Below are 56,519 nucleotides of genomic sequence, written 5' to 3' on the forward strand. Positions count from 1 at the left end.
CGGCATGGGCTCAGCGTCGGTCGGTGTCTCCCACGGCCGGTACCCGGCGCCGTTGCTCTCCGCCTGCGTCGGGAACGGCTCGGAGAGAATACCTCCGGCGATCCCCCCGTTCGCGAGCGCAGGCACCTGGTCTGGGAAGGGGATGTGCTCGACGTTGATGTCATTGATCGAGAGACCGGCCCGCTCGAGGGCGAAACCGAGGAGCGCCTCGGTCACGACGCCGGGTGCGTTCACCGCGAACGTCTCACCGGCGAGGTCCGACATGTCCTCCGCGAGTTCGGCGGCGGCATCGGAATCGGCGGCTATCTGTGAGGAGAGGATAAAGTAGTCCTCCACGTAGCCCGCGTGCATCGGGGCGACGTAGCGCACCGGCAGACCCTCATCGAAGGCGTTGTACGCCGCCGAGCCGATTCCGGCGAATCCGACGTCGAACTGACCGGTCGCAACGCCGGTGATCGACTCGTTTCCGCTGGTCACCTCGATCATTTCGAGCGTGATACCCGCCTCCTCCGCGTGCTTCTCGGCGGTGACGAAGAGCGGCAGTGACGATCCGGTGGCCAGGTAGGCGACGCGGATGACGTCGCCGGTCTCACCACCTTCTGCGTCATCCGCAGCCGGGGTGGCCGCGCACCCACTGATGATCAGGGCGGCGGTGACCCCCGCCGCGACGAGCGCAGAGCGCCGCGTTCGTGATGAAATGCTGTGCCTCATGGTGAAACTCCTTTGTTCCTTTGGTGGTGTGGGTGTCGGCCAGGCGTTCTAGTCGAGTGCGTCCCCGGCAAAGTCGTGACCGGCGGCCATCATCCATGACGGCCTCCCGGTGATCTTGGCGTCGATGAGCAGCGGCCGATCGCGAGCGGAGTCGAGCCAGGCCGACACCCCCTCGAGGTCGTCAAGGGTGCGGACCGTGATCGCGTCGCAGCCGTACCCGCGGGCGATCGCTGCGATGTCGGTCTCCGGGAATCGCACGATCTCCTGCTCAGCAGCGCTGGCCCCGGGGAACAGATGGACCTCGGCCCCGTAGGCGCTGTCGTTGTAGACGATGATCAGCATGCCGAGCCCGAGCCGCACGGCGGTCTCAAGTTCCGCCGCCGCCATCAGGAGGGATCCGTCGCCGACGCCGAGTACGGGCATGCGGTCGGGTCGGGCGACCGCTGCGCCGATGGCGCTGCCCAGTCCGAGGCCGATGGCCTGGAACGACAGCGGAAGGCAGTAGCCCTGATCATCCGGGACTCGCAGGTGCGCGCCCGGGTAGCAGTTCACGTTCCCTCCGTCGACGAGGACAACGCGCTCCATCGGGAGCATAACGTCGAGGGCGTTCGTCAGGAGGGCGGGGTCGACGTACCCAGGCTCGGACATCGGCTCGACCGGTTGTTCCGACCAGTAGCGCGCGCTCTTGACCCGATCGGCGACCTCGGGGGTGCGGTACCCCGTGCGGGCCGGACCGGCCACGAGCAGCGCTTCCCGCGCGGCACGGGCAACCGCTCCGGCGTCTCCAACGATCCCGAGATCGACGAGGCGGTTCTTTCCGATCGCGTCGGCACGGTCATCGACCTGGACGAGAGTTGCGCCGTTGGTGAGGTCGCCACCGCGGGTGGTCCAGTCGTTGAGCGCAACCCCGAATGCGACGATGAGGTCTGCCTCCCGGACCAGATTTGCGGAGCCCTCGGTGGCGAAGCCGCCCATGATGTCGAGCGCCCATTCGTCGCCCTCGAAGACACCTCGGGCGCCCCCCGAGGCGATCAGCAGCGCGCCGGCTGCAGCGGCCAACTCGCGGAGGTCACCCTTCGCGCCACGCGACCCGCGCCCGCCGAGCACGACCGGGCGCTCGGCACGGGTAAGCAGTTCCACGAGGGGTTCGACCTCCGCGGCCGACACTGTCGTGCCCGCCACGTGGAGTGCTGCCGCCGGACGGGCGGCCGGATACTCGATGAGCTCCTCCTGGATGTCGATGGGGAGGGAGAGCACGACCGTCTTGCGTTCGAGTTTTGCGACGTGGAAGGCGCGGGCGGTGTCTGCGATCGCGGTACGCGCCGAGTGGATCCTCATCGGTGTCGCGCCAATGGCGGCGACCGCGGCATCCTGATCGATGTGAAAGTTAGAGGTGACATCACCGGTCGCGGTGTCGCCGCTCAGGACGAGCAGTGGCGTGTGGCACTTGGCGGCCTCGGCAACGCCGGTAAGTGCATTCGTGAGCCCGCATCCCTGGTGCACGGTCAGGACACTGACGTGGCCCGTGATGCGCGAGTAGGCGTCGGCCATGGATGCGGCACCCATCTCGTGACGGGCAGCGATGAAGGTCGCCCCGTTTTCGACCAGGGCGTTCGTGACCCGGAAGTTGCCGCTACCGACGACACCGAAGGCGTGGGATACCCCGAGCTCGGCGAGGACGCGACCAACGGCGTCGGAGACCCTGATCGATTGCGTCATCGCAATTCCCACCTTCTCCCCGACCGTCAGACAGCCAGGTGGTTACCACGGTAGACGCGTTATGAAATCGTGGCCAATAGATAATTGGCGTTCTTCTTATCAACCAGATAGATAATGAGACATGCAACCCAGCATCGACCTCAACCTGCTTCGCACCTTCGTTGTCGTCTACCGCGAGAAGAATCTGACCCTCGCCGCAGCGGCGCTGCACATGTCGCAGCCGTCGGTCAGCTATGCACTCAAGCGACTTCGACTGCACTTCGACGACGCCCTCTTCGTTCGGACGCGGACGGGGGTGCGGCCAACACGGCTGGCGACGGACGTCTACGCCGAGATCAGCGGTCCACTCTCGCAGATCGCCGAAAGCACCGAGGGCACAGCCCGCTTCGATCCTGGGACGTCGACGCGGCGGTTCCGGATCGCCCTCACCGACCTCGGAGAGGCGGGGTTACTGCCCCGGATTCTCGACACCCTGCGCCAATCGGGACCCGGCATCCGGATAGAGACGGTGCCACTCGACATTGAAACGGTGGGACGCGACGTGCTATCGCGCGACATCGACGCCGCGATCACCAGCTCGCCCGTGCACGGACCGGTGAACCAGGAGGTCCTGTTCCAGGATCGGTACGGATGTCTGGTGCGCGGCGACCTCCCCGACGACGACGGCACGATCCGTGTCGATGACCTGCGGCGGCTTCCCGAGGTGCGTGTCGGCCCCTCGGCGGGTCACCGGGCGATCGCCGAAGCTGTGACGACCCTCGGCGCCGGCATTCTCTCGGACACCCCGCACGTTGAGGTGCACCGATTCACGTCGCTTCCGAAGATCGTCGCGCAGTGCGGATTTGTGGCGATCGTCCCTATCGACGGCTTCATCGATTTGACTGAACTCGACGATACGAAGATCCTGGAGCTGCCGTTCCCTTCGCCGTCGACTTCGATCCGGCTGATCTCCCACCGCGACAGCGGTGCGCCCGAGGCCTGGTTCCTCGGCACGATCAGGGAGACGCTGAAAAACCGCTCAGGCGCGGCGAGCGCCAAGTAGGAGCCGCAGTGGCCGACGCTACGGCGCCAGCAGCTCGCGCTTGGCCCGCTCCTCGGCCTCGATACGGGCGTAGACCGTGCGTTCGGTGCGGTCTGCGCGGATGATCGAGCGCAGGATCAACCAGAACACCAGCCCGATCAGGATGGTCGGCGTCACCGAGAACACCGCATTCGCCCAGAAGTCTTCTAACACGAGTACAAGGATACGCGTGCCGCGCTGAGAATCACTTCACCAGGGGGAACAGGATCGTCTCGCGGATGCCGAGCCCGGTGATCGCCATCAGCAGCCGGTCGATGCCCATGCCCATGCCGCCGCTCGGCGGCATGCCGTGCTCGAGCGCCCGCAGAAACTCCTCATCCAGGCGCATCGCCTCGTGGTCGCCCTGGCTGGCCAGCTTCGCCTGGGCGACGAACCGCTCGCGCTGGATGACCGGGTCGACCAACTCCGAGTATCCGGTGGCCAGCTCGAAGCCGCGGATGTAGAGGTCCCACTTCTCGACGACACCCTCCACCGAGCGGTGGTCGCGCACCAGCGGCGACGTGTCGACGGGAAAGTCCATCACAAACGTCGGCCGCACCAGGTCGACCTTGATGTAGTGCTCCCACAACTCCTCGACCAGCTTGCCGTGGGTGGGGTGGTCGACCTCGACACCGATCTTCGCGGCGTGCTCCTGCAGGTAGGCGAGGTCCGTCTGCGGGGTGACCTCGAGCCCGGACGCCGCGACCAGCGAGTCGTACATCGACACGCGGTCCCACTGCCCGCCCAGGTCGTACTCCGTGCCATCCGCCCAGGTCACGATGTGACTACCGGAGACCGCCATCGCCGCGTTCTGAACCAGCTCCTGCGTCAGGTCGGCCATCTGGTTGTAGTCGCCGTACGCCTGGTACGCCTCCAGCATGGCGAACTCCGGCGAGTGGGTGGAGTCGGCACCCTCGTTGCGGAAGTTGCGGTTGATCTCGTACACCCGCTCGATCCCGCCGACGACGGCACGCTTGAGGAACAGCTCCGGAGCGATCCGCAGGAACAGTTCAGTATCGAACGCGTTGCTGTGGGTGACGAAGGGGCGGGCGGATGCTCCGCCGTGCATGGTCTGCAGCATCGGCGTCTCGACCTCGAGATACTCGTACGCGTCGAACGTGGCCCGCAGGGAGGCGTTCACCTTCGCCCTGGCACGCACCGTGAACCGCGCCTGCTCGCGCACGATCAGGTCGAGGTAGCGGGAGCGCACCCGCGTCTCCTCGCTGAGCTCCACGTGCAGGTTCGGCAGCGGGCGGATGGCCTTGGCCGCGACCTTCCACTCCGCCACCATCACGCTCAGCTCGCCACGACGAGAGGAAATGACCTCTCCGGAGACGAAGAGGTGGTCACCGAGGTCGACCAGCTCCTTCCACAGCGCGAGAGACTCCTCGCCGACCGCGGCGAGCGACACCATGGCCTGGATGCGCTGCCCGTCACCGGACTGGAGCGAGGCGAAACACAGTTTGCCGGTGTTGCGCAGGTGCACGATGCGACCGGCGAGCGCCACCGTCTCGCCGGTGACGGCATCCGCTTCCAGGTCTGGATACTTCGCCCGCACTTCGGCGACGGTCGTCGTGATCGGCAGTGAAACCGGGTAGGCACCGGCGCCCGACTCGATCAGCCGCTCACGCTTGGCCAGCCGAACCTGGGCCTGTTCAGACAGCTCTTCCTCGGTCGGTTCAGTGGGGATTGCGGGGTCTGTCATGGCGCTGCGGCTTCTCCTTGAGTCAAGCCTCAAGCTTATGGGTTGAGCCGGGTGGCGTCGGAATCAAGCGATTTGCTCCTCAGCTCAGACATTGAACGATTGAGCCGGACGAAAAGCGTGTCCGACCCAATCGTTCAAAACTCGACACCCCGCAAAACACTTGACCCCGACGCTGGTTACGGCAGCATGATCTCCCGGTTGTCGATGAGGCGGGTGGTGCCTACCCGGGCGGCGATGATCGCGGTGGCGGTGCCGCGGAAGTCGGGAGGGACCGGGAGGAAGGTCGCCGGGTCGACCAGGTCGAAGTAGTCGAGCTCAGCCAGCGGCTCGTCGGCGACCAGGTTGCGGCCCGCCACCCGGGCGAAGTCCGCCCCCTGGGAAGCGCATGCTGCCGCTGCTTCCAGCGCGGCCGACAGCACCAGCGCGGCGCGACGCTCGTCCGCACCCAGGTAACGGTTGCGGCTGGACAGCGCGAGGCCGTCCGGCTCCCGCACCGTCTCCACGATGTCGAGCTCGAGCGGCAGGTTGAGGTCGGCGATCATCCGCCTCACCAGGTAGACCTGCTGGGCATCCTTCTGCCCGAAGACGGCGACCGTGGGCTGCACAATATTGAACAGCTTGGCGACCACGGTGAGCATGCCGTCGAAGTGGCCCGGCCGGGTGGCACCCTCGAACAGGGTGGCGACGTGTCCGGCGGCAATATGAATCTGCGGCTCGCCGTCCGGGTACATGTCGGTGGCGGTCGGGGCGAACACAATCGTCGCCGGAGCCAGCGCAGCCACGTCAGCTTCCAGCGTGCGCGGGTAGCGGTCGAGGTCTTCGCTGGGACCGAACTGCAGTGGGTTCACGAAGATGCTGACGACCACCACATCCGCCACCTCGGTCGCGTGACGCACCAGCGCCAGGTGTCCGTCGTGCAGGGCGCCCATGGTCGGCACGAAGGCGACGGTGCGGCCGGCCGCGCGCTCCGCATCAAGCCGCATCCGCAGCTCACCGATCGTCGTGATGGGGCCGGTCATGCGACTACCCTTTCCCGGCGCGCGCCGTTTTCAGTGGAACGCGCGTGCGAATGCGGCCGCGTCCCACGGAAAACAGCGCGCGGCGGCCGATGCGAGGCGGAAGTCACACGTCCTCCGGGAAGGTCGGGGTGGGGCCGGCGAGCGCGTTCTCGACGGCTGAGCGCACCAGCGGCGCCAGCACCGCCCCCGGAGCCTCGACGCCGATACCGTCCAGCAGAGCGGTCGCCTGCCCGACGATCGCGGCCGAGAAACTGGTGGCGGTGTCGATGGCCTCCGCATACGCGGCGCGATCGGCCTCATCGACGAGCACCGGCTCGGCACCCATCTCCACCACCAGCGCCTGCCCGATCGGCTGCACCGGCGCCGGTGCGGTGACGGCGCAGTACGCCTCCCGCAGGCGCACCAGGTCGATGCTGGTGCCGGTGAAGGCCATGGCCGGATGTACCGCGAGGGGAATAGCGCCGGCGGCCAGTGCCGGGGTCAACACCGAAATGCCGAACCGTGCAGCCGTGTGCAGCACCAGCTGGCCCGGCTGCCAGGTGCCGGTGGCGGCAAGCCCGCTCACCAGGTCGGCCAGCTCGGCCTCCGGCACGGCGAGGATCACAAGCTCGCTGCGCTCCACGATGGCGGGGATCTCCAGCACCGGCACCCCGGGCAGCATGGCCTCAGCGCGGTCGCGGCTCTCGCTGGAGATCGCGCTGATGCCGACAATGGCGTGCCCGGCACCGGCGAGCGCCGCACCCAGCACAGGACCGACCCGCCCGGCGCCGATGATCCCGATCCCCAACCGCCCGGACTGCCGGCGCTTCGGCCCGCCGAACCCCTGCGGATCGCTCATGCCGGGGCTTCCCCTGCCCGCCACCGGTGGGAGGTGTCAGCAGCGACCGACTGGATGGTGGTGGTCGCGACATCCGTGAAGAAACCGAGGGCGGCATCCTGATCGACCGCACCCAGCTCGGCCGTGATCGGCCCGGCAACCGTGTGCAACTGCACTGCGGCCAGCCGGCACGCCCGGTACAGCGGACCCTGGCTGACGGAGACACTCTGCACCCTCGGAGTCGGGACGACGATGAGGCCGCGCCACACCACGCCCTTGCGCAGCAGCACCGCGTCGGGAGTGATCGCGAACCCGTTACGCTGCCACGAGAACCAGCGCAACCAGGCGGCGCGCTTCGGGGAGTTGGTGAAGCCGTCGCCCTGGGTGCCCTTCGCGGTGAGGCCGTCTTCGAGCAGCTTCGTCATCTCCTCGGTGGTGAGCTTCGGGAGCAGCAGCGCCAGGACGCGCATGACATCCGCCCGGTCGCCGACCGGCATGATCGTGGTGTTCGCCTGGCCGGCCGCGCCCTTGGCCGTCGACTGGCTGGCCCGGTTCACCTTGATCTCCCACCAGCCGGCCGGACGCCACAGCAGCGGCTGGCTGACCAGCACCGAGTGGATGCGCCCAGGCGGCAGCGTCTCGTTGCTGGTGCTGAGCAGGCCGAAACCGACCCGAACGCCGTCCGGGGTGCCGGCGATCGAGTAGCGCAGCGACTTGGTCACGCGGTTCACGTAGAAACTGCCGAAACCGATGATCGCCGGGATGAGGGTGAAGAGCAGCCCGAAGTTCTCCCAGACGACCACCGAGACCACCGCGCCGGCGATGGCCAGGATGAGGAAGATGGTCGCGCCGCTGAGCAGCACAGACCCGATCAGGCGGAGAGGGTGGATCTTGACGACTGCCTCCGGCGGCGCAGCGTTCGGGTCGAGTTCTGGCGCCAGCAGTTCGTGCACCCGGCGGTCGATCAGCCCGTGGCCGGCCTCCGCAGGCTGTGCCGCCAGCGCGTCGGCGCGACGGGCACCGGATGCCAACCGCAACACTTCGCGACGGAGGTCATCCGCCGCCGCCGACCCGAGGTAGGACAACTGCACGTTGGCATCCGCCCCCGCCTGGTTGACCTCGAGCTTCGCCGCACCGAACAGCCTCGCGAAGAACGGCCGCACGATGTTGATGCCCTGGATACGGTCGAGGCGCGCTTTCCGGTTGGTGCGGAACAGGATGCCCGACCGCACCTCAACGACCTCGTTGGTGATGCGGAAGCTGTGCATCCGCCACGAGACGTAGAACGCGGCGATGAGGATGATCAGGAAGATCGCGAGCACGAGCAGGGCGAGGCCGACATAGCCATTGTCGAGAACGTAATCGACCGGGTCCCCCTCGCCGGCGTACCCGGGGACGAAGATGTTGATCAGGCGCTCGCGCATGTTCGCCACCACGATGCCGAGGATGGCGATGAGGGTGATGCCGCCCTTCAACAGGGGCGACGCCGGGTGCATCCGGTGCCACTCTCCGTCGGTCAGGGACGCGGCCATTCCCGCGCCGCCGGTCGACTCTGACTGATCGTCAGCAACGGGCGGCGTGGGCCCGGGCGTGCCAGGCTGATCGACTTCGGTCACAGCCCCGCCCGGCGGCTCTCGGCGACCGCGACCAGGTGGTCACGCAACTCCTCAGCATCCGCCGCCAGCAGGCCGGGGATGGTGATCCCGGTGGACGCCGCGGCGGTGACGAACTTCAGCTCGCTCAACCCGAGGGCCCGGGACAGCGGTCCCCGGTTGATGTCGACCAGTTGCATGCGGCCGTACGGAACAGCGACCAGGCGCAGGAACATGATCCCCTTGCGGAAGACCAGGTCGTCCTCGCGCAATTGATACCCGTAGGCACGAACACGGCGGGGTGTGATGGCGAGCGAGACCAGCAGGATCACGGCGGCCGGGATGAGCACCCACCAGGCCCAGTCCCAGCCGACCACCACGAAGACCAGGCCCGCCGCGACCAGCACGCCGAAGAAGGCCAGGTTGCTGACGATCTCGGAGACGATGAACTTCGGCGAAATGCGCCGCCAGGTCAGTTCCGGAACCTCAAGTCGATTGGTCATCGATCCCTCTACTAGTAACGGCTACGCCTCAGCTGGTTTCTTGTCCTGCGTTTCTTGCGTGTCTTCGGGCGGGAGCTTGCACATATTCTCTGCGACCAGGCCGCAGACCATCAGCACAATGGCGCCGGCGAACATCGAAATGAAGAACCCGATCGAGCCTACAGGCGGCATGGTCCGCGAGAGCAGGTACAGGGCGAAACCGGCCGCAGCACCCGCCAGCAGTGCCCCGGCGATCGATGACGCCTTCGCCAGCACGACCACTCGCGTCGCGTAGAACGGGTCGACCCTGGCCTTCGCGGTGCCGTTCGCGACCTTGCGAATCGGCCAGGCCAGTGCGAGATCCACGAGGCCGATCAGCGACAGCCCGATCGCCAGCGTGAGAGGAGGGCGAACACCGGGCTGCCCGGACTGCGCGAGCCCCACCTGAACGGCGATGCCGACCGCCAGCCCGACCACGGCGAACAAGGCGAGCGTCAGCGCGGAGGTGCGCTTCACGACGGCGTCCGTTCTCCAGCCGCGAGCAGCGGCGCCGCCGGGAACTCCCACACCGCGTCGTCCAGCCCGGCGACCAGGTCGGCGACGCGTCCATGTTCCGGAAGCACAGCATCCGGATCGACCTGCGCCCACGGTGTCAGGACGAACGACCGCTGCCAGGCGCGCGGATGCGGCAGCGTGAGGCGTTCGCTGTCCTCGCGCATGGTGCCGACAGCGATCAGGTCGACATCCAGCGTGCGATCGCCCCACACCGTTTCGCGCACGCGGCCGTGGCGTTGCTCGATCGCGTTGACCGCGCCAAGCAGTTCCAGCGGCGTGATGGTCACCTCGGCAAGGATCACGGCGTTCAGGTAGCGAGGCGCAGACTCGTCCAGGCCGGTGGGCTTGACGGCGCCAGACTCGACGAGAGCGGATGCTGCGACGACGCGAACCCCAGGCACCGCGTCGATGTCGTGGACAGCGGCCCGAATAGTCGCCTCCCGGTCGCCCAGGTTGCTGCCCAGGGCGATCACGGCGCGTTCGACCGCCGCGCCCGTCACTCGCGCACCCGCGTGATGGTCACGGAGACATCGGCGAACGGCACGGTGATGGGTGCGCTCGGCTTGTGCACGGTCACGCGCACGGCGTTCGCCGCACGGTTCCCGAGCACCAGCGCGGCCACCCGCTCGGCCAGCGTCTCGATCAGGTCGACCGGGTCGCGCTCCACGGCGGCCACGACCTGCTCGGCGAGCACGCCGTAGTGCACCGTCTGCTCGAGGTCGTCGCCACCGGATGCCGCGCGAAAGTCCAGCCAGACCGTGACATCCAGCACGAACTCCTGACCGTTCTCGCGCTCCTCGGTGAGCACCCCGTGGTGGCCGAAAGCCCTCAGCCCGGTCAGGGTGAGATGGTCACCGGTCATGGTCAGCATCATCCTTCAACCGCGACCACAGGTCGAGCGCGGCACGCGTGCCAGCTACATCGTGCACCCGCACGCCCCAGGCGCCGGCCTCCGCCGCCAGGGCGCTCAGGATGGATGTGGCGGGATCGCGGAGTTTCGGATCCGCACCCTCCGGCAGCAATGTCGAGAGGAAGCGCTTGCGAGACGCGCCCACCAGCATCGGGAACCCGAGACTGTGAAGCTCTCGCAGGTGGGCGAGCAGTAACCAGCTCTGGTCGGCCGTCTTGGCGAAACCGAGACCCGGGTCGACGATGATGCGCTCAGGGTGCACGCCGACCACGATCAGTTCGGCGACGCGTTGCTCGAGCTCGTTGCGAACATCCCGCACGACATCGTCGTAGACCGCCAGGTCGTCCATCCCGGAGCTGTGTCCGCGCCAGTGCATCGCGATGAAGTCGAGCCCGCTGTCGGCAGCCACCTGGCGCATGGCCGGGTCGGACAGGCCGCCGGAGACATCGTTGATGATGGCGACACCGGCCTCGGCGGCAGCTTCAGCCGTCTTCGAATTCATGGTGTCGACGCTCACCCGAATTCCCCGGTCCACCAGTTCGCGGATGACCGGCAGCACACGTTTCTGCTCGATGGCGATCGGGATGCGTTCGGCACCCGGCCGCGTAGTCTCACCGCCGACATCGATCACGTCAACGCCCGCGCCCACCATCTTCACCGCGTGGTCGATCGCGGCCTCCAGCTGGGCGAACTCACCGCCATCGCTGAACGAGTCGGGGGTGACGTTGAGCACCCCCATGATGCGGGGACGGGTCTCAGGCACTGGTCGACCCCTCAGCCTGCCCAATGAGCGCCATGACCTCAGCGCGTTCGATCGGGTCGGAAAGAATGCCCCGGCTGGCGACGGTCACCGTGGAACTGCGCACCTGCTGCACACCGCGGGCGGTCACGCATCCGTGCACCGCATCGGTCACCACGAGCACTCCTCGCGGCGATAATCCATCGTTCAGGGCATCCGCTATCTCCTCGGTCAGCCGCTCCTGCAACTGCGGCCTGGACGCCACGGTGTCGACCACGCGTGCCAGGCTGCCCAGCCCGACGATGCTGTCGCCGGGTGCGTATGCGATGTGGGCGACGCCGAGGAACGGCAGCAGGTGGTGTTCGCAGATCGAACGGAACTCGATGTCGCGCAGCAGGACAAGCTCACCACCCGAGTCACCGGAGATCGGGTGGGCCAGGTGCGTCAGCGGGTCGACGCCGACGCCGGAGAAAAACTCGCCGTACGCCTGCGCTACCCTGCCCGGAGTTGCGAGAAGGCCGGCGCGCGACGGGTCATCGCCGATCGCGTACAGCAACTCGGTGACGGCCGCCTGAATGCGCTCGGTGTCGACGCCCGACGTCGAGGTCGTGGCAACACTGCCTGTGGTGCGGGGCATGTCTTCCCTTACGCGGTGGCGATACCGGGCGATTTGCGCGGGGCGCGCTTCGGCTTGGGCGTCGGGCCGGAGTCGACGCCACCGTCGACGGCACCGGAGTCAATGGGCGCCTTCGCCGGAAGGTCGACCGGCGGACGCGTCGATACCGGCCGCTTCTTGCTCGACAGCCACTGTGGCCGCTCCGGCAGCTTCTTCACATCCTGGAAGATTTCGGCGATCTGGTTGTGGTCGAGGGTCTCCTTCTCCAGCAACTCGGATGCCAGCTTGTCGAGGATGTCCCGGTTCTCCGACAGCACCGTCCAGGCCTCGTCGTGCGCGGCCTCGATGAGGGCACGCACCTCGGCGTCGACCTGCTCGGAGAGGCTCTCCGAGTAGTCACGGGAGTGGCCCATGTCGCGGCCGAGGAACATGTCGCCGGAACCGGAGCTCAGCTTGACCGAACCGATGTTCGCGCTCATGCCGTAGTCGGTGACCATCTTGCGGGCGGTGCCTGTCGCCTTCTCGATGTCGTTGGATGCCCCCGTGGTCGGGTCGTGGAAGACGATCTCCTCGGCGACGCGGCCACCCATCGCGTACGCGAGCTGGTCGAGTAGTTCGTTGCGGCTGACCGAGTAGCGGTCCTCCAGCGGCATCACCATCGTGTAGCCGAGGGCGCGACCGCGCGGCAGGATGGTGATCTTCGTGACGGGGTCGGTGTTGTTCATCGCTGCGGCAACGAGCGCGTGACCGCCCTCGTGGTACGCGGTGATCAGCTTCTCCTGGTCGCGCATCACCCGGGAGCGGCGCTGTGGGCCGGCCATGACGCGGTCGACAGCCTCATCCAGTGCCCGGTTGTCGATCAGCTGCGCGTTGGAGCGTGCGGTCAGTAGCGCAGCCTCGTTGAGCACGTTGGCCAGGTCCGCACCGGTGAAGCCAGGCGTCTTCCGCGCGAGCACCTCGAGGTCGACGCCGGCCGCCAGTGGCTTGCCCTTGCCGTGCACCTCGAGGATCTTCTTGCGGCCGAGCATGTCGGGAGCATCCACACCGATCTGGCGGTCGAAACGGCCCGGACGAAGTAGGGCCGGGTCCAGGATGTCCGGACGGTTCGTCGCCGCGATCAGGATGACGTTCGTCTTGACGTCGAAGCCGTCCATCTCGACCAGCAACTGGTTGAGGGTCTGCTCACGCTCGTCGTGACCGCCGCCCATCCCGGAACCGCGGTGACGACCGACGGCGTCGATCTCGTCGACGAAGATGATGGCCGGAGAATTCTCCTTGGCCTCCTTGAACAGGTCGCGAACACGGCTCGCACCGACACCGACGAACATCTCGACGAAGTCGGAGCCGGAGATCGAGTAGAACGGCACGTTCGCCTCACCGGCAACGGCGCGGGCGAGCAGGGTCTTACCGGTTCCGGGGGGGCCGTACAGCAGCACGCCCTTCGGGATGCGGGCACCCACCGCCTGGAAACGGGCCGGGTCGGTCAGGAACTCCTTGATCTCCTCGAGTTCCTCGATCGCCTCGTTGGCTCCGGCGACATCGTCGAACGTGACCTTCGGGGCCTCCTTGGATACCAGCTTCGCCTTCGACTTGCCGAACTGCATGACCTTGCTGCCGCCGCCCTGCATGCTCGACATCAGGAACCAGAAGATGAGGCCGATGATGATGAAGGGGATGATCAGGCCGAGCATGGACGTGAGCCAGCTGCCGTTGTCCACCTCGTCGTCGTAGCTTTTCAGGCTCGAGTTGTTGACGGCCTCGACGACGTCGGCGCCACGAGCACTCGCGTAGTAGAACTGCACCTGGTTGCCGTTGTCTCCGGCGTTCTTCAGTACCAGGTCGACCCGCTGCTGTCCGTCGATGATCTTGGCCGACTCGACCTTGTCATCCTGGAGCAGCGCCATGCCCTTCTGGGTGTCGATCTCCTGGAAACCGGAGCCCCCCAACAGGCTGAAGCCCACCGAGACGACAATGATCGCCACGGCGATGTAGACCAGCGGGCCGCGGAGGAACTTCTTCAGATTCATAGTGCTTGTAAGGCTATCGTGCGCCCCCTGAGCGCCGCCCCCCTGTTTGCTGGAGGCGTAACGCATCCTGCATTCGCTCAAGCCCGCTTAGTAGACAACCCCGCGGGCCTCGACAAGCTCGGCTGGTCACTTCGACAGGCTCATTACGGCGCTCGACAAGCTCGACCCGCTTTAAGGACGACTTCCCGTCGGGCTTCGACCCGCTTGAGGGGCGACCCGCGGAGGGCTACTCGTAGACGTGGGGGGCCAGCACGCCGATGCCGCGCAGGTTGCGGTACTTCTCGGCGTAGTCGAGGCCGTAGCCGACGACGAACTCCGGCGGAATCTCAAAGCCGACGTAACGCACGTCCACCTCGACCTTGGCCGACTCCGGCTTGCGCAACAGTGCGCAGATCTCAACGGATGCCGCGCCGCGGCTCTCCAGATTCGCCCGAAGCCACGACAGGGTGAGCCCGGAGTCGATGATGTCCTCGACGATCAGCACGTTGCGGGCGTGCAGGTCGGAGTCCAGGTCCTTGAGGATGCGCACGACACCGGACGACTGGGTGCCCGACCCGTATGAGGAAACCGCCATCCAGTCCATCTCGAGCGGGATGGTCAGCTCACGCGCGAGGTCCGCCATCACCATCACCGCACCCCGCAGAACACCGACCAGCAGGAGCTCCTTGCCGGCGTAATCGGCTTCGATGCGACGGGCGAGTTCCGCGATCTTCGCGTGGATCTCCTCCTCACTTAAAAGCGTGCTGGTCAGGTCATCCGCGACGTCGCTGAATTCCATGGTTAGTGAGGCTCCCGATCTTTCGATGCCGACGAGAACACCAGCAGGTGCCCGTGCCGTTCAACCCTAACGCCCGGCAGGTGAACGGCGCCTTGCCCGTGCCAGTCGGTCACCAGGCGCGCCACCTCCAGTGTTTGGGCACGGCTGATGGCCAGGCCGAACTCCGCGGAGACGGCGAGGCGGATGATCCGCTGCCGCAACGCGGGCGGGTTCGCTTCCAGCCCGCGCACCGCCAGGGCGATGCCCGCCTCGGCATGCTCCGCCAGGTCTTCGATGAGTTCCTCGGCGAAGTGGTCGAGGGCCTGCTCGTCTTCGCGCAACTGTTCGGCGGTGCGAGCCAGCGCGAGCGCGATCCCCGGTCCGAGCTCGTCTTCCAGCATCGGCAGCACCGTGGTGCGCACGCGGACCCGGGTGAACACCGGGTCGAGGTTGTGCGGGTCGTGCCACGGCTCCAGTCCGGAGTCGGCACAGAACGCCTCGGTAGTGGATCGGCGGATGCCCAGCAAGGGTCGCAGCAGCAGGTGCGGGTGCTGAGATCCGGAATTCGGCGGTTCACCGGCACCTGGAACCGCCGGATTCCGGATCTCAGCGTGCACAACCGATGCCATCCCCTGCATGCTGCCGGCGCCGCTTCCGCGCGCGAGGCCGAGCAGCACTGTCTCCGCCTGGTCGTCGAGGGTGTGACCGAGAAGGAGCGCCGCGGCATCCGTCGACTGGATGATGTCGACGAGCGCTGCGTACCGGGCGTCCCGGGCGGCAGCCTCGGGCCCGCCGACGGTTCCCACCTGCACGCGCGTGACCACCACCGGATCGAGCCCCAAGTGCCGTGCCTGCTCGGCGGCACGCTCCGCAACCTCGGCCGAAGCATCCTGCAGGCCGTGGTCGATGATGACGGCACCCGCCCGCAGCCGCGCGCGGGGCGCCTCGAAAGCCGTTGCGGCGGCCAGCGCCAGCGAGTCGGCTCCCCCGCTGAGGGCGACCAGCACCAGGTCGCTCGGGCCATCCGATTCGTCATTGTGCCCGTTCCGGTCGAATGTGCCCGTTGCGCCGGGCACATTCGACCGGAACGGCACCAACGCGAGCGACTCCCGCACGGCCCTGCGCACGTCGGCGATCGCTGGGGTGAGGCGCGGGCGGCGGGAGGTCATCCAGTAACGTTATTGCAGCACTCGCGAAAAACAAGGAGCACAAGTCATGGCCGCGTACGACGCCGTAATCGAGATTCCCCGGGGAAGCCGCAACAAGTACGAGGTCGACCATGTCACCGGCCGAGTCTTCCTCGACCGCGTGTTGTTCACCGGGTTCGTCTACCCGACCGACTACGGCTACATCGAGAACACGCTGGGGCTCGACGGCGACCCCGTCGACGTGCTGGTGCTGCTCGAGTACCCGCTGTTCCCGGGGGTCGGCGTGAGCGTTCGCCCGGTTGGCGTGTTCAACATGACGGATGACGCGGGCATCGACTCGAAGATCATCGCGGTGCCGGCCAAGGACCCTCGCTGGGAGCACATCCAGGACCTGGGAGACATCCCGGAGTACACCCGCAAGGAGATCGAGCACTTCTTCGAGCACTACAAGGACCTCGAGCCAGGCAAGTGGGTCAAGACCGAAGGCTGGGGAGACGCGGCAGAAGCTGAGGCGATCGTTGTCGCCGGGGTCGAAAAGCTGAAGGCCGAAGGGCACTAGGCAGAAGTCGCCTCGACGGTTCCAGTTGCGCGGAGCATTCGGAGCCGCGCGTGCGAATCCGCAGCTCGCAGAATCCAGCGCTCACGGATCGGTGGAACGCCCATGCAAATGCGACAGCGTCCCACCGATTGCTGCGCGCCGGAGTGATGGGTGATGCGGCCAACCGGGCTGGCGACAAGTCTGGAGTGAACGAGCCGGGTGGGCTAGATGCCGACGCCCCTGGCCCGCAGGAAGTCGACCGGGTTGGTGGCCGTACCCCACTGCCGCACCTCGAAGTGCAGGTGGCATCCGGTGGAGATTCCGGTTGAACCGGTCAGTGCGATGACCTGACCGGCCGACACGTGCTGGCCGTGGCCGACCCGGATTCCGCCGTTCTGGATGTGCGCGTAGCTGGTGGTGAGACCGCCGCCGTGGTCGATCTTCACGAAGTTGCCGAAGCCGCCGTTGGAGCCCGCGTAGATCACCCGTCCGGCGGATGCTGCCATGATCGCGCTGCCGCAGCCGGCGCCGAAGTCGGTGCCGTAGTGGTACGACGAGGCGCCGCTGGTCGGGGGGACGCGCGGTCCGTAGGAGCTGGACGCATAGCCCCAGGACGGCCTGGCCCAGCCGCTGGAGCTTGTGCCGCCCCCGCCACCGTTGCCGGCTGCCGCTTCCTGCTTCTTGCGTTCGATCTCGGCCAGTCGCGCGATTTCGGCGAGCCGCGCAATCTCGGCCTGCCGCCTGATCTCGGCGCCGACGGCGTACTGCTGCTCGGTGACAACGCGGTTCTCCACCAGCGACGCCAGCTGTGCCTCAAGTCGCTCCTGGTTGCCGGCCTGCTCCTCGAGGGCTGCGGCAGCGGCATCCGCCGCCTTCTGGGCCTCGATCATGGCAGCTTCGGCCGCCGCGGCCAGCTCCTTGAGGGCTTCCTTGGCTACGTTCGCCTCGTCGGTCAGCGACTGGGCGGAGTTCTGGTCACGCTTGGCCTTGGCGTAGATGCCGCTCGACTGCTCGTTGACCTTGCTGGCCATCCCGAGGTTGGAGAGCAGGTCGGACTCGCTGTCGTCCCCGAAGAAGAGTTGAACTGAGAGGTCCTGCCCGCTGGCCCGCTGCACACGCGCTGCGATCTGGCCTGCCTGGCGGATGGACTCGTCGGCAGTTGCCTGGGCCTCGTCGGCCTGCTGCTGCAGGAGTTCGGCCTTGTATGCCGCCTTGTCGAAGGCGGCCTGGGCGTCGTAGTACTCCTGGCCCTTGCGTTCCGACTCGGCCTGAGTGGCGGCAACATTCGCTTCAAGTTGTTGCAACAGCGCCATGAGCTGGGCGATCTGTGCCTTCTTGGCGGACTCGCTGGCACGGGCGTTCTGCACATCGTTCCAGCTGGGATAGTTGGCTGCCCAGGCGGCGTCCGACGACTGCCCGACGACGGCTCCGCCGAACACCATGGCGATGATCGCTAGCGCCGCGAGGACCCCCCTCGACCGGCCACGACCTTGCGCCATCTTCTCCCCCACGCGTGCTTCCCCCTGTGTTGTGACCCTCTAAGTCACGTTCGTAACACTGTTAACAAACGTCACACTAACAACAGGGGGACGAAAATAGCCAGTCTTTCCCCCTTAACGGGGGACAAAATGCCGGCAACCCGTGCGATGGGTCAGATATTCACGCCCTGGTTGCGCAGGTAGTAGACGGGGTTGACCGGGTCGCCGCCGAGGCGGATCTCGAAGTGCAGGTGGCATCCGCTCGAGGTTCCGGTCGAACCCACCAGGGCGATCAGCATGCCCGGCCCGACCGACTGGCCGTTGTGCACGCGGAGCCCGCCGGCCACGATGTGCCCGTACCTGGAGGTGATCCCGTTGCCGTGGTTGATCTCGATGAAGTAGCCGTAGCCGCCGTTGTATCCCGCGTAGGTCACGGTGCCGGCATGCGCGGCGTAGATCCCGGCGTTGCAGGCAGCGCCGATGTCAACGCCGGCGTGCTGCGACGAAGCGCCGGGGACCGGCGGCACGCGTGGGCCGAACGAGTTCGCTGGCGCGCTACCGGATGCCGGGCGAGTCCAGCCGGAGTCGCTGATCGGGCCGGCGGCACCAGCACCGGCACCCCACCTGACCTCGACACCCTTCTTATACTCAGCCTCGGTCGCGATCCTGTTTTCCACCAGCAGCGCCAGCTGCATCTTCAGGGTGACCTGGTGTTCCTCTTGTTCCTGCAGGGCCGCTGCCGCGGCATCCGCTGCCGCCTGCGCCTCAGCCATGGCGGCCTGAGCCGCGTCGGCCAGCACCTGGAGCGCCTCTTTGGCGACGTTCGCCTGGTCGGTCAGCGACTGCGCGGTGTTCTGGTCGCGCTTGGCCCTGATGAAGATTCCGGATGACTGCTGGCTGACCTTCGACGCCATCCCCAGTTGGGAGAGCAGATCCTTATTGCCGGCTTCATCGAAGAACAGCTGAACGGAGATGTCCTGCCCACCGGCACGCTGGGCGCGGGCGACCATCTGGCCTGCCTTGCGGATGGACTCGTCGGCGACGACCTGCGCCTCATCGGCCTGCGCCTGCAGCTGCCCCGCCTTGTACGCCGCGGTGTCGTAAGCGAGTTGGGCGTCGTAGTAGATCTGCCCCTTCTCCATGGCGACCGCCTCAGTCTCGGCGACCTTGACCTCGAGTTGCCTGAGCAGGGCCTCCAGCTGCGCGACCTGCGCCTTCTTGGCGGCCTCGTTGTTGCGCGCGTTCTGGACTTCGCTCCAGCTCGGGTAGTCGGCGGCCGACGCGGGCTGGGTCGGCCCCAGAATGGTGCCTGTCACCGCAAGCGCGACGATCGCAAGGAGAGCCCAGACGCGACCCAGGCGATGTGGCACGTGCGTCATAGTTCCCCGAATCTGTGACTTCTACATTCAACTGCACCTTGAAGGCTAACCGGATGCGTCATCCGCCGAAAGCGCTGGGATCGGTGTGGTGGATATTCGTGGTTCGCCGGTTTGGTGAATTCGCATCTCACCCGTATGCTTTTCTTTCGGTAGCTACGAAGGTTGTTGACTTCACGGCCCCATCGTTTAGTGGCCTAGGACACCGCCCTTTCACGGCGGCAGCACGGGTTCGAATCCCGTTGGGGTCACGAAACTTATTGTTTCTGCAAGAAAAACTTCATAGCTTGGCCCTGTAGCGCAGTTGGTTAGCGCGCCGCCCTGTCACGGCGGAGGTCGCCGGTTCAAGTCCGGTCAGGGTCGCAAGGTGAGTAACCCATCCGAAAGGGTGGGTTATTTTTCCTAGTGACGGATGCACTGCTGTGTGCAGCTCGCCACGGCTCTGTAGCTCAGTTGGTAGAGCGTTCGACTGAAAATCGAAAGGTCACCGGATCGACGCCGGTCGGAGCCACTGAAACCCTCGTAAGGCTTCTACTTGCGGGGGTTTCTTCATTCCCGCAATAGTTTTCAGTCAGCGACTCCGCAAAAACCCCGCACATTCAAAACAGACCGCTGAGCCGCTGCTCCATCACTTCAGCAGCCCGCTTTGATCCCTTGATGGTGTTCATGTAGACGTCTTGGGTCATAGATGGGTTTTCGTGACCGAGATAATCGGCGATCTCAGTGGCCGACAGCCCCGCTTTGTCGAGGATCGTTGCTACGGTCTCTATGTCGCCCGAACCATCGGCCACGGCGCTCTTGAGCGAGGCTGTATCCGGATTGGGACCGACAGAGCGGTTCCCTGGAGTCGCCTTTCCTATCCCGGAGGGCGCCCGATCGGTCGTGGTTGGTTTTGTCTGCTCTGGCGGCCACCCCTTCTCCGTCGAGCTGGGCGACTCGATGATGCTCGGCCAAGCACCGCTCACCGGCGTCTGTGACGGAACGCACCAACTGGCTTGGCCGGTGACCGACCGAACTGGTCCGACGTTGCTGGTCATGATCCCTGACGGCGTCAAATGGGTCGCTGCACCGCGCTTCTCGACGGAAGAGTGGGTCTTCGACGCAGACGTCACAGCTGACTGCGACGCGTTCTCCAAAGGACTACAGCGCGTTCGTGAACGCCGACGCTGGATTCACTCACTACGGTGCGTTCTATGCGGCAGAGTGGACGACGCGTGACCCAACGCCCAGAGCGATCATGAAGACGGACAACGACCACATAGCCGGGTCAGGATCGCGAAAGCACCCACACGCTGGCCCGCCTGGGCGCGAAGTGACAGCGATCGAACTCGACGAACACCGAGCCCGCCGCCTACGTCACGCACTGCCGTCAGTGCGTGACGAGCATGGAGATGCTCTTCGCTATCCCTTGGATCGACCCATTGTGGTCGGAAACATCCCGTTCCACATAACCACTCCGATACTGCGGCGGTTGTTGCAGGCAGGCACGTGGCGATCGGCGGTCCTTCTTACGCAGTGGGAAGTCGCACGCAAGCGCGCCGGAGTGGGCGGCGGGACGATGATGACCGCGCAGGCAGCACCGTGGTTCGAGGTCGAACTCAAGAAACGGGTGCCCGCGCACTTCTTCACCCCGCGCCCGTCGGTTGACGGTGATTAGAGATCACCCGTCGCGACACTCCCCTTGTTCCGCACGCTGAGCACCGCCCCTACGAAGCGTTCGTACGGCGAGTCTTCATCGGCCGCGGCGCAACCTTCACGCACATCCTTCGCCACGCCACTGGCCTCCCCGTAGGCTCGCTGACCGGGACACTGGCGCGTGCGAAGGTCGACCCCAGGTGCCTCCCGCGGGATGTCGCTCCGCTCCAGTGGGCTGCCCTATGGAAGGAGATTGCGGTAGTGCTCGCACTTCAGTAACCCACATGCCGAGGTGCCTCCGCAAACGATGGGAGCACTTGGCATGTCTTGGCGTGGGGTAGAGCATTCCGCGGGATCACGGAGGTGCACTCGGTCAGGGCGTCAGCACTTCGGGCATCCCAACTATGCGAGTGCTTCCGTCATTTTGCTCGCTTTGCCGTCGAGCCACAGCGTGTCGGAATCGTCACGGTGGGTTCCCGTCGTGCCAACGAACTTCGCGTCGATCTGGGGACCCTTCTTGATCACGTGAACAAGCGCCATCCCGTGTCCACGCCCGAGCCCATAATCGGCTTTGAGCCACTCCAGAATGGTGCCGGCCTTGATCGACGGGTCGTCGTATCCACGGCTCTTGGCGATATCGAGGAGCTCGCGCGGGGTGAGTCCGGTCTTGTCTTCGATCGTGTCGAGGTACGCCTGAAATGACATGTGGGGTTCCTTCCTGTTAGCGGATGATCATCATTCGGCGGGGCGCAGGCCGTAGGTCAGGATTGCGTTTCCTGAACCGGTCTGATTGGCGTGAAGGAGGCGCAGCCTCGTCAACGGGACACTGTCGTCGAACAGTCGCCTGCCCTCGTTGGTGACTACCGGGTGCGTGGTCAACGTCAGTTCGTCGATGAGGCCTTCCAGGAACAGCGAACGGATGGTGTCGATGCCGCCGACGATAGAGATGTCGCCGCCGTCCTGCTGGCGAAGGTTCTGAACGTACTCGACTGGACTCTCGGTGATGCGGGTGCTGTTCCAGGGAAGGTCGCCTGGCAGCGTCTGTGAAATGACGTGCTTGCGTACTGGATTTATCCACTGCCCGAAGGGGTCGTCGGCCTGTGGCCAAAACTCGTACCATTCCTGCCACAGCTTGCGACCGATGACGACATCGGTGACCGGCGTCACCACTTCTGCCATCAGTTGCCCCTCCTCTGGTCCGAATGCATCGAACTGCCAGAGATTGGGGCTTTCCACGACCCCGTTGACAGAGTGAAACAGGTGGGCGGTGATCTTGCGGCTCATTGCGGTGCCTCTCCTCGATAGTGAAATGCTCTTATCGGGTAGACGACGGCTGGGCCTCAAACTGATCGCTGCGGCAGAAAAGTATTAGGCCACGAGCTCCACCGCGTCTGTGACGTGAGATGGCAGACCGAACTCGTCGAAGACTGCTGGACCCATGAAATGGGTGATGCTCGCGATCCGGCCGTCCACGAAATCCACCAGGTGGATCGCAAACGGTTCCCACACGCCGCCGCCCCTGTCGTGATAGACGGCTACGGCCGCTTGCCCGTTGGCGCGGGTGGGGATGGTACGTGAGTTACGGCAGATCTCTCCTGGCCCCTGCCACCACCGCTCGATCTCGGCGGCACCCCGCAGCCACAGCTCGAACGGAGGCATGGTGAACACGGCATCCTCGGCAAGCAGCGCAACCAGGCGATCCACATCGTAAGACTCAAACGCATCCACGTAGTTCATGAGCAACTGCTCGTCATACTCGAACTGTGTCGTGTGCGTCTCATGGTCGCGCTTTACCATCGTCGCGCGGGCTCGGGCCAGTGCCGAGTTGACCGCGGCAACACTGGCCTCCAACAAGTCGGCGCATTCCTGGGAAGACCACGCGAGCACATCACGCAGGATGAGGATGACCCGCTGGCGAGGCGGGAGCAGCTGAAGTGTCGCGACGAACGCAAGGCGAATGGACTCCCGCATCGCCGCCACATCGGCGGGATCCGCCGTCGAGGGCAGATACGAGTCCGCGATGGGACCGACCCACGTTGCTTCGGCACGCGTGGTGAGCGAAGAAGGATCGTTCCGCGTATGACCTGGGAGCGAGAAGTCTGTGGGCAGTGAACGTCGCTGGGGCGCGCGCTTCATGTCCAAGCAGATATTCGTGGCGATCGCATAGAGCCACGTGCGTAGCGACGACCGTCCCTCGAACTCGTGGGCGCGCTGCCACGCGCGCATCATCGTCTCCTGCACGGCGTCCTCGGCCTCTCCGTAGCATCCGAAATAGCGGTAGCAGTAGGCGATCAACTCGCGGCGATAAGAATCGACCTGCGCCTCGAAAGGAAGGGGAGCCGTCAACGCAACGGCGTCCATCCCGATGGCAGCGCTCCGACGACGCGAGCGCGTTCGAGATCGGACTCGGCCGACCACCCTTGCACACCATCGCCGGCGAACCCGCCGCGCGCGAGGCGAAAGCCGAGATCAGGATGGTGCATCCCCGGGGCTCCCCCGCGACGCACAGACGCCCGCACGTTCCATGCGTCGTCGGAGAAACCGCCACCGCGGAACACCCGGTAGTCCCCGTAACGGGCGGGATCGAGCAGATCCCAGCACCACTCCCACACGTTACCCAGCGTGTCGTACAGACCATTGGAATTCGGCAGCTTGCCGCCGACATCCTGTGGACTGTCTACCTTGTCAGCATCCGTCCATGCGATCTCAGCGAGCGAACCGTAGTGGGGGCCAGCAGTTCCCGCGCGGCATCCGAACTCCCACTCCGCCTCGGTGGGCAGTCGATAACCGTCGGCCGACAACGTCCACGTCACCCTGTCCCCGTCGAACCGATACGCCGGACTCAGCCCATCCAGCTCCGAAGCGACGTTGCACGCCCGCACAGCCTCGACCCAGCTGATGTCAACGACCGGACGCCGTGAAGGGTGCCCGGGGGTCCCCGCGATCCGCGCAAGTTGCGCCTGCGTCACGGAGTGCACGCCAATCTGAAACGAATCGAGTTCCACTTCCCGCCGAATCTTACGGCGGGCATCGTGCAAAGTGACCGAACCACCGTCAAGGTGCACCATCTCGACCCCCACGTCCTTCATTTGAGCCGGTAGGTCAGATGTTGTGCGGCAGGTGTTGTGACCGACTGCATGAGCTCGAGTCCCATGGGGATGGCTTGGCCCTCCGTGAACAGGCGAGTACCCGCACCCAGGATGGTGGGCGCGAGGTGGATCGACAGGACGTCCACAAGCCCGCTTTGAAGGTATTGGAGTGCGATGTCGGCTCCTCCCATGATGACGACATCCTTCGTTCCGGCAGACGCTCGCGCTTGTTCGAGAGCGCTCTGGATGCCGTCAGTCACGAATGTGAATCGCTCACTCAGGCGCACGGTCGACGGCACGGCATGGGTGACCACAAAATTCGGTGGCGGCGCGCTTTGATCGCGTTCCGCACCGTAACCGAGGTCGCCGGACCAGCCGTGCGGCCCGTCAACGAAGTCGAAGGTCTTCCTCCCCATGAGTACCGCGCCGGTGCTTGCGACACCGGCCTCGATTAGCTCGACATCTTCGGGCGTCGCAGCTGACGATGCCCAAGCATGAAGACATTCGCCGCCGACTCCCAAACCGTGTTCGATACCGGGGTGGGCTGCTGTCACATAGCCATCGAGGGATACGGAGATATCGACTATTACTGAGGTCAAGGTTGCATCCTTTCTTCGAGCGTTGGCATATCAGGGAGCGGAAAACATCCGACAATCTGCGGCAGCACCTTGCGGTCGCCCGACACAGTCAGAGACCCGGCATCAACCGCAGCCTGTAGCGAGGCGCCCGCATAGAACACGGCCGCGAGGGACTTCGGGTCGCCCGAGATTTCGACATCTACCGGCGCTTGCTGGTCTTGCTCGATAGCAAAGCCGGAATGGTCAATGACGCCGACGAAACGCTGGTCATCCAGCCGAGTGCCGAACCGCACCTGAACTCCTTCAGCCAACGTTCCTGAGAAGTTCGTCCTCAGGGACAAGACGAAGGACGCCGGGCTTAAGGACTGTGTCGACAAATCGAGCGTGGTCCGCGCCCCCCACCGTCCAAGGGCCAGAATTGCAGGCTCCAACTCCTTGCCCCAAGCAGTTAGCTCGTACACGCTCACCGGCGTGGGCGGGGGAAGCTTTCGTCTCGCAACGATTCCTGCCTGCTCCAGCTCAGACAGCCTCGAGCTCAAGATGTTAGTGCTCACGCCAGGCAGCGAAACAACGAGATCGGTATAGCGTTTCGCGCCCACAACCAGCTCGCGGATTACGAGAAGGGCCCACCGCTCCCCCACGAGGTCTAACGCGCGAGCCAACCCGCAGGCGTCGGAATAACTTCGCATGCCCGAACAGTAGCAGAAAACAAGTAGCCACTTGTTTTTTGCAAGTACTATGCAGGCAAGCCCCAGGGGCGGTCGTCAGCGTCGCCGATCCTCCTGCTGCTAGATTCGGTCGCACTAGGTCGCGCACCGGGTTCAACACAAAAGCGCACCAACGCGATATTCGTCCCTCAGCACCGCTTAAGTTCTGTTTCTGTTCCAAATCGTGGAGGGCACCATGTTCGATCCTGATCAAAGCCAAGGTCGCTTCGATCTCAACCAGACAACAGTGGGCGAGCTCCTCGACGACCCAGAGTCTCGCGGGATTATCGACGAACTTGTTTGGAGATTGCAAGCAATCCCATGATCAGTATGGCTCGGTCCATGCCCTTCGATGTCCTGGCTGGCATGGCGGGGACACTTGTGGATCCCAAGGTTTTAGCCGAGTTGCGTGAACGTCTGCGAGATCTCTAACAGATCAACGGAATCGCCCACCCGCTGGGGAGAAGGCGGCCGAGGAAAGCCGTTCAGTTATGGGGTGGCCTTCTTTTTTTTGTACGTGAGTTTTCAGTCAGGGCTACTCCGCGCACACCCCGCTCAGTTGCGCCGACGTCTCGCGTGCACCGAATGCGTCACCCGATCCTGGTGTGGGGGTACGAACGTCGCAGCGTGCGGCGAGATGCTCCCGCCGCCGATCCATACCTGCTCATCACGCCAGTGCCTGACATACTCCGGCGCGGTGTCCCGGAGCAGCGCGTCATGCATGGCGAGGATCGAGCCATACCAAAGGGTACCTGCATAACCCTTGGTATGAAGATGGGAGGACAATGCTCTAGCAGTAGGCCGCGGTGGCGGTCAAAAACACCACGATTGCCAGCGCGAACCAGACGGCGGGCACGAGGCCGGCGCTCCAAGCCGCACCCCACGGACGAGCGCTCGATCGACGCAGCGCCCAGCAAACAACCAAAGTGTTTATGGCCGCCAGCCCGGGGAGCACGGTCAGCCATTTCACGATGATCGTCAATGGTGCAGACAACGGTTCTTCGCCGAAAACCGGCTCCGAGAGCAACATCGAAATGGACACTGAGGCCAGAAGCGCGACAAGGGCGGTGAGTATCCCGCAAAGGATGATCGACCCGACCAGCGCGCCGGCGCCCCAATCTTTCCGTCTTGCGCACACCAAGTACCCGCTCATGCCGGCCGCAGCAATCACAACCACCGCCATGGTCGCGTTTTCGGTTGCGTGCGCGTTCCAGACAACAAGTGACAGCGAACAATGTGCGGCGGCATTCGTCGCTTTGAAGGCGACCATGACCTGGGCGTAGACGATACCCAGCCACACTGCGATGAATAGAGCCGAGTTGGCTCCGTCGATGAGCTGACGACTACGGGAAGGAGCAACTAGCGGCCGGTCAAGCACCTGGTCACCCACCTTCCTTGGAGCCAAGAGCTAGTACGCGGCAACGCTCCATCAACGGGCGCCGTCGAGGTATCCGACAGCATCCTCGAGGCTCGCGAAGTAGTAACGGGTCAGCGGTGCTCCGATCTGCATGACCTCGTAAGTGTCCCCAATCAACTGAACGACTCCGAGCACAGACCTGCCGTCACCCTCCGGCAGCTCGGTCGTGCGCACCCGCCATTCGGTTGGGGACAGCGCCTCGATCACAGGCGGAACGGAACGGACCTGCCCGGTTCCTGTTTGAGTCGTTATTGCAGTCATGTCGCTCCCTTCGAGCGGTCGAATTCCACCATCGAACCCGGTTCTGACGCAGAAATTCAGGGGCTTGACGGGCCGGAACGAGCATGGAGAATGCTGCGCCGATCGGCCCGAAACTTCCGGTGGTCGGTTCCGTAGTCTCGCACTATGTGTATTGTTTGTCGATAGATGAATATCGACAAACGATAGGAACGAGATGAACCGCACCGCGATCGTCACCCTCAAGGCACTCATCGTCGTCATGATCGTGCTCGTGCTTGCCTGTCAGATCTTCATCGTTCCTGAAGCCGCTGAACAGTCGGCGTACTACAACCCCGAGTTCGCCTATCTGAAGGTTCCGGGCATCCTCATCACCGTCGCGTTCCTGCTCTGCGTGCAGCTCGCACTCGTCTGCGTGTGGCAATTGCTGACTCTGGCAGGCGCATCCGTCATCTTCAGCAAAGACGCGTTCAAGTGGGTGAACGGGATTCTCTACCTCGTCATCGCGGCGACGCTTCTCATTTTCGGCTCGTTCATCATTCTCCAAGCGGCCGGGGTCGCCTCGGGCTCGGTCAACCTGATGTGCGTGTTCGGCGTGGTGCTCGGCGCCGGCTTCGCACTGCTCGTCGTCGTGCTGCGCGGCCTACTTCATCAGGCGTCCCAGCTGGAACAAGACCTCTCCGAGGTGGTCTGATGCCGATCGTGATCAACCTCGACGTCGAACTGGCCAAGAAGAAGATGTCGGTCGCCGACTTCGCTGCCGCCATCGACATCACCCCCGCGAACGTGTCCGTACTCAAGAACGGGCGGGCCAAAGCGGTGCGATTCTCGACGCTGGATGCGATCTGCCGGGTTCTCGAGTGCCAGCCCGGCGACATCTTCAGCTGGGTTCCTGACGATGACGACGCAGCGGATGCCGGTGGCGGGGCGACCGGGGCATGAGCACATCACGAGTGGTACAGCCCTGGAGCGATGTCGCGATTCGCCACCTCCTGGACAGCACCTCCTGCCCGGTCTGCGGGGTCGACGCCCTGTTCGACCGGCGCTGCCGGAACTGCGAGGCCCACCTCACCGACGAGTTGGCAGTCGAGCTCTGGGCCGCGTCCGAGGCAGCCGCTGAGGCGCTCATGGCGCGGCGGGCGGTGGTCGACCGGGTGCGCAAACTCTCCACCGCGCCCTCCGTGGCGGCGAAGCCGAATCGACAGCTGGTCTCTGGGCAGTCCGCTCAACCCGACCGCGCAAAGCCGGCGAGCGCCACCGTGCAGCGCTCCAGCGCAACAGTGCAGTCCGTGCTTGCCGTCGCCGGCGCCGGGCTGTTCGCCGTTGCCGCGATCGTCTTCACCTTCTTCAACCCTGAGCTCAGCGATCGGGTGCTCCGCAGCGTGACCGTCGGGCTCATCACGATCCTCTTCCTCGGCAGCGCCTGGCTGCTGGCCCGCCGCAAGCTGCAGTTCTCGGCCGAAGCGGTCGGCGGGCTCGGCATGGTCTTCGTCGCGCTCGACGTGTATGCGGTGTCGGAGCTTTCCCCATCCGGCCTCAGCGCCTGGGTGCTTGCCGCGATCGGAACGCTCGTCAGCTGTGCGGTGATGGTCGCCGTATCGATGCGTGCCCGCATCCGCAGCTGGCTCTGGATCTCCATGCTCGGGCTCGGCCTCGTTCCGGCGATGCTGGGATACGCGGGCGGCACAACACTGTCGGCGACAATCGGGCACCTCGGTACGGCGTTCGCCGCGCTCGCCCTGACGGCGGCGATCGGCACTCTGGCCGTGCGGTTCGACGGACGACTCCGTTCGGAGCGGGTGGCGATCTCGACCCTCCAGATTGTTGCGGTCGTGATCGTGATCGCACAGGTGTGGTTCATCCAGTTCCCGGACACCACCGAGTATTGGCTGGCCATCACCGCCGTGCTCGCCGGCGTGGCGATCCTCGCCGTGCTGGCGACGCGGCAGGGGCTGGCTCGCGGTTTCTGGAGCGTCACGACCGGTGGGGCCGGGGTCGCCGCGTTCGTCTGCCTCCCCTACGCCCTCGACCTCGGAGCGAGCGGAGCCGGCGCGTGGTATCACACGGTCACGGCCGCCGCGGGTGCCGCCGGGCTCGTCGTTCTCGGCACGCTGGTGCCGAAAGTGCGCAGTGTGAAGCGGCGGCCGTTCCTGGCTGGGGCGTTCGCGCTTGCGGGAGTGAGCGTTCTCTCCCCGGTGCTCCTTGCCGTGCTGGTCGGGGCAGTCACCGTACTGAGCGCCCTCAGCGGCTCCCATAACGGTGCCAGCCAGGTCATGCCGACGGATGATGTGCTTGCCATCGTGCTTGGCCTGGTCGCCATGGCGGCCGGGCTGGCCGCCTTCGCGGTCGCCACCAAGCGAAGCGGCCCGGCTGCGGATGCCGGAAGCGGCACGTTGGCGAAGGCGACGGGCTCGCTCGCGGTCTGGCTCGCCGCCCTCGCCGGCCTGACCCTTGCCTGCACCCCCCTACTTCCGCTGTGGTCGCGCATCGCCATCGCCCTGGGGCTCGCCGTGGCAGCGAGCGCCTCGCTGGTCGGGGTGCCGCGCATCCGCTCTGCCGCCCTCAGCTACCGGCTGCCGCTCATCCTCGGTGTGCACTTCGCGGTGCTGCTGGCCACGGTGAGCTCGTGGGTCGACGGCTGGACGATGGTCTGGGCGGGCATCGCCATCATCGCAACCATCGCCGTCATCGCACGGACGCTGCCCGCCGAGCTGCGCTTTCTCCACGTCGGCGCTGGCTACGCCTACGCCCTGATCGTGTTCGCGACAACCCTCGGACAGCTCGGCGTGGGCACGATCGCGATGCTCTGCCTCACCACGTCGCTCGGCTCCGTCGGCGCGATCGCGGCCACCTTCATCCGCCGGCTGAGGCCCCCGTCGTGGTACGCGATCCTCGTCGCGACCTCGGTGCCGTTCATGATCGGCGTGATCCAGGTGGTGTTCGAGCGCAGCGGATGGACGGCGCTGTCGACCGGACTCATCTTCCTGCTCGCGCTGACACTCCTCGTCACGCGGCGCACCGGGCTCGGGGTCGGGCTGCGCGCCATCGCCGCCGGCATCCTCGTTCCGTCGCTCGCCGTCGTCGTCGTGTGCCTTGGCGCACAGGTGCTGCTGAGCAGCGGGTCCCCCGTGACGTTGCCGGTGATCGCGGCCATCGTCGCGCTGGTACTCCCGAACACCGGCGTGATCCGCTCGGCGCTGCAGCGAAGCGGCATCCCGGAGCGGGATGCCACGGTTGCCCGAATCGCAATCGAAGCCTCCGCCCTGCTGACCGGTGCGATCGCGGTGATGCTCGCCTTGGTACGCGAAGCCTCGGGACTGGGGACGACCTTCATCGTGCTGGTCATCCTCGGGTTCGGTGCGGCAGCCACCTCGTTCTGGGCGAAGCGGCGCTACGGGTGGTGGGTAGCGGCATCCGCCTTCACCGGGGCGTTGTGGTGCCTGTGGGCGCTCGCCGGGATCGACGCGCTGGAACCGTACCTGCTGCCGCCGAGCCTGGCCGCGGTGGTCATCGGCCTGATCCTCACGGCGCGAGGCACCCCGGCAGTGCCGCTGTTCGCGACGGGACTCATCGTGGCCGTTGCGCCGATTCTCGTCGTGCTGGCGGCGTTCGGTTCCGGCGAGGTCGCGTCGGCGGCCTGGCGAGGCTACGGGCTTATTGCCGCATCCTGGTTGCTGCTCGCGCTCGGGACGATTCTCGGTCGGGGGTCGTCACTGCGGGCGCAATCACTGCAAGCACTGCGAGTGCCGACCCTCAGCGTCGCGATCGCAGCCGGAGCTGCCGGCGCGGTGCAGGGAGTGAAGTTCGGCATCGGCGCCGAGCTGGTTGACACCGGAGGAGTGCCCCTCGTGCTGCTCTGCTTCGCCACCGGCGTGGCCGGGGCACTACCCGCAGTCGCAGCAGCACGCGCCATCCGCTCGATCGCGCCCGAGGACTCCCGCCTGGCGCGCACCCGCTGGCTGTACACCCCGGCCATGGCCTACGTCGCTGTGGCCACCTGGACGGCGATCGAGCGCGACTGGTTCACGATCTGGGCGATGTGGGCGCTCATGCTGGCCTTCCTCGTCGCGGTGGTTGCGATTGCGCGGAGGCGCAGCATCCGCTCCAGCCTGCCGCCGGTGTGGTTCGTGTTCGGGCTCGCATTCGTCACCGCGATCGTGGCCTGGAGCCCGCGCGACCTGCGGGTCGAGTGGTTCTCGCTGCCGCTGGGGCTTTTCCTGCTGGCGGCAGGCGCATTGGCCCTGCGGCAACCTTCGGGCGCCAGAACCGTGAACAGCTGGCCGGCCGGCTGGACCGGCTCCTGGCCACTGCTCGCCCCCGGTATCGTGACCACGTTGCTGGCGTCGATCATCGCCACGTTCACCGACCCACTGACCTGGCGGGCCATCCTCGTGATCGTGATCGCACTCGTCGCCATCCTGATCGGTTCGAGTCGGAGGCTGGCGGCACCATTCCTGATCGGCATCATCGTGCTCCCCATCGAGAACGTCTTTGTCTTCCTCGTGCAGATCGGCCGGGGCATCGAGTCCATGCCGTGGTGGATCACCCTCGCCGTGGTCGGCGCCGTACTGCTCATCATCGCCGTCACCTACGAACGACGGGCGGGTGAGCAGAACAGCATCACCGCACGGCTGCGTGACCTGAGCTGACCGGCTGAGTGGCGTCGGACTATGGTGGCGCCATGACCGAGCGGATCTTCACGGTGGGACACTCCACGCATCCGATCGACGAATTCGTGGAGCTGCTGAAGGCGCACGGCGTCGAACAGCTGGTCGACGTGCGCACCATCGCGAAGTCGCGCCACAACCCGCAGTTCGGTGAGGACCAGCTTCGCGAAAACCTTCCAAAGAACGGCATCGCCTACCAGCGGCTGGAGGCGCTCGGCGGGCTTCGGCACACCACCAAGGACTCGGTCAACGGCGGCTGGCGGAACACGTCGTTCCGCGGCTACGCCGACTACATGCAGACGGATGCGTTCCAGGCCGGCCTGGCCGAACTGCTCGCGCTCGGCGACAAGAAGCCGACCGTCATCATGTGCGCGGAGGCCGTGCCCTGGCGCTGCCACCGCTCTCTCATCGGTGACGCACTGGTGGTGCGCGGGGTGGAAGTGCTCGACATCATGACCGCGAAGTCCGCGAAGCCCCACACGCTCAGGAGTTTCGCGAAGGTCGATGGCACGCAAATCACCTACCCGCCGGAACCCAGCGACTGACCGGATGCCGCCCCGGGAATGATCAGGCCCTCAGGCTACGTTGTAACGAGGACACTGTAGCGAGAGACGAGGATTGCATGCCCACCATCGACCTGACCGCCGACGTTTTCGAGAAGACCGTCACCGAGCCTGGCATCACGCTCGTCGACTTCTGGGCGGAATGGTGCGGCCCCTGTAAGCAGTTCGGCCCCATCTACGAAGAGGCCAGCAACAGCAACACCGACATCACGTTCGCGAAGGTGGACACCGAAGCCGAGCAGGCCCTCGCCGGTGCTGCCGGAATCACCTCCATCCCGACCCTGATGGCGTTCCGGGACGGCGTGCTGGTGTTCGCCCAGCCGGGAGCCCTGCCGCGGCCCGCCCTCGACGAGGTCATCAACGCCGTGCGCGGCCTTGACATGGATGAGGTGCACGCCAAGATCGCCGAGCAGGAGGCCGGGAACGAGGCTGCGAAGGAAGGCTCTGCCGGCTAACCGGCGGATGCGGTGATCGCACCCCGCATCCGGCGCACGCTCTCTTCCCAGGAGTAGCCGAGCGTGGTGGTGTCGACAGCTTCTATTCTCCGCGGCACGGCGCGAATGGCGGCGGCGATCGCCGCCACGTTCGCGGGGTCGGCGAAGGCCGCGCGGTCCCCGAGGATCTCCCGGAACACCGGAAGGTCACTCACCACAACGGGGGCACCGAAGTGCAGCGCCTCGAGTGCCGGCAATCCGAAGCCTTCATCGCGGGTCAGGAACAGCAGGGCGGATGCGTTGCCATACAGCCAGGCGAGCTCACCATCATCGATGAAGCCGAGAAACCGTACGGCCCCACGCTCGACCGCCTCGGCCACACCGTCCGGCAGTACCGCGTTCCGTCCCTGGGGTTCCCCGACAATCACCAGGGGCGCGGCATCCATCACCCGCCCGGAGGCAAGGGCGGCCTCGATCGTGTTGGCGAGGTTCTTGCGGGCGTTCAGGCGGCCGACGCACAGCAGGAAGCCGTCGCTTAGGCCTTCGAGTTCGGCTGGACGGCGCGGGCTCGCACCGGTGAGCCCACTTCCGACCGCCAAGCCGACGGGAACCACCGCGCGACTGCGGCTCAGTCGACTGATGCGGGCGGCCTCGCTCTTCGATGAGGTGAACAGCCAGTTCGCGCGCCTCGCGGTAAGGGGCATGAGGGCGAAGTAGGCGCGCTCCTTGCGCGTGAACCATTCGGGTGTGGTGAGGAACATGTAGTCGTGAACGAAGACGGCCGCGCGGCCGAATGCCGGGGTGAAGTTGTGCGTGACGGTGACCTCGGCACGCATCCGCCTCGCAATGAACGGCAACTCGGCGATCGCGCTGATCCCCTGGGGTGACAGGCACGTTCCGACAACAGCGACCGCTGCGGGCAGTTCTGCCCGCGCGACCTCACGATCGCGACGCCGCACGGCGACGATCACCTCATCTTCAGGGAACTCTCTCGCCCAGGCGAAGATGAACTCTCGCAGCACCTGACGGTTCGACACCGGCCCCCGCACCCACCAGAAGCCGTCGAAGAGCACGCGCATGATTGCATCGTATGGTCGATCGGGCCCGGAAGCGAGCCTTCCTTCACGTCAACTGGGTCGCTGACGTACAGTGAAACATGGCCACTGAAGGCTCGACCAACGCCAGCAGTTCCGGATACCGCGCCACCGTCGCGAACCTCGCCGCCGCGCAGAAACCGGGGCGAGGTGCACCACCGTATTCCCGCTGGGTGAACCGGCGCTTCGGCCGCTGGCTCGCCGCCGGTGCCTACCAGCTGGGCGGAACACCCAACCAGGTGACAGCGGCGAGCGCCACGATGACCGCGATCGCACTCGTGCTGGTGGCGGTTGCCCAGCCGTCCTGGTGGCTGGGGATCGTGGTGACCTTCCTGCTCCTCCTCGGTTACGCGCTCGATTCGGCCGATGGTCAACTCGCTCGCCTGCGCGGCGGCGGAACGAAGTCGGGGGAGTGGCTGGACCACGTCGTCGACGCCTTCAAGATCGTGCTCTTCCACGGGGTGATCCTGGTCTCCTTCTACCAGTTCGGCACCGGACTGCCGGAACCGGTACTCCTGCTTCCCCTGGGCTTCATCGTCGTCTCCTCGGTGTTCTTCTTCGGGATGATCCTCACCGACCAGTTGCGCCGGATCGCCTCCTCGGAGCGTGGCGAGAAATACGCCAAGCCATCGGGTGGCGGGGGTTGGTTGCAGACGGTTGTCGCCATTCCCACCGACTACGCGGTGCTCTGCCTGGCGTTCCTCATCTTCGGCTGGCGCAGCGGATTCGTGCTGGTCTACGGTCTGCTGTTCCTCGCGAACGCAGTCATCCTGTTCGCCGTGCTGGTGCGCTGGTGGCGGGACCTCCGCACCATCGACGCCCTCTCAAGCAGGCCGGCAGAGTAGCCGGTCAGCCACCGAACTCCCGCACCAGGGCGACGGTGCCCGCGATGTGCTGCCTGCTGGATGCGCCGAACACGATCGACTCGATACCGGGCTGGGCGAAGATCCACTCGATCGCCTCCCTCGGCTGGATCGCGCCCGAGGCGAACACCGACATCGCCACCGCGCGGAAGGGCCGCCGCGCCAAGGCGTCGTGGTAGGCCTCGATGCCACCCGACATCCGGAACCCGATCTTGTTGATGTTGGAGCAGACGAGCGGGTTCTCGAGGCCGGCTCGATCCAGTTCGCCGAGCAGCAGGGGCAGGTTCATGGTGATGAAGCCGGGCTCCGCGCCGTACTTTCCGCGCACGTGGCTCGCGAAAATAGCGAAGGCGTCGGTGAACCCCAGGCCGAGCAGCAGGTCGACGACGACATTCTGCAGCCAGATCACCGGCGTTCGAACGCCACGGAAGGCGGCCATCTCCGCATCGATGAGCAGCGTGATGAGCCCCTCGACATCCTTCGTCGCCAGCGAACGGCCACCGCGCATCATCGCGTTCAGCAGACCCTCGTCTGGAAGGAACTTGCCGAGCGCCCCCACCATGCCGCTTTCCGTCACCGCGTCCGCGTACTTGTGCGCATAGGGCATGCAGGGGAAGAAGCTGAAGCCCTCGTACTTTTGCGGCTCCGCCCGCACGCGCTCCGCCACCTCCGCGATCCGGTCATGGGTGGTGCACATGAAGGTGCGGATGCCGCTGTCGTACGCGTCGTCGATGACCTCCATTATCGCGTCGACCTTCTGGAACCGCATCGACTGCTCGCGCGCCTTCTCCTCCGAGCGGTGGTTGACGCCGAAGAACTGGTTGTCGCCGAACAGCAGACGGTCGAGTGTGGTGGGAACGGTTTCGATGTTGGTCATGCTCGCCTCCCCAGCAGGCTCCGGCGACGGGCGGGCTCCGGCGCGGTAACGGCACTACCCACATCGGTCGTGGCCGGCCCGGCCGCTGCGTCGATGGTCAGCAACTCGATCACCCGGTCGGTGGCGGCGGCGCTGGCGAAGTCGTTCGTAGCATCCAGCGCAGGATTCATGGTTCGACGCACGAAGTGATCCAGCTGCGCGCTGTACTCCTCACCGCGCAGGTAGAACCAGACGGGGTCGGTGAGCTCCGTCGTGTACTTGACGTTCCAGCCCTGCTCGTAGCCGTCGATGCTGGGAGCGGTGCTGCGCAGGTAGGCCTGCACCTCCTGCCGGTCGGCGACGATCTTTCCGGCTGTGCCCGTCACGGTCATCCGGGTCGTCATCTTTCGGTACGACTCATCCGACCAGTTCACCGAGAGCTGCCCGCTCACCCCGCCCTCGAAGTACAGCGTGCTGAACACCTCGTCCTCCGTGTTCTCGGAAAAAACGCTCCCGAGGATGGTGCCGCCGACTCCCAGCGGTTTGCCGGCGAACCAGGTAGCGAGATCGAGCGGATGCGCAGCGTAGTCATACAGGCATCCGCCCCCTTCCGTTCGCTTGCTCCGCCAGGTCGAGCCTTTCGACTTCAGCACGACCGGCCCGTAGGACTCGGCCTGGATGTGGGTCACGCGCCCGATAGCGCCGAGCTCGAGCAGCCTCTTCACCTCACGGAAGGCGCCGACGAACCGGTTGTGGTACCCGACCTGCGTCACGAGACCACGGGCGGCGGCAAGCTCCGCAAGCTCGGACGACTCCGCCGCGGTCAGGCAAAGCGGCTTCTCACAGAACACGTGCAGTCCGCGTTCGATGGCAGCGCGAACCATCGATGCGTGGAAGCGGGTCGGGGTCGCAATGAGCACCGCGTCCAACTCAACGGTGTCGAGCATCTCCTCATAGCCGGTGAAGACCTTGAGGCCGGTGTACTTGGAGAGCACCCCCAGGATGTAGGCGGCCGAGTCGACCACGGCATCCACAGAGACTTCCGGATGCGCCCGGATCATTGACAGGTGCGACAGCCCCATCTTTCCCAGGCCAACGACGCCGATGCGAATCATGCCGTTCCTCCCCGCGACTCCCTGGCCGTCGCCGATTGCGACGTGTAGAGGCTGAGCACTTGCTCGTACTGCCCGGCAACGTGCTCCCAGGTGAACTCGACCTCGTGCCTGGCCCGACTCGCCGCCGCAAGCTCCTGTCGTCGTTCTGCCGAGCCGAGCAGTGTGGTGATGTGCTGGGCGGCATCATCGACGCCGGTGAAGTAGAGGGCGCCGTCGCCGGCCACCCACCGGTTGTATACGTTGTCGTGGGCGATAACCGCGTTGCCAGCCGCCATCGCCTCGACCAGGGATGGGTTGGTGCCACCCACGGTGTGACCATGCAGGTAGCCGAGGCTGTGGAACCGCAGTGCTGCAACATCCGCCGGCTCATAAATCGAGCCGACGAAATCCACTTCGTCGCTGGCGGCGGCGCGGACCGCGCGGTGGTACTCGTCGTCGTCGCCATAGGTTCCGAAAACGGCCAGGTGATACCCGCGCTCTTCGGCCGAGAATGCCGTGACGAGTTCCAGGATCGAGTTCTCGGGAATCGGGCGGCAGATGAGCGTCAGGTACTTACCCGGCTCGAGACCCCGGCTGGTCACCGGTGTTGTCGGCGCGCTCGCGACCGCATGGGCTCCGTAGGTGATCGTCACGAGCTTCGACCGCCTGGCGCGAGTGGCCAGGTATTGCTCGATCACCGGATGATCGGCGATGAGCCGGTTGCCCACCCAGCAGGCGATCCGCTCGTTGACCCACAGGATGGTCTGCCGCCCCCTGCCCCAACGCGACCGAGACCACTCGATGCCGTCCATGTTGATCACGTTGGGGATGCGCTTGAGCCGCTGGATGACGTTGAAGATCGCGGTGTTGTAACCGAAGGTGAGGCACACGTCGCGATGGCGGGAGGCATGCCGGATCGACGTGAAGTCGAAGCTGGCGGTGCCGAGCCAACCCTCGCGGGGCTCCGGGATGAGCACGCGTTCGATGCCGTTCCACTCGTCTTCGGTCACGCTGCCCCGTCCGGGGACCTGGCAATAGATGACGACCCGCCAGCCCTGATCGCGCAGGAAAAGGGCGACGTTCTCGGCCGCGGTCTCGAACCCGCCATACGCGGCGGGTACACCGTGTGTGCCCAGGACGCGCACCACTGGTCTGTGGTCGGTGGTGGAACTCTCGCTGGTCACTTTTCTCCTGGCACAGAACCGAGATGGCATACAGGCCTCGTCAACCGATCGCTCACGGCTGAGGTCGAAAGTCTACGCTTTCCTCACCACCTTCCTGACCCCCAAACGGGGGGTCGTATTTTGCTCATCGCGAGTACAATGAGCAGCCCGATACCCGATCACGCACCGGAGCCGCAATGGCAGACGCGAAGCCCGACGCGCACGACGCAGACGCCTCGGACGACGCGGTTGCCCAGGCTGGGCTCAGCGCTCGCTGGCGCCGCATCCTCCTCATCGCCATTCCCGCGCTCCTCGCAATCGCCGCAGCGATCGCGGTTTTCGCGGCGCTGGGGACGGCGCCGGGCGCCTCAACCCCGAGCCAGCCGCCGGGCGTCTCGCCCAGCGGCTCACCGTCGCCATCCGCGACGCCCACCCCGTCGACCCCGCCTACTGAAGGCCCCGCAGCGCCCACCGACAAGCCACCAGCCGCCATCGACGAGCCAGCACCGATCACTCCGAGCCTCACCGCGGAGATCTCCCGCGTCGAAGCAGTCGAAGGCACGGCGCGGGGGCCCGGAGAGGTCGCCGGGCCGTCGCTGCGCGTGACGGTGACCATCGCCAATTCGGCGACGACGGATGCCCCGCTGGGCACCACCGTCGTGAGCGCGTATTACGGGGCCAACCTCACGCCCGCCCCCGAGCTTCGCGAGCCCGGCGGCTCACCGCTACCGGCCGTGGTCGGCGCCGGAACAACCGCGACCGGCGTCTACATCTTCACGGTTCCGGAGGACGAACGGCGCAACGTGACGATCATGGTCGACTATTCGGTCGACGTGGATCCGCTGGTCTTCCAGGGTGATATCGCCACGCTGATAGACGGTTAGCGAACCACTTTCGACTTTCGTACTGCCGGAGTATTTACACCCCCCGAATGGGGGGTTAGCATTGCGCCAACCCGAGCCACTGTGGGCCCCCTGCCGTTACCCCCTGAAGGCAGTCCAAATGGAAACGCCACACCGTCCTGTTCGCCTCCCCACGCTGGCTATCGTCGCGTCGGTGACCCTCATCGCGTCGCTGATGGCCGCCACTCCGGCCACGGCCGACTCGTCGCCTCCGTCGGCCGCGATACCGACCACGGTGACCTCGGATGCCCTGCCCACCGCCCAGATCAACGGAGTCGTCTGGGATCAGGAGATCGTCGGCGACACCGTGTTCGTCGGAGGCAACTTCACGACGGCGCGGCCGGCCGGCTCACCAGCCGGTTCCGGGACCGTCGCCCGAACCCACCTGCTGTCCTATCGGCTCAGCACCGGTGCGTTGACCAGCTGGGCTCCGACGCTCAACGGCCAGGTTCGCGCGATCGATGCCTCCCCCGACGGCAGCCGGGTCTACGTCGTCGGTGCGTTCACGACCGTGAACGGGGCGGCCCGCAGCCGCATAGTCGCGTTCGACACGCCCTCCGGAAACGTGATCTCGAGCTTCGCAGCATCCGCCAATGGCGAGGTCTTCGCCGTCACGGCGAGCGCGACCACCGCGTACTTCGCCGGCAACTTCAGTTCAGCCGCCGGGGTATCGCGCCCGGGTCGTGCCGCGGCCGCGAACGCGTCGAACGGCGCGACCACGGCATGGGCACCCGCGCTGGCGAACGGGCGGGCCTATGGCATGGAGGTATCGCCGGATGCCTCCAAGGTGGTCATCGGCGGAAGCTTCACCACTCTGAACGGCAGCGGCAACCCCGGCTACGGCCTCGGGGCAGTCAACAGCACGAACGGCGCCAGCATCGCGATGCCGGCGAATTCGATCATCCGAAATGCCGGAAGCGACTCCGCCGTGTTCGGAATGTCGTCTGACACCGACAGTGTCTACGGCGCCGGCTACATCTTCGGCACAGGCGGGAACACCGAGGGGACGTTCCGAATCGATTGGGCCGGCCTGAACCTGCAGTGGGTGGCGGACTGCCGCGGCGACCACTATTCGATCGCTTCCTCCGGCAACAGCGTCTACGTCGCCGGCCACGCCCACCAATGCCAATGGGTCGGCGGATTCCCGCAACAGGAGCCGTGGACACACAATCGGGCGCTCGCCTTCTCGAAGAGTCCGTACAGCGTCGTGCGGGCGAATGCGCAGTCCGGCAGGCCGAGCCCGCGGCCACTCGCCTTCTACCCCACCATCAATCTCGGCAATTTCACCGGTCAGTACCAGGGTCCGTGGTCTGTCGCGGCGAACAGCAACTACGTGGTCTACGGCGGGGAGTTCACCAATGTCAACGGGGTCAACCAGCAGGGCCTGACCCGGTTCGCCGTCTCGGCGATCGCGCCGGACAGCGACGGCCCACGGGCGTCGGGCGGCAACTGGCCGCTCACTGCGAATGCCTACTCCAGCGGCACGGTACGGCTCAGCTGGATGGCGAACCACGACCGTGACAACGAACAGCTCACTTACCGGCTGATCCGCGACGGCAATACCGGCTCGCCCATCTACACGACGACCGCACTGTCGCAGTTCTGGGATCGGACGACTCTCACCTTCGTCGACAGCGGGCTGTCCCCCGGCTCCAGTCACAGCTATCGGGTGAGCGCGACCGACCCATTCGGCAACGTCGCCTGGTCCAACACCATCACGGCATCCGCCGGATCGAGCGGAACCCTCAGCCCCTATGCCCGTGGCGTGTTTGCCGACCACCCCACGCACTACTACCGACTCGGCGAGAGCAGCGGATCGACGGTCGTCAATTGGGCCGGTCCGACGGCGAACGTCACCCAGACTGCGAACACCAACGCCCAGGTGAATGCGACGGCAGGCAGCGGCGTCTCGCGGGGAGTCGGCGGGGCGATCGCCGGGGACTCGAACACGGCATCCCGCTTCAACGGCACGAGCTCAGGACGAGCGGTCTCGAGCCAGCAGACCTGGACGGATGATTCGATGACCGTCGAGGCCTGGTTCCGTACCAGCATCTCCAGCGGCAAGATCCTCGGATTCGGCAACAGCGGATCCGTTACCGGGAACTCGTCATCGAGCGCGCAGGATCGCTCGCTCTACCTGAACGGCGGCCGCGTGAACTGGAGCGTCTTCGACACCCAGACGCGCACGCTCCAGAGCGGAACGGGCTACAACAACAACCAGTGGCACCACGCTGTCGGCACCCTGAACGAAGACGGAATGCGCCTCTACGTGGACGGCACGCTGGTCGCAAGCAATGGCTCGACGGACTACGGTCGCGGCTTCTGGGGGTACTGGAAGGTGGGCGGCGACACGACTCCGGCCGGCAACCAGAACTTCACCGGTGACCTCGATGAAGTCGCGATCTACAAGACCGCCCTCTCGGCCGGACAGGTGAGCCAGCACTACCAGCTTCGGACCGGAGGTGGGGTGACCCCTCCGCCCAACCAGCCACCGGTGGCGAGCTTCACCAGTTCGACGAACGCTCTCACCGCAACGGTGAACGGCAGTGCGTCGAGCGACCCCGATGGCACGATCGCGCAGTACGCGTGGAACTTCGGCGACGGCGGCACCGCCACCGGGCAGACCGCCAGTCGAACGTACGCTGCTGCCGGCACATACACGATCACCCTGACGGTGACGGACGATGACGGTGCGACGGCAACCACCACGCGGAGCGTCACGGTTTCGACAGGGACCCCGCCCCCTCCACCACCCCCGCCGCCACCGGGAGGCGAGTTGGCCAGTGACGCGTTCTCGCGAACCGTCGCGAACGGCTGGGGCACCGCTCCGGTCGGCGGTGCGTGGTCCGGCTCCACAGCTGGCGCCGCGGTCAACGGCAGTGCCGGGACAACCGCCCATTCGCCCGGCACAACGCGTCGGCAACTGCTGTCGGGAATCTCGGCCTCCTCGACTGACTCACGGGTCAGCCTGTCCGTCAACGCGACCACGACGGGCGGTGGCGCGCGCGTCGGCGTGGTCGGACGACAGGTGGGAGGCGATTTCTATCAGGCGCGAGTGCTGTTCCAATCGAACGGAACCTGTGGGCTCCAGCTGCTGCAAGGATCGTCCTCGGTCCTGGCGAACACGACCGTTCCGGGAGTCAGCTGCGCCGGTGGGCAGTCTGTGGAGCTGCGTGTTCACGTGACAGGAACGAACCCGACGACCCTGCGAACCCGGATCTGGGCGACCGGCTCGGCGGAGCCGACCACGTGGCAGGTTAACGCGACCAGCACCGCCGCGAGCCTGCAGACGCCCGGCTCGATCGGGATCGAGTCGTATCTCTCGAGCAGCGCCAATTCTTCGGTCACCGTGAGCTACGACAACTTCGCGTCGACCTCGGTCCAGTAGAAACGGAGGATTGTCCCCCGTTTGGGGGACACTCGTTTGGGGGGTATGGGGTCTATAGTTTCGTTCCACCGGCGGAACCCCCTAGCCGCCGACTGAACCCGAACAGTTGGACACCATGCGCTCACCCGGACTCATGTCGCCTACCCCACTACGAGTCGTTTCGGTTCTTGCCGCCACCGTACTTGTCACCTCCCTCCTCTCGATGGTCCAGGCCTCGCCTGCGGTCGCCGATACGGCCCCGGCAGCACCGACGCCGTCGACCGTGTCAACGGATCCGCTCCCGACACCCCAGATCAACGGGGTCGTCTGGGACCAGGTGATCGTCGGGGACACCGTCTACGTGTCCGGCGACTTCTCGAGGGCCCGGCCGTTCGGATCCGCCCCCGGAGCCAACGAGGTCAACCGTTCTTACATGCTGGCCTACAACCTCAGCACCGGCACCCTGCTCCCCTGGGCGCCGACCTTCAATGCCCAGGTACGCGCACTTGCGGCCTCCCCCGACGGCACCCGGCTTTACGTGGTGGGTGACTTCACCCAGGTCAATGGCGCAACCCGGAACCGCATCGTCGCGTTCGACACGCAAACCGGCAACGTGATCCCGTCGTTCAACCCTGGTGCGAATTATCGTGTCTACGCCGTCACGGCGACCAATACGACGGTGTACTTCTCCGGCCCGTTCACCTCTGTCAGCGGAAACACCCGCCTGGGCGCCGCCGCTGCCCTCGCAGCGAACGGCGGTATCACCGGCTGGGCACCGGAGCTCGCCGGTGGCCGCGCCTACGGCGTCGTGATCTCCCCCGATGCATCGAAGGTCGTCATCGGTGGCGACTTCACCACCGTCAACGGCTCCAACAATCCCGGCTACGGACTCGCCATGGTTGATTCGACCGTCGGTCAGCTCGTAACGCCGTTCGCTGCCAACACCACCGTGCGCAACGCCGGACTCAATGCGGCGATCTTCGCGCTCGAATCCGACTCCGACAGCTTCTACGGCTCCGGTTACGTCTTCGGTTCCGGGGGCAACCTGGAGGGAATCTTCCGGGCCAATTGGTCGGACGGCCGAATCGTCTGGATCAACGACTGCCACGGTGACACCTATTCGGTCTCCGCATCCTCCAGCGGGGCGATCTACGCGGCGGGCCACGCGCACTACTGCGGGAACATCGACGGATACCCGCAAACCGACCCGTGGACCTTCTACCGCGGCATCGCCTTCACCAAGGAGGCGACAGGTGTCGTCTCGAACGACCCGTACGGCTACCACAACTTCGCGGGCAACCAGGCGCCGTCCCTCCTCAACTTCTTCCCGAACATCAACCTGGGGTCTTTCACCGGTCAGTTCCAGGGCCCCTGGGACGTCGACTCGAACGATCAGTACGCCGTCTACGGTGGTGAGTTCACCCAGGTCAACGGCCGCGCCCAGCAGGGCCTGGTGCGGTTTGCCATTCCCTCGATCGCTCCCAATCTCGACGGCCCGCGCCTCACTGGAGACAACTTCGTGCCCAGCATGAGCTCGCCGGCGTCCGGAGTGATCAGCTTGAGCTGGCCGGCCAACTACGACCGGGACAACGAACATCTGACCTACCAGATCATCCGTGACGGCAGGACCGCGTCGCCCATCTACGAGACGATCGAGAGTTCCCGGTTCTACAACCAGCCGACGATGACCTACCTCGACACCGGACTGACCCCGGGGCAGAACTACACCTATCGGCTGAGGGCAATCGACCCCTTTGGAAACAACGGCTGGGGCTCCACCGTGTCGTTCACCGCCGGCGGCTCGGGAACGCTCAGCCAGTATGCCCGCGGAGTCATGAACGACCAGCCGACGAACTACTGGCGACTCGGGGACTCCGGCGGCAGCACGGCGATCGACAGCGTCGGTCGCGCCAACGCGCTTGCCCGAGCAGGTGTGGGCTTCGGTGAGGCCGGAGCCATCGTCGGCGACAGCAACACCGCTGCCGACTTCACCGGCGCTACGAACAGCTATACGGCTTCCAGCCAGCGGGTGTGGCGTGACAACAGCCTGTCGGTTGAGGCCTGGTTCAGGACCAACACCACGGCCGGCGGCAAGATCGTCGGGTTCGGCTCATCCCAGTCGAACAACTCCGGCAACTACGATCGCCACATCTACATGGACACCGCGGGCAGGGTGAACTTCGGGGTCTACCCGGGCAACACTCAGATCATCCGCAGTGCGAGCTCCTATAACGACAATGCCTGGCACCACGTGGTCGGCAGCCTCGGCCCGAACGGGATGGAACTCTGGGTCGACGGCGTTCGCGCCGGCGTGAACCCCAACACCACGTGGGGCCAGAACTACTGGGGCTACTGGCGCATCGGCGGTGATAACACCTGGAGCGGCGCACGCTACTTCAACGGGCAGATCGATGAGGTGGCCATATACCCGCAGCCGTTGAGCGGCGCGCAGATCCAGAACCATTTCACCCTCTCGGGTCGCAACACCGCGAATGTTCCACCGGTGGCCGCGTTCACTCACAGCGCGGACGACCTGATGGCGAGCTTCGACGCGTCGACGTCGTCCGACTCGGACGGCACGATCAGCACCTACGCGTGGAACTTCGGTGACGGGTCGACCGGCACCGGAGTGACCACGTCCCACACCTATGCCGCGCCGGGCGACTACACGGTGACCCTGACGGTGACGGACAACGACGGCTGGGTGGGAGAGACAGCCCACCAGGTGACGGTGACTGCGGAGAATGTGTTGCCGACGGCGGAGTTCACGCACACGGTGGCCGATAACGCGGTCGCCTTCGACGCATCCGCCTCGGATGACCCGGATGGCACGATCAGCACCTACGCGTGGGACTTCGGTGACGCCGGGGCCGGCACCGGGGAGACCCCTGCCCACAGCTATGCGGCGGCCGGCGACTACACGGTGGTGCTGACGGTGACCGATAACAGCGGCGGCACCGCTACGGTGTCGCACGTGGTCACGGCCGGGGAACCGCCCGCCGTGACGGTGCTGGCCCGGGACGAGTTCTCCCGCACGGTGGCCGCCGGATGGGGCACTGCGGATGCCGGTGGCTCCTGGACGACGAACTCGGCCGGCAACACCTCGGTCGGCTCCGGCGTCGGCGTCTTCACCCACGGCACGGCCGGGTCCACCCGGCGGGCCTGGCTGTCTGACGTGTCCACTGGCGACGTGACCGTCACCGGCAGCATGTCGATCGACAAGGCGATCACCGGCGGCGGCGCCTACACCGGGCTGATCGCCCGCCAGGTCGGCAGCGACTTCTACCAGGCCCGGGTGCGTTACTTCGCGGGCGGGGACGTGGCCTTCCAGCTACTGCAGGGCGGGTCGACCATCCTGGAAGCCACCACGATCCCGGGGATGACCTACACCCCCGGTGAGGTCATGCTGGTGAAAGTGCAGGCCTACGGCACCAGCCCGACGACCATCCGCGGGAAGCTCTGGAAGGCCGGCACCACCGAACCGACCGACTGGACCCTCACCACGACCTCCTCGACCGCCGGCCTGCAATTCGCCGGCACCGTCGGAACCATGAGCTACCTGTCCGGTTCCGCCACCAACACCCCGGTCACCGTCAGCTACGACAGCTTCCTCGCCATCGCCGGCCACGACCAGGAAGCCGGACCAGCCAACCTCGCCCCCACCGCACAATTCACCAACGTGATCACCGACACCAGCGTCAGCTTCGACGCGTCCGCGTCGTCTGATCCCGACGGCACGATCAGCAGCTACGCGTGGGACTTCGGCGACGGGTCGACCGGCACCGGCGTCACTACAAGTCACGTCTACGCTGTCGGCACTTACACGGTGACCCTGACTGTCACCGACAACCAGGATGGCACGGCGACGTTCTCGTCACCGGTGACGGTGAGTGCGGAGAATGTGTTGCCGACGGCGGAGTTCACGCATGCGGTGACGGATAACGTGGTCTCCTTCGATGCGTCGGCATCGGATGACACGGATGGCACGATCAGCACTTACGAGTGGGACTTCGGTGACGCCGGGGCCGGAACCGGGGAGACCCCTGCCCACAGTTACGCGGCGGCCGGCGACTACACGGTGGTGCTGACGGTGACCGACAACAGTGGCGGCACCGCAACGGTGACGCACGTGGTGACCGCCGGGGAACCGCCGGCGGTGACGGTGCTGGCCCGGGACGAGTTCTCCCGCACGGTGACCGCCGGGTGGGGCACCGCGGATGCCGGTGGCTCCTGGACGACGAACTCGGCCGGCAACACCTCGGTCGGCTCCGGCGTCGGAGTGCTCACCCACAGCACGACCGGGTCCACCCGCCGGGCCTGGCTGTCGGACGTGTCCAGCAACGATGTGACAGTCACCGGCAGCATGTCGATCGATAAGACGATCACCGGTGGTGGCGCCTACACCGGGCTGATCGCCCGTCAGGTCGGCAGCGACTTCTACCAGGCCCGCGTGCGTTATTTCGCCGGCGGAGACGTGGCCTTCCAGTTGCTGCAGGGCGGGTCGACCATCCTGGAAGCCACCACCATCCCCGGGATGACCTACACCCCCGGTGAGGTCATGCTGGTGAAAGTGCAGGCCTACGGCACCAGCCCGACGACCATCCGCGGCAAGCTCTGGAAAGCCGGCACCCCCGAACCGACCGACTGGACCCTGTCGACGACCTCCTCGTCGGCCGGCCTGCAATTCGCCGGCACCGTCGGAACCATCAGCTACCTGTCCGGTTCCGCCACCAACACCCCGGTCACCATCAGCTACGACAGCCTCCTGGCCGTCGCCGGGCACGACCAGGAAGCCGGACCCGGACCGGTCAACGTCGCGCCCACCGCAGCGTTCACCAACACGATGGCCGGACTCACGGTGAACTTCGACTCCACCGGTTCCAGCGACCCGGACGGCAGCATCGCCTCCCGCTCCTGGGCGTTCGGCGACGGCGGGACCAGCACGGCGACGAACCCCAGTCACGCGTACGCCGCCGCCGGCACCTACACGGTGACGCTCACGGTCACCGACGACCAGGGCGCGACCGGAACGGTGAGCCATCAGGTCACGGTGGCGGACTCCCCGACCCCCAACCAGGCGCCGACTGCGGCGTTCACGTCCGCTGCCACCGGGCTGAGCGCATCCTTCGACGGCTCGGGCTCCTCCGATGCAGAGGGGGCGATCGCCTCCTATGCGTGGAACTTCGGTGACGGATCACCCGCGGGCACCGGGGTGACGACATCCCATGACTACGCGGCGGCCGGCAACTACACCGTGACGCTGACCGTTACGGATGCCGCCGGCTCCACCGGCGCCGTGAGCCACCTCGTGGAGGTCACAGCCCCCGGCGGCCCGCCTGCTCCGATCGCCGCCGATGACTTCGAGCGGACCGTTGCCGCGGGGTGGGGAACAGCGACCACCGGTGGAGACTGGAGTTCCAACGTGGACTCCACCTACACGGTGTCCGATGGCGCCGGAGCGTTCGTGCACAGTTCAGCCGGAGCAACGCGCCGCGCCCTGCTCGGCGGGGTGAGCGTCACCGACGTCGAAGCGCAGGTGGAGATCTCCAGCGACAAGGCAGCGGAGTCCGGCCACATCGTGGTCGGCGTCGTGGGACGCCAGGTCGGTTCGGCGTTCTACCAGGCCCGGGCGCGCCTCCAGCCTGGAGGAGTGGTCGGGCTCCAGCTGCTTACCGGCTCGTCGTCGGTCCTCGCGAACATGACCGTGCCGGGGCTGACCTACGCACCAGGAGACATCCTGATTCTGAAGGCGCAGGTCACCGGCACGAACCCCACCACGATCAAGGCGAAGCTGTGGCGGGCCGGCACCACAGAGCCGGCGGCGTGGCAACTGAGCGTGACGGATGCGACGGCCGCATTGCAGGCCGCCGGATCCATCGGGTTCGAGAGTTACATCTCGAGTTCGTCGCCGAACGCCCCCATTGTCATCCGGTACGACAACGTCCTCGCGCGCACCCCGCAGTAGCCTGTCGAAGGTGAGGCCGAAAAGCGCAGCCCTGGGAGCCATAGGGTCACAAGGTACGCAAGCGCTCGCGAGCTTCACCATCCAGGTCATCGTCGCGCGCACTCTCGGCTTCGAAGGACTGGGCGCGTTCGCGATCGCCTACGGAGTCATGGTGCTGGTCGCCGGGACGGCAAGTGGACTGGTGGGCGACTCCCTGGTCGTGCTGGAACGCCGCCTGAACCGCATCCGCTGGGCGCTCCAGCTATTCGCCCTGGGGATCGCCATCGGCGCCGCTGTCACCTCCGCGGCGGTCGCTTGGGCCTCCGGGCTCCTCGACGGCGCAACCGCCTCTGTCTTCGGCGTTGCCGTCGCGTTGTTTGCGGTGGAGGAACTCATGCGCCGGTTGCTCATGGCCGGTTTCGGCTTCTGGCGGGTCGTGCTGATCGACCTCGCGTCGTTCGCGGTCGCGCTCGGGGTGATCGTCACAGTCGCCCTGACCGGCACGCTCACCCTCCTCACGTTCTTCACCGCCATCGCCATCGGCCAGGTGGTTGCCATTGTCCTGGGTGCGATGCTGCTCCCCCGGGAGGAACGATTCCTGGCCCGGATGGAGCGCGGCGGGGCACTCGAGGTGTTCCGGTACGGTGCCTGGCGCTCCGGCCAGCAGTTCCTGCGCCCGGCGATGCTGACCGTGGTCCGCACCCTGGTCACGCTGCTGGCCAGCCTGGCCGCTACCGGCCTCCTCGAGGCCGGGAGGGTCTATGTGGCGCCGGCAACCCTCGCGGTGAGCGGGCTCAGCTCCTATCTGTTCGTCTCATTCGCCAGCGACAAGGCCAAGCCGGTGGGCGAGAAGCTGCGCCGGGCGGACCGCTCCGTGCTCGCCCTCGTCGGGTTCACCGTGCTGGTTGGGGCGGTTCTGGTGGCTGCTCTGCCGTGGGCCGGTGCGCTGCTCTTCGGCACGGCGCCCGACGTGCTGGCGGTCATCGGCTGGATCGCCTATACGGCCTCCATCGCAGCGGTGACGCCCTACGGCGCCCTTGCGGCTGTCGGCGGTCGCCAGGCCGCGGTGTTCGCCGTGCGTGCCGGCGACACCGCCGTCGCGATCGCCTTCGCGTGGGTGCTGCTGGCAGCTGGTGGCGACGTTCACTGGGTCCCCGCAGTGCTCGCGGTGGCCTCCGTTCTCGGGGGCCTCGCCATCCGCTTCCTCATCCTCGTGCCGCTGGTACGGCGCGGACCAGGGGAGGCAGGCTAACCGAGGGCCTCGCTCACCGCTGGGTAGGCGCTGAACGTCGCTTCTACCCATGCGGGAATGTCAGGTCGCTGCGCCCCGGAGTGACTGGGGCGCTTGTGCTCTGCGGATCCTCGGAACTCCCGCCCGCTCTTCTCCTGCTCCGTGCTGTCGGTGAAGTCTTCCAGGGTGCTGAACAGGGTCGATCCACTCGCACTCATCGGCCACGCGACGATCGTCGCCGGGTCCCCGTTCTCGGCTCGCGCATAGAGGTTGCCCTCCACGGTTATGCCGAAGTCTTCTGCACTGTGCTCGCGGGAGTAGTCCTCGACCCAGAGCAGGCCGCGCTCGCCATTGCCGACGAGCGTGTTGCCCACGATGGTCACATCGGTGCCGAGCCAGGTCATCCTGGCATCATCCATGTGACGTTCGTCGTGTCCCGGCACGCTCGCGTCAGACTTGAGGCGCTCGTCCTGCAATACGGAGATGGCGTTCATGTTGCCGGAAACGATGTTGTTGCGGATCTCCACGCTGCTGGTGTCGTTGATCTTCATGCCGAGATCCCTGTTGTCGGCCATGACATTGCCCGCGATGACCGCCCGTGCCGAGATCTCCAGGAACACCCCGTGCCCCTGGTTCCCTTCCATCCGGCTGCCAGTGATGGCGATGTCCCGGGACGACTGGTCGAACCACAATCCGGTGGCGTTGTTACGTGAGAACTCCGAGCCGGTGACGACGACCATCCGGGAACGGGTCAGCTTGAGGCCGCCCGCGACCGGTGCCTTGTTGAACCACTCAGTGTTGTTGTCGGATGACTTCACGCCCTCCACGATGAACTCATCCGCGTAGTTGGCGGCGATGCCGATCATCCCGTTCTCGACCACCGTGACGTTCCGCAGAGTGGTTTTCGCTGCCGTCACGAAGAGTCCGGTCGTCGCGTTTTCCGCCACGACGACGTTCTCGAAGGTGACGCCAGGACGTTCGATTGTGATGGCGCCCAAGTCGGGCACCGACGGCGCATAACGGTGGATCCCTATTCCGCGGATCGTTGTTCCCTCGGCGCGGATGCTGAGTCCCCGCTGCAGCGCACTCGCCCGCACGACGTGACCGGTCGGGTCGGCGCCCAGGTACAGCGTGGCCGAGTCCTCGTCCAGGTAGAACGACTGTGGATCCAATTCGGCGAGCGCCCCGACCTGACGGAGCGGTTCGTCATCCACCCAGACCTGGTCGGGGTGGGCGGCCATCGGGTGCTCCGGATTGATGAACTGCCAATGCTCCTCGTCGTTGTCGTCGACCCCTCGCGAGTAGGTGGGGCTGGAGTCGAATGCCAAGTCCCAGGCGGTGGACCACAGCTCCCCGTCCGCCGTCCATCCTTCAACGACCCGGCTGCCGTCCAACCAGGCCGACTCGCCGGGATACGACTGGATGGTGAGCGGCTTTCCCTCGGGAATCGTGATCTTCTCGTGGTACTCGCCGGCGCGCAGAACGATGGTGCCGCCGGCACCAGCCCGATTGATGGCGGCCTTGATGGTGCGTAGCGGGTCATCGACGCCGCCCTCAAGGTCATTGTTGCCTGCGGGCGACACGAAAAGCGCGCCAGCAGGGGGCTCGTACTGCGCGGTGCCGACCTCCGCGGAGCCGGCGTCCGCGGCATCCGCGCCCGCGCTATCCGGTGCCCCCAGGCCGTCGACATGAGGAACCGGAGGCACTCCCGGATCGCCAGGGGGCCCTGCGCTTCCGCGACCGGCGAACGAGGCCACGAAGACCGCAGCGACCACGAGCACCACACCCGCCGCGACCAGTACGGGGATCAGCCAGCGAGGACGCGGTTTTCTGTCGGGAGTCGATTCAGTAGCGGACATTCGCTCTCCTCCAGAGTTCGCACCGTCACCGGGCATGACGGGCGAACGCACCCCAGAGAGGGGTACACGGGTACATTGCCACAGATGCTGCCGCGGCGGAATCCCCCATGGGCACCGCAGAAAACTCGTTGGGCGGGAGGGCTGGCGATGGCGAGCATCGGCGGATAGCCTGAATAATCCGCGCGACCCTACCCGAAATGGGGGTGCCCAGTATGGACAGTCTGGGCTATCTCGAGATCTTCCGCCAGCGATGGCTGGCTATCGTGTCGGCCGTCGCGCTCGGACTGGGAACGGCGGCCATCATCGCGTTCAGCATCCCGCCCACCTACACGGCCACGGCCACCATGTTCCTCTCGGTGGAGGACTCGAACGCGACCCTCGCCGAGCGCTCGCAATTCTCCAAGGATCGGGTCGCCTCCTACCCCGACCTGGTGCAGAGCGAGGGTGTGCTGAGGCCGACCATCAACCAGCTCGACCTCGACGTGACGCTGGAACAGCTGAAAACCATGGTGTCGGCGAAGAACCCCGACAACACTGTGCTCGTCACCGTCACTGCGCAGGCTGACGACCCGGAGACTGCTGCCGCGATCGCCAATCAAACAGCCAGCAACCTGGCCAAGGTCGTAGCAGACATCGAGAAGTCCAACGTGTTGCTGGATCAACGGATCTCCGCCACCCCACCGCTGGCACCGAGCGCCCCGCAGAAGACCGTCATCGTCGGCCTGGGCCTTGTAGCGGGGCTCGCGCTCGGCGCAGTCGCCGCCCTGCTCCTGACCCGCTTCGACCGTCGGCTTCGAAACGTCGCCGACGTGCGACGCGCGAGCGGACTCCCGGTGTTGGGCGCCATCCCGGTGCGTCGGTCACCGCGGCGCCACGAAAAGGTGGAGCCACTCGTCCCTGCGGCAATGGCGGATGCCTTGCTCAGCATTCGGCAAGCCAACGGTGGCGGGATGCCGCGCCTGCTCCTCCTCGTCCCTGCGGGGAAGAGGGCGACGCCCGCGCGCATCCGCCTTGGTCTTGCCCGTGCTGCCGCCTCGACCGGCCGCGAGGTCCTCCTGGTGGAGACGGAGCGTTCGACGGATGCCGCCGAGCTGGCAGCGGTCCGCCACGCAGCAGGATTGGCCGAACTCCTCGAGGGCACGAGCACGCTCGCGGAGAGTGCTCGTGCGCTCGAGAGCCCGGGCATCCGCGTGCTGCCGGCAGGAACTGCCGTCATCACCGGTACCCGAGCCGAAGCCTCGCTGCGCGCCGTGGTGAGTTGTCTGGTCTCCGAATCAGATGTGGTCATCGCTCAGTCGACCCAGACCAGCCACCCAGCCAGTCTTCCCCTGCTCGGGCCCTACGCCGACGTGGCCATCGTGGTCGCGCGCCACGCACGGTCGACCGACGGCGATCTGGCGCGGGCCATCAGTCAACTGCGGATCGTCGGCGTACGCCCCATCGGTGTCGTGCTGTTCGACGTGCCGCGGGGCCGGCACATCGACCTGTCTGCGACCTGGCGACCGGAGGACTTCCGGGCCAAGCCCGCCAAAGCGCTCATCGCAGTTCGCCGCAAGCCGGCCCGGACTGCTGCCCCCGACGTTGACACCACTGACACCGCCCCGGCGCTGCTGGAGGCTGACCAACTCGACGCCGACGAAATCAGCGCTGTCGAGCCGTCCCCAAAACCCAGCACGGAGTCGAGCACCCTTCCGGAGGTCAAGGAAGAACAGGTGGTACAGGGCTGATGTCAGCTTCGACAGCGAGTCGAACCGGCACCACCCCCACACTGCCCATCCTGGTCAGCACCTGGTTCCTCGTCGTACTGAGCGTGGTGTCATGGCGTCCGGACACGTTGTATGCCGGCGGGGCGGACCCGGTCGTCATCGCGAAGGCCCTGGTCGCGCTCACGGCATTCCTGTTCGCTTTGGCGATCTACCACCGGAATCGGATGCGCGGACGGGTCGGCATCCGCTCCCTGTCCTTCCTCATCGCCATCGTCGCGGTGTCCTGCCTCGGAGCACTCGCCGCGGGTGACCCGGTGCCGTCCCTGGTGCTTGCAGTTCGGATCATCCTGGTGGCCGCCACCGTCTACACCCTCAGTTGCACGACGACGCCGCTCGATCTGCTCCGCTCCCTGCTCATCGCCATGGGCATCCTCAGCATCATTGGAGCGGTGACCGGCATACCCGAGTTCCTCGCGGAGGGAAGGCTTGCCAGCGGGATCCCGGCGATGAGGCCCAACGAGCTTGCCGGGCTCGCGGCGCCACCGCTGGTCGGGCTCGCCATCGAGATCACCCGCGCCGGGCTGCGCACCCATACGGCCGTGCTCATGCTGAGCTTCAGCGTCATCGTCCTCGCCACCGGTTCACGTACCACCCTGTTCGTTGCCGTGCTCGCGATCGTGCTCACGATCATGCTGTCGTGGCCCTTGCCGCAGTCGGCCGGCATCGTGCTCATCCTGCTGGCACCGGTCGCCTACACGATCGTGGCATTCACCGACCTTGTGGCTCAGGTGGCGGTGCGCGGTCAAAACCTCCAGGAACTGGCGACCTTGAGTTCCCGGACCATCGCGTGGCAGGCGGTGCTGGACATCCCGATGGACACCTGGCACAAGTGGATCGGCGCCGGCCTGGCCGTCAAGACGGTCGAAGTCGACGAGCGCTGGTGGGAAACCCAGGTACTGGACAGCAGTTGGGTCTCCGTACTCAGCCAGACCGGGATCATCGGCCTGGTTCTGGTATTCGTCTGGGTCTTCCTCACCCTCGTCGAGAGTGGGCGATCACCCCAACTGCGGAACCTCACATTCCCCCTGCTCGTGCTGCTGCTCGTCAGGAGCGTTGCCGAGAACGGACTCGTGGAGTCGAGCGTTATCTTCGTTCTCTTCTTCTGCATTTCGCTCCTGCTCGAGCCCGGACACCGCTCCCCGGTGCAGCGCCAGAAACTAGTGCGATACCCACTGGTGCAGGCGGCACCCGGAGCGTAGGCTGATCCGCCTAGTCAACCTTTCCTCACACCCCCGGATGAGTGAAATGACCCTACGAATCGGATATGCGGCCGGCGCTTACGACCTCTTCCATGTCGGCCACCTGAACATCCTGCGGCGCGCGAAAGAACAGTGCGACCACCTCATCGCCGGAGTCGTCTCCGACGAGATGCTGGAACTTACCAAGGGCATCCGCCCTACCGTCCCGTTAACGGAGCGGCTGGAGATCGTACGCAGCATCCGGTACGTCGACTCAGTCGTCATCGAGTCATTACCCGACAAGCTCGAAACCTGGCGTGAGGTCGGATTCAACGTGTTCTTCAAAGGTGACGATTGGCGCGGAACCCAGAAAGGGTTGAAGCTCGAACGCGAATTCGCGGCCGTCGGCGTCGAAGTCGTCTACTTTCCGTACACGATCGACACCTCCAGCACAGCGCTGAGGCACGCTCTCGACAGCTTGGATGATTTCGACCGGCCCGCCGCCACCGGCAGCCTGGGCTGAGAGTCAGGGATCAGGTCAGAGCGCTCCGGCGGCGAACGTGTCGCAACTGCCGGCACCCTGCTCGAACCCGGTCTCGAACCACTGCTGCCGCTGCTCGCTCGAACCGTGAGTCCACGCCTCCGGGTTCACCTGCCCCTGTGTCGACTCCTGGATGCGGTCGTCACCGATCGCGGATGCCGCGTCCAGGGCATCCGCTACCTGGGTGCTGGTGATCGGCTTTAGGAACGGAGTGCCTGACTCGTCCGGAACGGTCGACGCCTCTCCCGCCCAGGCGCCGGCATAGCAGTCCGCCTGCAGCTCCAGCCTGACCGCATCAGAGGTCGGCCCGGTGTCGCCTCGATTGATCGAGTTCATGGTGCCCTCCAGGTTCTGGATGTGGTGCCCGAACTCGTGGGCGATGACATACATCTGTGCCAGCGGGCCGGCATCCGTGTCGAAACGGGTGCGCAGCTCATCGTAGAAACCGATATCGAGATACACCGTCTGGTCGGCTGGGCAGTAGAACGGACCGACGGCGCTGGTCGCACTGCCGCATCCGGTGCCGACGGACTGCTCGAACAGCACGAGCGGCGGTGGCGTGTAGGCCGAACCCAGTTCGCGCTCCCAATAGGCGTCCATCGACTGCGCAGCGAAGTCGAGGCGGCACTCCAGGTTCGCGTTGGCATCCGCGCCGGTCTCGCAGTTCTGCAGAGTGGTGTCACTGGCGCTGTTGCCGGTGGTGCCACCGCCCAGCAACCCGCTGAGGTCGACACCGAAAGCCTGGGAGATCAGGAAGATCGCGATGAGGCCGATACCGCCGCCGCCGACCGCGAATCCGGTGTTGCGGCCGCGCTTGGAGACGCGACCGCCGCCACTGCGTGCGTTGTCGTTGAAGGTCATGACCCGAAGTTAGTCCCGAGGTCGGGCGGGTGCGTCGAATCACACCGTCTTTAGGGGTTACGCCCGAGCCCTGCTAACCTCGAGGACTGTAGTCGCCACCCTAGAGCCACACCCATGACCATCGGGCTCGCTCGGGAGGCAGCCAGAGTGACCCGGCCACCAAGACGCGCCGGCGGAAGACACGCACGCGAAGTGGGCCACAGCCCCTGTGCGGTCACCAGCTCGAAATCGAGCGGAACGATGTGGCGCGCCCGCGCGCCACAAACGCGGTCTGACCACCTTGACGAATGGAAGAGGCATGCAAGAAAACGGCGGAATACTCACTCAGCTGGGCGGAGTGATGACCATCGCACTGCTGCTCGTCTTCTTCGGCGGCACCTTCCTCATCACCATGTCCATCCGAAAGAAGAAGGAGAACGCTGACGGCTACATGACCGCCGGCGGAAAGATCGGCTTCGGCATTTCCGCCGCGTCAATGACCGCCACCTGGATCTGGGCGTCATCGTTGTACGCATCGGCAACCTCCGGCTACACCTACGGGATCTCCGGCCCCATCCACTACGGGCTCTGGGGTGCGCTGATGATCCTCTTCATCTATCCGTTCGGGCGGCGGATCCGCAAAGTCGCACCGCGGGCCCACACCCTGGCGGAGGTCATGTACGCGCGGCACGGCCGCTCAAGCCAGCTGATGCTCGCCGGGTCGAACATCCTAGGCAGCCTGATCAGCCTCACCTCCAACTTCATCGCCGGTGGAGCGCTCATCGCATTGCTCTCCCCGCTCAGTTTCGGCCAGGGCATCCTCATCATCGCCGCCGGCATTCTCTTGTACACGCTGTGGTCGGGTTTCCGCGCATCCGTGCTCACCGACTTCGCGCAGGTGATGGCGATGCTCGGCGCAGTGGTGATCATCATCCCCATCATCTTCATCTCCGCCGGCGGACCATCCATCTTCATTGAAGGGGCAGGCAACCTCTCGGCCGAGCAGAAGAACTTCTTCTCCTCGGACGCCTTCCTCAACCAGGGCGCCCCCTACATTGCCGCAGTCCTCGCCTACGCGATCGGCAACCAGACCATCGCCCAGCGGCTCTTCGCAGTTCGGGAAGACCTGATCAAGAAGACGTTCGTCACCGCCACCATCGGGTACGGCGCAACCGTCATCGGCGTCGGGATGCTCGGCGTCATCGCCCTCTACCTCGGCATTAAGCCGCTGGATGGCGACGTCAA

At 65.9% G+C, this 56,519-nt stretch carries 50 protein-coding genes and 3 tRNA genes (2 of these 53 running past the window's edge); 20 read left to right on the plus strand and 33 right to left on the minus strand.

Annotation, left to right across the window (positions count from 1 at the left end; all coding sequences use genetic code 11):
• Nucleotides 1-711, minus strand: partial view of an ABC transporter substrate-binding protein gene (locus tag ACX3O0_RS11125; RefSeq protein WP_459107756.1) — the 5' portion only. The gene continues 339 nt to the left of window position 1, outside the view; only the first 711 of its 1,050 coding nucleotides appear in the window; its start codon is at nt 709-711; the stop codon falls past the left edge of the window.
• A gap of 48 nt (nt 712-759) precedes the next feature.
• The gene (locus ACX3O0_RS11130) at nt 760-2,430 is read right to left on the minus strand and encodes a thiamine pyrophosphate-binding protein (protein ID WP_459088809.1); all 1,671 of its coding nucleotides are present in this window, start codon (nt 2,428-2,430) and stop codon (nt 760-762) included.
• Between the two features lie 121 nt (nt 2,431-2,551).
• Between ACX3O0_RS11130 and ACX3O0_RS11135 the strand changes: the two genes are divergently transcribed.
• Nucleotides 2,552-3,472, plus strand: coding sequence for a LysR family transcriptional regulator (locus ACX3O0_RS11135; RefSeq protein ID WP_459107757.1), 921 nt, complete (start codon nt 2,552-2,554; stop codon nt 3,470-3,472).
• An 18-nt stretch (nt 3,473-3,490) separates the two neighbouring features.
• On the opposite strand, the gene ACX3O0_RS11140 is transcribed toward ACX3O0_RS11135, so the two are convergent.
• From ACX3O0_RS11140 to tilS, 14 genes are all read right to left on the minus strand, one after another.
• Nucleotides 3,491-3,664 carry a hypothetical protein gene (locus ACX3O0_RS11140; RefSeq protein ID WP_459107758.1) on the minus strand — a complete coding sequence of 58 codons (174 nt, stop codon included), beginning with the start codon at nt 3,662-3,664 and terminating at the stop codon, nt 3,491-3,493.
• Nucleotides 3,665-3,695: 31 nt separating this feature from the next.
• Nucleotides 3,696-5,195, minus strand: coding sequence for a lysine--tRNA ligase (gene lysS, locus ACX3O0_RS11145; protein ID WP_459107759.1), 1,500 nt, complete (start codon nt 5,193-5,195; stop codon nt 3,696-3,698).
• A gap of 176 nt (nt 5,196-5,371) precedes the next feature.
• Nucleotides 5,372-6,214 (minus strand): pantoate--beta-alanine ligase, encoded by an 843-nt coding sequence (panC, locus tag ACX3O0_RS11150; protein WP_459107760.1) that lies wholly within the window; start codon nt 6,212-6,214, stop codon nt 5,372-5,374.
• Nucleotides 6,215-6,317: 103 nt separating this feature from the next.
• Nucleotides 6,318-7,052, minus strand: a complete 735-nt coding sequence (locus tag ACX3O0_RS11155) for a Rossmann-like and DUF2520 domain-containing protein (RefSeq protein ID WP_459107761.1) — start codon at nt 7,050-7,052, stop codon at nt 6,318-6,320.
• Nucleotides 7,049-8,647 (minus strand): PH domain-containing protein, encoded by a 1,599-nt coding sequence (locus tag ACX3O0_RS11160; RefSeq protein ID WP_459107762.1) that lies wholly within the window; start codon nt 8,645-8,647, stop codon nt 7,049-7,051. Before ACX3O0_RS11160 ends, ACX3O0_RS11155 begins: the two co-directional genes overlap by 4 nt.
• Nucleotides 8,644-9,126 carry a PH domain-containing protein gene (locus ACX3O0_RS11165; RefSeq protein ID WP_459088823.1) on the minus strand — a complete coding sequence of 161 codons (483 nt, stop codon included), beginning with the start codon at nt 9,124-9,126 and terminating at the stop codon, nt 8,644-8,646. Before ACX3O0_RS11165 ends, ACX3O0_RS11160 begins: the two co-directional genes overlap by 4 nt.
• A gap of 21 nt (nt 9,127-9,147) precedes the next feature.
• Nucleotides 9,148-9,621 carry a DUF3180 domain-containing protein gene (locus tag ACX3O0_RS11170; RefSeq protein WP_459107763.1) on the minus strand — a complete coding sequence of 158 codons (474 nt, stop codon included), beginning with the start codon at nt 9,619-9,621 and terminating at the stop codon, nt 9,148-9,150.
• Entirely contained in the window at nt 9,618-10,160 is a 543-nt protein-coding gene (folK, locus tag ACX3O0_RS11175; protein ID WP_459107764.1) for a 2-amino-4-hydroxy-6-hydroxymethyldihydropteridine diphosphokinase, read from the minus strand. Before folK ends, ACX3O0_RS11170 begins: the two co-directional genes overlap by 4 nt.
• Nucleotides 10,157-10,522 carry a dihydroneopterin aldolase gene (gene folB / locus ACX3O0_RS11180; protein WP_459107765.1) on the minus strand — a complete coding sequence of 122 codons (366 nt, stop codon included), beginning with the start codon at nt 10,520-10,522 and terminating at the stop codon, nt 10,157-10,159. Before folB ends, folK begins: the two co-directional genes overlap by 4 nt.
• A complete protein-coding gene (folP, locus tag ACX3O0_RS11185; RefSeq protein WP_459107766.1) occupies nt 10,512-11,333 on the minus strand; it encodes a dihydropteroate synthase in 822 nt (273 codons plus the stop codon). Before folP ends, folB begins: the two co-directional genes overlap by 11 nt.
• A complete protein-coding gene (gene folE, locus ACX3O0_RS11190) occupies nt 11,326-11,946 on the minus strand; it encodes a GTP cyclohydrolase I FolE (protein ID WP_459088833.1) in 621 nt (206 codons plus the stop codon). Before folE ends, folP begins: the two co-directional genes overlap by 8 nt.
• Nucleotides 11,947-11,954: 8 nt before the next feature.
• Entirely contained in the window at nt 11,955-13,952 is a 1,998-nt protein-coding gene (gene ftsH / locus ACX3O0_RS11195) for an ATP-dependent zinc metalloprotease FtsH (protein WP_459107767.1), read from the minus strand.
• A gap of 226 nt (nt 13,953-14,178) precedes the next feature.
• Nucleotides 14,179-14,730: a hypoxanthine phosphoribosyltransferase gene (gene hpt, locus ACX3O0_RS11200; RefSeq protein ID WP_459088839.1), complete on the minus strand. Its 552-nt coding sequence runs from the start codon at nt 14,728-14,730 to the stop codon at nt 14,179-14,181.
• Between the two features lie 2 nt (nt 14,731-14,732).
• Nucleotides 14,733-15,878: a tRNA lysidine(34) synthetase TilS gene (gene tilS, locus ACX3O0_RS11205; protein ID WP_459107768.1), complete on the minus strand. Its 1,146-nt coding sequence runs from the start codon at nt 15,876-15,878 to the stop codon at nt 14,733-14,735.
• Nucleotides 15,879-15,924: 46 nt separating this feature from the next.
• Between tilS and ppa the strand changes: the two genes are divergently transcribed.
• Nucleotides 15,925-16,416: an inorganic diphosphatase gene (gene ppa / locus ACX3O0_RS11210; protein WP_459088843.1), complete on the plus strand. Its 492-nt coding sequence runs from the start codon at nt 15,925-15,927 to the stop codon at nt 16,414-16,416.
• 203 nt (nt 16,417-16,619) lie between these two features.
• Here ppa and ACX3O0_RS11215 read toward each other — a convergent pair whose 3' ends face one another.
• Nucleotides 16,620-17,906 (minus strand): peptidoglycan DD-metalloendopeptidase family protein, encoded by a 1,287-nt coding sequence (locus tag ACX3O0_RS11215; RefSeq protein WP_459088845.1) that lies wholly within the window; start codon nt 17,904-17,906, stop codon nt 16,620-16,622.
• A 140-nt stretch (nt 17,907-18,046) separates the two neighbouring features.
• On the minus strand, nt 18,047-19,243 hold the full coding sequence (locus tag ACX3O0_RS11220) for a peptidoglycan DD-metalloendopeptidase family protein (protein ID WP_459088847.1): 1,197 nt from the start codon (nt 19,241-19,243) through the stop codon (nt 18,047-18,049).
• Between the two features lie 184 nt (nt 19,244-19,427).
• Between ACX3O0_RS11220 and ACX3O0_RS11225 the strand changes: the two genes are divergently transcribed.
• The 3 genes from ACX3O0_RS11225 to ACX3O0_RS11235 all read left to right on the plus strand — a co-directional run bounded on the left by ACX3O0_RS11225 (nt 19,428) and on the right by ACX3O0_RS11235 (nt 19,760).
• A tRNA-Glu gene (locus ACX3O0_RS11225) sits at nt 19,428-19,500 on the plus strand.
• Nucleotides 19,501-19,538: 38 nt separating this feature from the next.
• Nucleotides 19,539-19,612 (plus strand) — tRNA-Asp (locus ACX3O0_RS11230).
• 75 nt (nt 19,613-19,687) lie between these two features.
• Nucleotides 19,688-19,760: transfer RNA gene (locus ACX3O0_RS11235), tRNA-Phe, on the plus strand.
• An 88-nt stretch (nt 19,761-19,848) separates the two neighbouring features.
• On the opposite strand, the gene ACX3O0_RS11240 is transcribed toward ACX3O0_RS11235, so the two are convergent.
• Nucleotides 19,849-20,286, minus strand: coding sequence for a hypothetical protein (locus tag ACX3O0_RS11240; protein ID WP_459107769.1), 438 nt, complete (start codon nt 20,284-20,286; stop codon nt 19,849-19,851).
• A 200-nt stretch (nt 20,287-20,486) separates the two neighbouring features.
• On the opposite strand from ACX3O0_RS11240, the gene ACX3O0_RS11245 reads away from it, so the two are divergent.
• Nucleotides 20,487-20,906 (plus strand): rRNA adenine N-6-methyltransferase family protein, encoded by a 420-nt coding sequence (locus ACX3O0_RS11245; protein ID WP_459088851.1) that lies wholly within the window; start codon nt 20,487-20,489, stop codon nt 20,904-20,906.
• Between the two features lie 380 nt (nt 20,907-21,286).
• Here ACX3O0_RS11245 and ACX3O0_RS11250 read toward each other — a convergent pair whose 3' ends face one another.
• The 8 genes from ACX3O0_RS11250 to ACX3O0_RS11285 form a co-directional block, all read right to left on the minus strand.
• Complete coding sequence (locus tag ACX3O0_RS11250; RefSeq protein WP_459107770.1) at nt 21,287-21,589, minus strand: DUF4287 domain-containing protein; 303 nt, start codon at nt 21,587-21,589, stop codon at nt 21,287-21,289.
• A 30-nt stretch (nt 21,590-21,619) separates the two neighbouring features.
• Nucleotides 21,620-22,168, minus strand: a complete 549-nt coding sequence (locus ACX3O0_RS11255; RefSeq protein ID WP_459088855.1) for a dihydrofolate reductase family protein — start codon at nt 22,166-22,168, stop codon at nt 21,620-21,622.
• Between the two features lie 84 nt (nt 22,169-22,252).
• Nucleotides 22,253-23,245 carry a sigma-70 family RNA polymerase sigma factor gene (locus ACX3O0_RS11260; RefSeq protein WP_459107771.1) on the minus strand — a complete coding sequence of 331 codons (993 nt, stop codon included), beginning with the start codon at nt 23,243-23,245 and terminating at the stop codon, nt 22,253-22,255.
• Nucleotides 23,227-23,973, minus strand: coding sequence for a formylglycine-generating enzyme family protein (locus tag ACX3O0_RS11265; protein WP_459107772.1), 747 nt, complete (start codon nt 23,971-23,973; stop codon nt 23,227-23,229). The genes ACX3O0_RS11260 and ACX3O0_RS11265 overlap by 19 nt, the downstream gene beginning before the upstream one ends.
• On the minus strand, nt 23,970-24,572 hold the full coding sequence (locus ACX3O0_RS11270) for a dihydrofolate reductase family protein (RefSeq protein ID WP_459088861.1): 603 nt from the start codon (nt 24,570-24,572) through the stop codon (nt 23,970-23,972). The genes ACX3O0_RS11265 and ACX3O0_RS11270 overlap by 4 nt, the downstream gene beginning before the upstream one ends.
• On the minus strand, nt 24,569-25,240 hold the full coding sequence (locus ACX3O0_RS11275) for a winged helix-turn-helix transcriptional regulator (RefSeq protein WP_459107773.1): 672 nt from the start codon (nt 25,238-25,240) through the stop codon (nt 24,569-24,571). Before ACX3O0_RS11275 ends, ACX3O0_RS11270 begins: the two co-directional genes overlap by 4 nt.
• An 808-nt stretch (nt 25,241-26,048) precedes the next feature.
• A complete protein-coding gene (locus ACX3O0_RS11280) occupies nt 26,049-26,648 on the minus strand; it encodes a hypothetical protein (RefSeq protein WP_459107774.1) in 600 nt (199 codons plus the stop codon).
• Between the two features lie 39 nt (nt 26,649-26,687).
• Complete coding sequence (locus ACX3O0_RS11285; protein WP_459088871.1) at nt 26,688-26,936, minus strand: hypothetical protein; 249 nt, start codon at nt 26,934-26,936, stop codon at nt 26,688-26,690.
• 193 nt (nt 26,937-27,129) lie between these two features.
• On the opposite strand from ACX3O0_RS11285, the gene ACX3O0_RS11290 reads away from it, so the two are divergent.
• The 5 genes from ACX3O0_RS11290 (at nt 27,130) to ACX3O0_RS11310 (ending at nt 32,597) form a co-directional block, all read left to right on the plus strand.
• Nucleotides 27,130-27,606, plus strand: a complete 477-nt coding sequence (locus tag ACX3O0_RS11290) for a DUF2975 domain-containing protein (RefSeq protein ID WP_459107775.1) — start codon at nt 27,130-27,132, stop codon at nt 27,604-27,606.
• Nucleotides 27,606-27,854 (plus strand): helix-turn-helix domain-containing protein, encoded by a 249-nt coding sequence (locus ACX3O0_RS11295; RefSeq protein WP_459107776.1) that lies wholly within the window; start codon nt 27,606-27,608, stop codon nt 27,852-27,854. The genes ACX3O0_RS11290 and ACX3O0_RS11295 overlap by 1 nt, the downstream gene beginning before the upstream one ends.
• Nucleotides 27,851-31,561, plus strand: a complete 3,711-nt coding sequence (locus ACX3O0_RS11300) for an SCO7613 C-terminal domain-containing membrane protein (RefSeq protein WP_459107777.1) — start codon at nt 27,851-27,853, stop codon at nt 31,559-31,561. The genes ACX3O0_RS11295 and ACX3O0_RS11300 overlap by 4 nt, the downstream gene beginning before the upstream one ends.
• Before the next feature lie 32 nt (nt 31,562-31,593).
• Nucleotides 31,594-32,124 (plus strand): DUF488 domain-containing protein, encoded by a 531-nt coding sequence (locus ACX3O0_RS11305; protein WP_459107778.1) that lies wholly within the window; start codon nt 31,594-31,596, stop codon nt 32,122-32,124.
• A 77-nt stretch (nt 32,125-32,201) separates the two neighbouring features.
• Nucleotides 32,202-32,597: a thioredoxin family protein gene (locus ACX3O0_RS11310; RefSeq protein ID WP_459107779.1), complete on the plus strand. Its 396-nt coding sequence runs from the start codon at nt 32,202-32,204 to the stop codon at nt 32,595-32,597.
• Here the strand turns inward: ACX3O0_RS11310 and ACX3O0_RS11315 are convergent.
• Nucleotides 32,594-33,655: a glycosyltransferase family 4 protein gene (locus ACX3O0_RS11315; protein ID WP_459107780.1), complete on the minus strand. Its 1,062-nt coding sequence runs from the start codon at nt 33,653-33,655 to the stop codon at nt 32,594-32,596. The genes ACX3O0_RS11310 and ACX3O0_RS11315 overlap by 4 nt on opposite strands.
• Nucleotides 33,656-33,732: 77 nt before the next feature.
• Here ACX3O0_RS11315 and ACX3O0_RS11320 point away from each other — a divergent pair, with 77 nt between their 5' ends.
• On the plus strand, nt 33,733-34,515 hold the full coding sequence (locus ACX3O0_RS11320; protein WP_459107781.1) for a CDP-alcohol phosphatidyltransferase family protein: 783 nt from the start codon (nt 33,733-33,735) through the stop codon (nt 34,513-34,515).
• Nucleotides 34,516-34,519: 4 nt separating this feature from the next.
• Here ACX3O0_RS11320 and ACX3O0_RS11325 read toward each other — a convergent pair whose 3' ends face one another.
• The 3 genes from ACX3O0_RS11325 to ACX3O0_RS11335 are packed head-to-tail and all read right to left on the minus strand — an operon-like array spanning nt 34,520 to nt 37,667.
• Entirely contained in the window at nt 34,520-35,410 is an 891-nt protein-coding gene (locus ACX3O0_RS11325; RefSeq protein ID WP_459107782.1) for a hypothetical protein, read from the minus strand.
• A complete protein-coding gene (locus tag ACX3O0_RS11330) occupies nt 35,407-36,504 on the minus strand; it encodes a Gfo/Idh/MocA family protein (protein ID WP_459107783.1) in 1,098 nt (365 codons plus the stop codon). The genes ACX3O0_RS11325 and ACX3O0_RS11330 overlap by 4 nt, the downstream gene beginning before the upstream one ends.
• Entirely contained in the window at nt 36,501-37,667 is a 1,167-nt protein-coding gene (locus tag ACX3O0_RS11335) for a DUF1972 domain-containing protein (RefSeq protein ID WP_459107784.1), read from the minus strand. The genes ACX3O0_RS11330 and ACX3O0_RS11335 overlap by 4 nt, the downstream gene beginning before the upstream one ends.
• Nucleotides 37,668-37,843: 176 nt before the next feature.
• Between ACX3O0_RS11335 and ACX3O0_RS11340 the strand changes: the two genes are divergently transcribed.
• From ACX3O0_RS11340 to ACX3O0_RS11355, 4 genes are all read left to right on the plus strand, one after another.
• Complete coding sequence (locus ACX3O0_RS11340; protein ID WP_459107785.1) at nt 37,844-38,530, plus strand: hypothetical protein; 687 nt, start codon at nt 37,844-37,846, stop codon at nt 38,528-38,530.
• Between the two features lie 118 nt (nt 38,531-38,648).
• Nucleotides 38,649-41,936: a PKD domain-containing protein gene (locus tag ACX3O0_RS11345; protein WP_459107786.1), complete on the plus strand. Its 3,288-nt coding sequence runs from the start codon at nt 38,649-38,651 to the stop codon at nt 41,934-41,936.
• Between the two features lie 115 nt (nt 41,937-42,051).
• Nucleotides 42,052-47,880, plus strand: coding sequence for a PKD domain-containing protein (locus ACX3O0_RS11350; RefSeq protein ID WP_459107787.1), 5,829 nt, complete (start codon nt 42,052-42,054; stop codon nt 47,878-47,880).
• A gap of 10 nt (nt 47,881-47,890) precedes the next feature.
• Nucleotides 47,891-49,111 carry an MATE family efflux transporter gene (locus ACX3O0_RS11355; protein ID WP_459107788.1) on the plus strand — a complete coding sequence of 407 codons (1,221 nt, stop codon included), beginning with the start codon at nt 47,891-47,893 and terminating at the stop codon, nt 49,109-49,111.
• On the opposite strand, the gene ACX3O0_RS11360 is transcribed toward ACX3O0_RS11355, so the two are convergent.
• A complete protein-coding gene (locus tag ACX3O0_RS11360; RefSeq protein WP_459107789.1) occupies nt 49,108-50,949 on the minus strand; it encodes a right-handed parallel beta-helix repeat-containing protein in 1,842 nt (613 codons plus the stop codon). The two genes, ACX3O0_RS11355 and ACX3O0_RS11360, sit on opposite strands and share 4 nt — an antisense overlap.
• A gap of 197 nt (nt 50,950-51,146) precedes the next feature.
• Here ACX3O0_RS11360 and ACX3O0_RS11365 point away from each other — a divergent pair, with 197 nt between their 5' ends.
• From ACX3O0_RS11365 to ACX3O0_RS11375, 3 genes are read left to right on the plus strand one after another with little or no spacing between them, the layout of a single operon-like run.
• The gene (locus ACX3O0_RS11365) at nt 51,147-52,676 is read left to right on the plus strand and encodes a Wzz/FepE/Etk N-terminal domain-containing protein (protein ID WP_459107790.1); all 1,530 of its coding nucleotides are present in this window, start codon (nt 51,147-51,149) and stop codon (nt 52,674-52,676) included.
• Nucleotides 52,676-53,914 (plus strand): O-antigen ligase family protein, encoded by a 1,239-nt coding sequence (locus ACX3O0_RS11370; RefSeq protein WP_459107791.1) that lies wholly within the window; start codon nt 52,676-52,678, stop codon nt 53,912-53,914. The genes ACX3O0_RS11365 and ACX3O0_RS11370 overlap by 1 nt, the downstream gene beginning before the upstream one ends.
• A gap of 46 nt (nt 53,915-53,960) precedes the next feature.
• Nucleotides 53,961-54,416 (plus strand): adenylyltransferase/cytidyltransferase family protein, encoded by a 456-nt coding sequence (locus tag ACX3O0_RS11375; protein ID WP_459107792.1) that lies wholly within the window; start codon nt 53,961-53,963, stop codon nt 54,414-54,416.
• Nucleotides 54,417-54,431: 15 nt separating this feature from the next.
• Here ACX3O0_RS11375 and ypfJ read toward each other — a convergent pair whose 3' ends face one another.
• On the minus strand, nt 54,432-55,295 hold the full coding sequence (gene ypfJ, locus ACX3O0_RS11380; RefSeq protein ID WP_459107793.1) for a KPN_02809 family neutral zinc metallopeptidase: 864 nt from the start codon (nt 55,293-55,295) through the stop codon (nt 54,432-54,434).
• A 298-nt stretch (nt 55,296-55,593) separates the two neighbouring features.
• Between ypfJ and ACX3O0_RS11385 the strand changes: the two genes are divergently transcribed.
• Nucleotides 55,594-56,519: the 5' portion of a sodium:solute symporter family protein gene (locus tag ACX3O0_RS11385; protein WP_459088907.1), read on the plus strand. It continues 796 nt past the right edge of the window; 926 of the gene's 1,722 nt are visible here — the first part of the coding sequence; the start codon lies at nt 55,594-55,596; its stop codon lies off the right edge, out of view.

The sequence above is a fragment of the Homoserinimonas sp. A447 genome (assembly GCF_054489325.1).

What these genes read in the sequence shown, in the direction of transcription:
- ACX3O0_RS11285 (WP_459088871.1), bottom strand. Translation starts at nt 26,936, where the DNA reads ATGACTGCAATAACGACTCAAACAGGAACCGGGCAGGTCCGTTCCGTT.
- ACX3O0_RS11275 (WP_459107773.1), bottom strand. Translation starts at nt 25,240, where the DNA reads ATGCGAAGTTATTCCGACGCCTGCGGGTTGGCTCGCGCGTTAGACCTC.
- ACX3O0_RS11310 (WP_459107779.1), top strand. Translation starts at nt 32,202, where the DNA reads ATGCCCACCATCGACCTGACCGCCGACGTTTTCGAGAAGACCGTCACC.
- ACX3O0_RS11320 (WP_459107781.1), top strand. Translation starts at nt 33,733, where the DNA reads ATGGCCACTGAAGGCTCGACCAACGCCAGCAGTTCCGGATACCGCGCC.
- ACX3O0_RS11375 (WP_459107792.1), top strand. Translation starts at nt 53,961, where the DNA reads ATGACCCTACGAATCGGATATGCGGCCGGCGCTTACGACCTCTTCCAT.
- ACX3O0_RS11345 (WP_459107786.1), top strand. Translation starts at nt 38,649, where the DNA reads ATGGAAACGCCACACCGTCCTGTTCGCCTCCCCACGCTGGCTATCGTC.
- ACX3O0_RS11250 (WP_459107770.1), bottom strand. Translation starts at nt 21,589, where the DNA reads ATGTCATTTCAGGCGTACCTCGACACGATCGAAGACAAGACCGGACTC.
- folB (WP_459107765.1), bottom strand. Translation starts at nt 10,522, where the DNA reads ATGACCGGTGACCATCTCACCCTGACCGGGCTGAGGGCTTTCGGCCAC.
- ACX3O0_RS11315 (WP_459107780.1), bottom strand. Translation starts at nt 33,655, where the DNA reads ATGCGCGTGCTCTTCGACGGCTTCTGGTGGGTGCGGGGGCCGGTGTCG.
- tilS (WP_459107768.1), bottom strand. Translation starts at nt 15,878, where the DNA reads ATGACCTCCCGCCGCCCGCGCCTCACCCCAGCGATCGCCGACGTGCGC.
- ACX3O0_RS11300 (WP_459107777.1), top strand. Translation starts at nt 27,851, where the DNA reads ATGAGCACATCACGAGTGGTACAGCCCTGGAGCGATGTCGCGATTCGC.
- ACX3O0_RS11325 (WP_459107782.1), bottom strand. Translation starts at nt 35,410, where the DNA reads ATGACCAACATCGAAACCGTTCCCACCACACTCGACCGTCTGCTGTTC.
- ypfJ (WP_459107793.1), bottom strand. Translation starts at nt 55,295, where the DNA reads ATGACCTTCAACGACAACGCACGCAGTGGCGGCGGTCGCGTCTCCAAG.
- ACX3O0_RS11165 (WP_459088823.1), bottom strand. Translation starts at nt 9,126, where the DNA reads ATGACCAATCGACTTGAGGTTCCGGAACTGACCTGGCGGCGCATTTCG.
- ACX3O0_RS11350 (WP_459107787.1), top strand. Translation starts at nt 42,052, where the DNA reads ATGCGCTCACCCGGACTCATGTCGCCTACCCCACTACGAGTCGTTTCG.
- ACX3O0_RS11290 (WP_459107775.1), top strand. Translation starts at nt 27,130, where the DNA reads ATGAACCGCACCGCGATCGTCACCCTCAAGGCACTCATCGTCGTCATG.
- ACX3O0_RS11340 (WP_459107785.1), top strand. Translation starts at nt 37,844, where the DNA reads ATGGCAGACGCGAAGCCCGACGCGCACGACGCAGACGCCTCGGACGAC.
- ACX3O0_RS11260 (WP_459107771.1), bottom strand. Translation starts at nt 23,245, where the DNA reads ATGGACGCCGTTGCGTTGACGGCTCCCCTTCCTTTCGAGGCGCAGGTC.
- hpt (WP_459088839.1), bottom strand. Translation starts at nt 14,730, where the DNA reads ATGGAATTCAGCGACGTCGCGGATGACCTGACCAGCACGCTTTTAAGT.
- ACX3O0_RS11370 (WP_459107791.1), top strand. Translation starts at nt 52,676, where the DNA reads ATGTCAGCTTCGACAGCGAGTCGAACCGGCACCACCCCCACACTGCCC.
- ACX3O0_RS11360 (WP_459107789.1), bottom strand. Translation starts at nt 50,949, where the DNA reads ATGTCCGCTACTGAATCGACTCCCGACAGAAAACCGCGTCCTCGCTGG.
- ACX3O0_RS11305 (WP_459107778.1), top strand. Translation starts at nt 31,594, where the DNA reads ATGACCGAGCGGATCTTCACGGTGGGACACTCCACGCATCCGATCGAC.
- ACX3O0_RS11295 (WP_459107776.1), top strand. Translation starts at nt 27,606, where the DNA reads ATGCCGATCGTGATCAACCTCGACGTCGAACTGGCCAAGAAGAAGATG.
- lysS (WP_459107759.1), bottom strand. Translation starts at nt 5,195, where the DNA reads ATGACAGACCCCGCAATCCCCACTGAACCGACCGAGGAAGAGCTGTCT.
- ACX3O0_RS11130 (WP_459088809.1), bottom strand. Translation starts at nt 2,430, where the DNA reads ATGACGCAATCGATCAGGGTCTCCGACGCCGTTGGTCGCGTCCTCGCC.
- ACX3O0_RS11155 (WP_459107761.1), bottom strand. Translation starts at nt 7,052, where the DNA reads ATGAGCGATCCGCAGGGGTTCGGCGGGCCGAAGCGCCGGCAGTCCGGG.
- ACX3O0_RS11255 (WP_459088855.1), bottom strand. Translation starts at nt 22,168, where the DNA reads ATGAGCCGCAAGATCACCGCCCACCTGTTTCACTCTGTCAACGGGGTC.
- ACX3O0_RS11365 (WP_459107790.1), top strand. Translation starts at nt 51,147, where the DNA reads ATGGGGGTGCCCAGTATGGACAGTCTGGGCTATCTCGAGATCTTCCGC.
- panC (WP_459107760.1), bottom strand. Translation starts at nt 6,214, where the DNA reads ATGACCGGCCCCATCACGACGATCGGTGAGCTGCGGATGCGGCTTGAT.
- ACX3O0_RS11265 (WP_459107772.1), bottom strand. Translation starts at nt 23,973, where the DNA reads ATGAAGGACGTGGGGGTCGAGATGGTGCACCTTGACGGTGGTTCGGTC.
- folE (WP_459088833.1), bottom strand. Translation starts at nt 11,946, where the DNA reads ATGCCCCGCACCACAGGCAGTGTTGCCACGACCTCGACGTCGGGCGTC.
- ppa (WP_459088843.1), top strand. Translation starts at nt 15,925, where the DNA reads ATGGCCGCGTACGACGCCGTAATCGAGATTCCCCGGGGAAGCCGCAAC.
- ftsH (WP_459107767.1), bottom strand. Translation starts at nt 13,952, where the DNA reads ATGAATCTGAAGAAGTTCCTCCGCGGCCCGCTGGTCTACATCGCCGTG.
- ACX3O0_RS11240 (WP_459107769.1), bottom strand. Translation starts at nt 20,286, where the DNA reads ATGACCAGCAACGTCGGACCAGTTCGGTCGGTCACCGGCCAAGCCAGT.
- ACX3O0_RS11330 (WP_459107783.1), bottom strand. Translation starts at nt 36,504, where the DNA reads ATGATTCGCATCGGCGTCGTTGGCCTGGGAAAGATGGGGCTGTCGCAC.
- ACX3O0_RS11135 (WP_459107757.1), top strand. Translation starts at nt 2,552, where the DNA reads ATGCAACCCAGCATCGACCTCAACCTGCTTCGCACCTTCGTTGTCGTC.
- ACX3O0_RS11245 (WP_459088851.1), top strand. Translation starts at nt 20,487, where the DNA reads ATGAAGACGGACAACGACCACATAGCCGGGTCAGGATCGCGAAAGCAC.